General features: G+C 34.8%; 41 protein-coding genes and 3 pseudogenes (1 of these 44 running past the window's edge). 9 read left to right on the top strand and 35 right to left on the bottom strand.

The genetic code is table 11. From position 1 onward, the window contains the following. A protein-coding gene (locus IR022_RS14425; RefSeq protein ID WP_194204247.1) for an N-6 DNA methylase crosses the window boundary here: on the top strand, positions 1-1869 show its 3' portion. It extends 3753 nt beyond the left edge of the window; the window shows 1869 of its 5622 coding nt (coding positions 3754-5622); its start codon lies off the left edge, out of view; its stop codon occupies positions 1867-1869. Between the two features lie 39 nt (positions 1870-1908). Here IR022_RS14425 and IR022_RS14420 read toward each other — a convergent pair whose 3' ends face one another. From IR022_RS14420 to IR022_RS14370, 11 genes are all read right to left on the bottom strand, one after another. Beyond that, complete coding sequence (locus IR022_RS14420) at positions 1909-2226, bottom strand: helix-turn-helix domain-containing protein (RefSeq protein ID WP_194204246.1); 318 nt, start codon at positions 2224-2226, stop codon at positions 1909-1911. Between the two features lie 112 nt (positions 2227-2338). Then, positions 2339-2662, bottom strand: a complete 324-nt coding sequence (locus IR022_RS14415) for an RteC domain-containing protein (protein WP_317174078.1) — start codon at positions 2660-2662, stop codon at positions 2339-2341. A gap of 10 nt (positions 2663-2672) precedes the next feature. Continuing rightward, positions 2673-2975, bottom strand: a complete 303-nt coding sequence (locus tag IR022_RS14410; RefSeq protein WP_194204245.1) for a hypothetical protein — start codon at positions 2973-2975, stop codon at positions 2673-2675. Positions 2976-3738: 763 nt separating this feature from the next. Then, a complete protein-coding gene (locus IR022_RS14405) occupies positions 3739-4227 on the bottom strand; it encodes a hypothetical protein (RefSeq protein ID WP_194204244.1) in 489 nt (162 codons plus the stop codon). Positions 4228-4758: 531 nt separating this feature from the next. After that, positions 4759-5946, bottom strand: a complete 1188-nt coding sequence (locus tag IR022_RS14400; RefSeq protein WP_194204243.1) for a hypothetical protein — start codon at positions 5944-5946, stop codon at positions 4759-4761. 2470 nt (positions 5947-8416) lie between these two features. Continuing rightward, positions 8417-9256: a hypothetical protein gene (locus tag IR022_RS14395; protein WP_194204242.1), complete on the bottom strand. Its 840-nt coding sequence runs from the start codon at positions 9254-9256 to the stop codon at positions 8417-8419. A 338-nt stretch (positions 9257-9594) separates the two neighbouring features. Next, on the bottom strand, positions 9595-10581 hold the full coding sequence (locus IR022_RS14390; RefSeq protein ID WP_194204241.1) for a helix-turn-helix domain-containing protein: 987 nt from the start codon (positions 10579-10581) through the stop codon (positions 9595-9597). Positions 10582-11257: 676 nt separating this feature from the next. Continuing rightward, positions 11258-11797 (bottom strand): phosphohydrolase, encoded by a 540-nt coding sequence (locus tag IR022_RS14385; protein ID WP_194204240.1) that lies wholly within the window; start codon positions 11795-11797, stop codon positions 11258-11260. Between the two features lie 510 nt (positions 11798-12307). Then, entirely contained in the window at positions 12308-13447 is a 1140-nt protein-coding gene (locus tag IR022_RS14380) for a hypothetical protein (protein WP_194204239.1), read from the bottom strand. 787 nt (positions 13448-14234) lie between these two features. Continuing rightward, positions 14235-18638 (bottom strand): hypothetical protein, encoded by a 4404-nt coding sequence (locus tag IR022_RS14375; RefSeq protein WP_194204238.1) that lies wholly within the window; start codon positions 18636-18638, stop codon positions 14235-14237. A gap of 80 nt (positions 18639-18718) precedes the next feature. After that, on the bottom strand, positions 18719-19366 hold the full coding sequence (locus IR022_RS14370; RefSeq protein ID WP_194204237.1) for a hypothetical protein: 648 nt from the start codon (positions 19364-19366) through the stop codon (positions 18719-18721). 1434 nt (positions 19367-20800) lie between these two features. On the opposite strand from IR022_RS14370, the gene IR022_RS14365 reads away from it, so the two are divergent. After that, positions 20801-21778 (top strand): helix-turn-helix domain-containing protein, encoded by a 978-nt coding sequence (locus IR022_RS14365; RefSeq protein ID WP_194204236.1) that lies wholly within the window; start codon positions 20801-20803, stop codon positions 21776-21778. 521 nt (positions 21779-22299) lie between these two features. Here IR022_RS14365 and IR022_RS14360 read toward each other — a convergent pair. After that, a complete protein-coding gene (locus tag IR022_RS14360; protein ID WP_194204235.1) occupies positions 22300-22674 on the bottom strand; it encodes a polymer-forming cytoskeletal protein in 375 nt (124 codons plus the stop codon). Positions 22675-24816: 2142 nt separating this feature from the next. Here IR022_RS14360 and IR022_RS14355 point away from each other — a divergent pair. From IR022_RS14355 to IR022_RS14345, 3 genes are read left to right on the top strand one after another with little or no spacing between them, the layout of a single operon-like run. Beyond that, positions 24817-25617 carry a hypothetical protein gene (locus tag IR022_RS14355; RefSeq protein ID WP_194204234.1) on the top strand — a complete coding sequence of 267 codons (801 nt, stop codon included), beginning with the start codon at positions 24817-24819 and terminating at the stop codon, positions 25615-25617. 14 nt (positions 25618-25631) lie between these two features. Beyond that, positions 25632-26474: a hypothetical protein gene (locus IR022_RS14350; protein WP_194204233.1), complete on the top strand. Its 843-nt coding sequence runs from the start codon at positions 25632-25634 to the stop codon at positions 26472-26474. A 7-nt stretch (positions 26475-26481) separates the two neighbouring features. Further along, on the top strand, positions 26482-27321 hold the full coding sequence (locus IR022_RS14345) for a hypothetical protein (protein ID WP_194204232.1): 840 nt from the start codon (positions 26482-26484) through the stop codon (positions 27319-27321). Positions 27322-27776: 455 nt separating this feature from the next. Here IR022_RS14345 and IR022_RS14340 read toward each other — a convergent pair whose 3' ends face one another. The 6 genes and pseudogenes from IR022_RS14340 to IR022_RS20055 all read right to left on the bottom strand — a co-directional run bounded on the left by IR022_RS14340 (position 27777) and on the right by IR022_RS20055 (position 32603). Then, a complete protein-coding gene (locus IR022_RS14340) occupies positions 27777-28661 on the bottom strand; it encodes a hypothetical protein (protein ID WP_194204231.1) in 885 nt (294 codons plus the stop codon). Positions 28662-28697: 36 nt separating this feature from the next. Continuing rightward, entirely contained in the window at positions 28698-29546 is an 849-nt protein-coding gene (locus IR022_RS14335) for a hypothetical protein (RefSeq protein ID WP_194204230.1), read from the bottom strand. Between the two features lie 49 nt (positions 29547-29595). Beyond that, entirely contained in the window at positions 29596-30474 is an 879-nt protein-coding gene (locus tag IR022_RS14330) for a hypothetical protein (RefSeq protein ID WP_194204229.1), read from the bottom strand. A 781-nt stretch (positions 30475-31255) separates the two neighbouring features. Then, positions 31256-31951: pseudogene (locus IR022_RS20065) on the bottom strand (hypothetical protein). Between the two features lie 69 nt (positions 31952-32020). Continuing rightward, positions 32021-32245, bottom strand: coding sequence for a hypothetical protein (locus tag IR022_RS20060; RefSeq protein ID WP_242053271.1), 225 nt, complete (start codon positions 32243-32245; stop codon positions 32021-32023). Positions 32246-32399: 154 nt separating this feature from the next. After that, entirely contained in the window at positions 32400-32603 is a 204-nt protein-coding gene (locus tag IR022_RS20055) for a hypothetical protein (RefSeq protein WP_242053270.1), read from the bottom strand. Positions 32604-32670: 67 nt separating this feature from the next. Here IR022_RS20055 and IR022_RS19870 point away from each other — a divergent pair, with 67 nt between their 5' ends. Beyond that, positions 32671-32820, top strand: coding sequence for a hypothetical protein (locus IR022_RS19870; protein ID WP_199330318.1), 150 nt, complete (start codon positions 32671-32673; stop codon positions 32818-32820). A gap of 104 nt (positions 32821-32924) precedes the next feature. On the opposite strand, the pseudogene IR022_RS20390 reads toward IR022_RS19870, so the two are convergent. The 11 genes and pseudogenes from IR022_RS20390 to IR022_RS14270 all read right to left on the bottom strand — a co-directional run bounded on the left by IR022_RS20390 (position 32925) and on the right by IR022_RS14270 (position 46871). Next, a pseudogene (locus IR022_RS20390) lies at positions 32925-34783 on the bottom strand (glycoside hydrolase family 97 protein). Between the two features lie 304 nt (positions 34784-35087). Beyond that, positions 35088-35537: a FimB/Mfa2 family fimbrial subunit gene (locus IR022_RS20050; protein WP_242053269.1), complete on the bottom strand. Its 450-nt coding sequence runs from the start codon at positions 35535-35537 to the stop codon at positions 35088-35090. 443 nt (positions 35538-35980) lie between these two features. Next, on the bottom strand, positions 35981-37741 hold the full coding sequence (locus tag IR022_RS14310; RefSeq protein ID WP_194204227.1) for a FimB/Mfa2 family fimbrial subunit: 1761 nt from the start codon (positions 37739-37741) through the stop codon (positions 35981-35983). Further along, positions 37738-38685, bottom strand: coding sequence for a FimB/Mfa2 family fimbrial subunit (locus IR022_RS14305; protein WP_242053268.1), 948 nt, complete (start codon positions 38683-38685; stop codon positions 37738-37740). Before IR022_RS14305 ends, IR022_RS14310 begins: the two co-directional genes overlap by 4 nt. A gap of 22 nt (positions 38686-38707) precedes the next feature. Further along, positions 38708-40204 (bottom strand): Mfa1 family fimbria major subunit, encoded by a 1497-nt coding sequence (locus tag IR022_RS14300; protein WP_194204226.1) that lies wholly within the window; start codon positions 40202-40204, stop codon positions 38708-38710. Between the two features lie 32 nt (positions 40205-40236). After that, positions 40237-41550, bottom strand: a complete 1314-nt coding sequence (locus tag IR022_RS14295) for a DUF3575 domain-containing protein (protein ID WP_194204225.1) — start codon at positions 41548-41550, stop codon at positions 40237-40239. A 1053-nt stretch (positions 41551-42603) separates the two neighbouring features. Next, positions 42604-43046: pseudogene (gene mobA / locus IR022_RS14290) on the bottom strand (conjugal transfer protein MobA). 330 nt (positions 43047-43376) lie between these two features. After that, positions 43377-44153, bottom strand: coding sequence for a hypothetical protein (locus IR022_RS14285; RefSeq protein WP_194204224.1), 777 nt, complete (start codon positions 44151-44153; stop codon positions 43377-43379). Between the two features lie 6 nt (positions 44154-44159). Continuing rightward, entirely contained in the window at positions 44160-44903 is a 744-nt protein-coding gene (locus IR022_RS14280) for a hypothetical protein (protein ID WP_194204223.1), read from the bottom strand. Between the two features lie 596 nt (positions 44904-45499). Then, on the bottom strand, positions 45500-45907 hold the full coding sequence (locus IR022_RS14275; RefSeq protein ID WP_242053267.1) for a DUF5856 family protein: 408 nt from the start codon (positions 45905-45907) through the stop codon (positions 45500-45502). A gap of 202 nt (positions 45908-46109) precedes the next feature. Further along, complete coding sequence (locus tag IR022_RS14270; RefSeq protein WP_194204222.1) at positions 46110-46871, bottom strand: pirin family protein; 762 nt, start codon at positions 46869-46871, stop codon at positions 46110-46112. 849 nt (positions 46872-47720) lie between these two features. Here IR022_RS14270 and IR022_RS14265 point away from each other — a divergent pair. Genes IR022_RS14265 through IR022_RS14255 form a run of 3 tightly spaced genes read left to right on the top strand, consistent with a single transcriptional unit; the run spans position 47721 to position 49894 of the window. Further along, positions 47721-48131, top strand: coding sequence for a hypothetical protein (locus IR022_RS14265; protein WP_194204221.1), 411 nt, complete (start codon positions 47721-47723; stop codon positions 48129-48131). Then, positions 48112-49416, top strand: a complete 1305-nt coding sequence (locus IR022_RS14260) for a DUF3440 domain-containing protein (RefSeq protein WP_194204220.1) — start codon at positions 48112-48114, stop codon at positions 49414-49416. Before IR022_RS14265 ends, IR022_RS14260 begins: the two co-directional genes overlap by 20 nt. Further along, on the top strand, positions 49388-49894 hold the full coding sequence (locus IR022_RS14255; protein WP_194204219.1) for an IbrB-like domain-containing protein: 507 nt from the start codon (positions 49388-49390) through the stop codon (positions 49892-49894). Before IR022_RS14260 ends, IR022_RS14255 begins: the two co-directional genes overlap by 29 nt. An 833-nt stretch (positions 49895-50727) precedes the next feature. Here the strand turns inward: IR022_RS14255 and IR022_RS14250 are convergent. The 6 genes from IR022_RS14250 to IR022_RS14225 form a co-directional block, all read right to left on the bottom strand. Then, positions 50728-51408 carry an MIP family channel protein gene (locus IR022_RS14250; protein WP_194204218.1) on the bottom strand — a complete coding sequence of 227 codons (681 nt, stop codon included), beginning with the start codon at positions 51406-51408 and terminating at the stop codon, positions 50728-50730. A gap of 98 nt (positions 51409-51506) precedes the next feature. Continuing rightward, positions 51507-52580 (bottom strand): aldo/keto reductase, encoded by a 1074-nt coding sequence (locus IR022_RS14245; protein ID WP_194204217.1) that lies wholly within the window; start codon positions 52578-52580, stop codon positions 51507-51509. A gap of 625 nt (positions 52581-53205) precedes the next feature. Continuing rightward, complete coding sequence (locus IR022_RS14240; protein WP_194204216.1) at positions 53206-53877, bottom strand: OmpA family protein; 672 nt, start codon at positions 53875-53877, stop codon at positions 53206-53208. 487 nt (positions 53878-54364) lie between these two features. Beyond that, positions 54365-55171, bottom strand: a complete 807-nt coding sequence (locus IR022_RS14235; RefSeq protein ID WP_194204215.1) for a hypothetical protein — start codon at positions 55169-55171, stop codon at positions 54365-54367. A 22-nt stretch (positions 55172-55193) separates the two neighbouring features. Further along, entirely contained in the window at positions 55194-56006 is an 813-nt protein-coding gene (locus IR022_RS14230) for a hypothetical protein (protein WP_194204214.1), read from the bottom strand. A gap of 22 nt (positions 56007-56028) precedes the next feature. After that, on the bottom strand, positions 56029-56856 hold the full coding sequence (locus IR022_RS14225; RefSeq protein WP_194204213.1) for a hypothetical protein: 828 nt from the start codon (positions 56854-56856) through the stop codon (positions 56029-56031). Positions 56857-57671 lie beyond the last annotated feature (815 nt).

Genomic DNA, 57671 nt, shown 5'->3' with positions numbered 1-57671 from the left:
ATCTTTGCTAAGAAAACCAAAGACTATGAGTTTTCGGTAACCAACCAGATCGTACAGAAAGAACGTTTCCGCTATTTTATTAAAGTACCGGAGCTGGCTTCTTTCTATTCCGAGATTACTGACTACCGAACAGCTCAGGATATTGGCATAGACCGTCCCGAAAAGAACGAGATTTTACACAACATTCCACCCACATCTGATCAGCAGGAGTTTATCGGTAAGCTGATGGAGTTCGCCAAAACAGGCGATGCCACTCTTTTGGGACGTGCACCACTTTCAGAGCGAGAAGAAAAAGCAAAAATGTTGATAGCGACCGACTATGCCCGCAAGATGTCGCTTGATATGCGAATGATCGACCCCGATAAATACGGCGACCATGTGGACAATAAAGCTAGCCATTGTGCGGCATCCATAGCTGACTATTATAAGAAATACGATGCACAAAAGGGTACTCAGTTCGTTTTCTCGGACTTGGGAACATACAAGCCGGGACAGTGGAGTCCTTATACGGAGATAAAACGCAAATTGGTGGAGGATTACGGTATTCCTACATCTGAAGTGAGATTTATTCAGGAAGCGGGTAGCGAGAAAGCACGTAAAGCCATGATCAAGGATATGAATGTAGGTAGAATCCGTGTGATGTTCGGCTCAACCGAAATGCTGGGGACAGGTGTAAATGCTCAGAAACGGGCGGTAGCGATTCATCATTTAGATGCACCGTGGCGACCGTCAGATCTGGAACAACGCGATGGACGAGCAATACGCAAAGGGAATGAGATAGCCAAACTATATGCTGATAATAAGGTCGATGTAAAAATATATGCTGTAGAAAAATCATTGGATGCTTATAAATTCGGATTGTTACATAACAAGCAACTTTTTATCAAACAGCTTAAAAATAACAATCTCGGTAGTCGTACCATTGACGAGGGGAGTATGGATGAGAAAAGCGGTATGAACTTTTCGGAATATGTGGCTATCTTGTCGGGGAACACTGAATTGTTGGAGAAAGCAAGGATAGAAAAGAAGATCGCTGCTTTAGAAAGTGAAAGGCAAGCTTTTGTTCGTGGAAAATCATCAAGCCGATATAAGTTGGAAAATATAATGCAAACAGTCGATTCCAATAAGGGATATATTGATCGCATCTCTAAAGATGTGGAAGCCTTCAATAGCAAGGTACAGATTGCTCCTGACGGTACACGGCTCAATCCTGTTAAATTAGATGGGTTTCAAGCTACCGACTCGGTTGCTATCGGCAAGAAGCTGAACGAAATATCGGACAAAACACGTACACACGGGGCACACGAGAAAATAGGTTCGTTGTATGGCTTTGATTTATTGGTCAAATCAGAGACTACGAATAAAGATGGGTATGATCTGGTACAAAACCGATTTTTTGTGCGTGGAGAGGGGCAGATACTCTACAACTACAATTATGGGAGTCTGGCGGCAGACCCCAAAACAGCCTCGCTGAATTTCTTGAATGCACTTGATAGTATGCCTAAACTTTTGAAAAAATACCAAGAGGATACCGATAAACGGATGCAGGACGTACCCGTTCTCAGGCAGGTAGTGGAAGGCGTGTGGTCGAAAGAGAACGAACTGAAGGACTTGAAAACGGAACTCACGACTTTGGAGCGTAAGATAGAATTATCCTTAAAGCCTATCGAGCAAAGCGAGGGACAAGAAAACACTTCTGAAAAGAATCAGGCTCAACCTCAGAATAGCCCAAAATCAACAGTGATTCAAGATGCCCCTATGCCGAATACTTTGCAAGGAGTGAAAGAGGTTATGGGAGATAGATTCGTTATTGCATCGGTGGGTAGTAGTCCGCCACCAAAAGAAGAAAAAAGAGGTATGAAACTCTAAATGAAGATGACCGTAGAAGAATTCTGCGGTCATCTTCATTTATTCTTTTTCTTCCGTTTTTTCATCAGTGTTATCTCTAAAATGATCACGAATAAATTTTTCTACATTTTTCTCTGTGTAAAATATCTTGTGATGGATGGTTATATAGGTCAGTTCGCCCGCCGAGCGGTAACGCTGTAATGTCCGTTTACTTACGTTCAGCATTTGGCACAAGTCTTGATTGTCCAAAAGCCGTTCGCCATTCAGTACGTTATGTCGTCCGCTCATTATATCCATAAATTTATCCAATCGGTCAAAACGTCCCATGAATTGTTCAAACCATGCCTTCATCCAATTCCTCAAATCATTATTTTCCATGTCATATCGCGTTTGCTTATTTTAAATTCTTTTGCAAGTTTAGTAGAAACAGAAAACAAAAAAGTGGTATCTACCACCGTAAGTACCACCATTTAATTTGTAGCACTCTGATTTACCGATACATCTTTTCAACTTCGTTCTTATACAACGCAAGCATTCGTTCCAGCAACGGCGAAGTGTTCTTTTTACGCTCCATCGCGCGGGCCTTGCGGCTGTAAATATTTTTAGGTATTTTGATACCGAAGATGATTTTCAACACGCGGACGATTTCGGCATAGGTAATCAGTTCGCCCGATGATTTTCGGATCAGTTTGATGTTATAAATAGCAATCGCTAGCTCTATCAGGTCGGTAATGGTTCCCTCCCAGATATAATTGGCGGCAGATGGTTCGGATTCAGGATCAGGGTTAGGCTCCGTTTCGGAGGCTGGTGCCACAGGTTCAGGGTTACATTCTGCCCATTGCAGGGCTACAGACAGGTACGACAGGCAGCGGGTAATACAATACAGGATTGGGACATTTTTCCCCCGTCCCCTCATCGTTTAATAAAATTTGAAATCCTTCCAATTCCAGACGGGTGTAATGCATTGTAAAATAAGCAGGCACATTCCCCCGGTCTGAGGTGCAAATTAATGTCACCGTGCGCACGAAGTCGTTGTACAAAAGAGCAATGTCAGGCTCATCGGGATTAAAAGCTCCGTTCATCTTCTCCAGATGGCTAAATAATTTTGTGTCAATCAGTCTTTCCATAACTTTCTTTTTTGGGGTTAATATTAAGAATAAATAAAGGTTGCCAGCCTTTTTATTTTTTCTATCATTCTGTCATGTCGGGGAACGAAACAACTCTTTTCTCAAGAGATTTTTAACTCCGTCGATTTTCAATTCACTTCGTTCAAAACGACAAAGAGAATCTTTATAGCATAAATCCATTAAATTGGAAAAGTCTGGATAACTTCAATAAGTTTTATTGTTAAAATGATGGAATATACTCAATTTTTAGAGCAATATCTACTACATCAGTAATAGGAATTTCTTTATGAGATATAATTATTCCCCCAGCCGAGCACCAAAAAAAAGTAAACATTTAAAAATAAACACCTTATCCCTTTACTGTTTTATGCTATATACAAATAATCAATGAGGAGATTATGACTTGGCAAATAAAGCCCACTTTATAATTACGGGGGCTATACTTAAAAATACCTTTATAGTAAAGGGAAGTCATACTAGGTGGGTTTACTCCCAAGGTATATTCCTGATAATTCAATCCTATGACTACAATCTCATCTATAATTCGCAGCCATAAGACTTCATTAATCAGCCGTCCAATATAATAAACATCCAAAATATCTCCTCGACAAGTCATTTTTTGTATGAATCATTATTCCATTATAATATCACACCCTTACATATCCCATTATCACACTACCTGTTATTTGTGGTAATACAAGAATACAAAGATGAATCGAAGGACAGACGCACTCCTCCAATATTAAGTGTTGCTGCTCTTATATCATATATTTGCATCCATGTAAAAAGGTGGACGAACATGTATTACGGTAACAACTCTGGCACTCAGCAACCATTTACCCTCAGTTATTGTTATAGGCAGGTAACTAATGGTACTCCAGCCTACTCCCAATAATAGACCTTCGGAAACAGACCGTTCTAGAATTTTAAGTATAAAGTCAGAATCCCAATATCCCAGCCCAGTTCCATCAGTGGTAAAGATACTTCCTGAGCTTTGAGTCCCATCATTAATCCGGATATTTCCCCTCAAATCCAAAGCTGCCGTAGGATTGGTGGTTCCGATACCCAACCATCCATCTTTGTTTACAATTACATCATCGCTATCGTTGATTGGCGGTGATAATGTTCCATTGGTATTCATTCTAGGATCAATATGAAAGACCCTAAATGGGTTTGTCGTATTTATTCCCACCTGAGTGTGGGATCCCTCAATTGATAAAATACTTGTTAATAATAAAATAATCCTTTTCACGTTTTTTTTATTTTCATTTGGTTAGCTTAGTTAGTTACTTCTCTATATATGCATTCTTGAATTATGTTAATGGATCAAGATCATAAAAGCAATAGCATAAAATCACGATACACTATTATATATGATAGAATTTGACTGTTTAATCTGAACAGATAATATATATATGAAAGAATGTATTTTAGATGAAAATTCAACATCTATTATATCCATTATAAGATTTAACAGATCACAAAAAGAGAGTTTTTTTTCATATTCGACACTCAATAAAATGCATAACAAAAATCTATAGATAATATAAGTACACGAAAAGGTATTGGCTAATTTTTTATTAGCATTATTCCCTCCATATTAACAAAAAAATAGTATCATGTATCACTACATAATACTATTAAATATAGCTATACCAAGAGAAAATATTATATCCCCAAGATAAACGACAATAAGTTATAGTCTATCCATTCTCTGATCAATATGAAATATCCAATAATAAAATAGCATCTGAAAAAATATAACATTTTTTCCTTTAAACAATTATGGAGCCGTAATTTGATCAATCTTAAGATAAACTTTCATTTGAGATGCATTAGATGTATTTTGTCCAGCTGGACTACCAGCCATAACACTCAAAATATAAGCAGTCTTAGTACTCGTTGAGGTATCTATCCATGAATAATACCGAAACTCAGGTCCATTGTTAGAAGCTTGATAAATTCCTTCATTAGCCCAATTTACCCGAGTATTAGTTGGTCCCTGAGTAGCCCATGTATTGGCTGAGCCTCCCCCCCATTCTAGAGATGGTGCTGTCAATGTATTACCTGACCCATGTATTGTTCCTCCACCATAAGACCCTAACATATTCCACATTATAGTTGTTGGAGAACTCGAATTATTTCGAATCTGAATATCTGTATATTGAACTTGTCTGGTATTATTGGTAGCGGTACCAGCAGATGGATTTGAATGTAATAAGAAAGCTCTTAATGAATATTTTCCATCTGGAGTATTAATCATTACATAAAACCCTTTTGTACCATTAGGATCCGTTCCAAAAACCATATATTCCATTACGGCAATACTTGAAATGTCTGCATTGATTTGTTCCCCAACTGTTACATCACAACTCAATATTGTACCTCCTGGTCCCGGAAAAGTTATCGGAAAAGTTGCTCCTATAGGAGAACTAGCATCCGGAGTACCTGTTATGTTATAGGTCAAATAACCGCCCCCCTCTTCCAATTTACCAGACTGCAATACGATAGTCATTCCAGAATTCCATGTCGAGGTCGCAGAAATAGGTGTACCAGCTCCATATTTTCGTCCATTTCCTCCTCTGTATGGAACACGGACTATTCCTGAATAGGGAATGCCAGCCTTAAATGAACCTCCTTCCAAAATAGCCGAAGCACATTGAAGTTCCGATATCTCAGGAACACCACCAAGTGTACCTTCATAGCTTTTCCATGCCAATCCATCCCAATAATACAGCCCTCCAGCAAATGTTGATCCTATATTAAATACCATAAGTCCAAGGGCTTGACCTGGGATACCATCAAGATCTAAAGTTTCTGAAGTTAGATCTACACGTGGAAGTAACATACCCTTGTTCCCCGAACTTATATCTAAAATTGAAGATTCGTCTGGAGATGTTGTGTTTATACCAACCTGAGACCAAACACTTAAACTTAGAGAGGATAACATTAACAATAATAATTTTTTCATTTCTATTAGTATATTAGTAATTCATTTTCTATTAACAAGTGGAGATATTATGGACAGATATTCAGCTGTTATCATTACAATAGTAATGATCGAGAAACACATTATTATATTTAATTTAAACAACTTATATCATATATAAATAAACTCATTCTAGATGAATATCAGACACATGTTTATGTTTATCTCAAATTTAATTTATCACAAGAAGAGTTTCTTTTAATATTAAATACTATATAAAAGAGCTATATGAATTTCCATATCCAACATATGCAAAAAAAAGAAGAATTATGACTTTTCTGTTGCATTTAGAGTTACGACCTGTCTTAACAAAAAAATAGTATCATGTATCACTACATAATACTATTAAATATAGCTGCACTGGAGGGAAATATTTAATAAAATACCCCAAGATAAAAACGACAACAATTTAGGGTAAATTACACATGAAGATATCCCAGAACAGCTAAAGAATATATATTAATGACCAAAACAAAATTTTATAAATTAAAAAATACGATTAGTGTATTAATACTCTGCAAATATCCGATCTGATTTCAACAATGCTTCGATCTGATCAATATTAGCTTCATTTAAATGTGAAAAATCGACCTCTTCAATACAAACTAATAAATTCTTAGATTGAAAACAATGTTACTTCCATATCATCAAAGCCTTCTCAAGTCTTACCCCCGAAATATTACCAATATCTAAGGTTTCTGAAATTAGGTCTACACGATCTACACGGAGAAGCGTTATATCTCTACTTCCCAAAGTTACATCAGAAATAGAGGATTCATTCAGATTTGTTATATTTGCATCAACTTGTGCGCAAACACTCAGTGTTATAGAATAAATTATACATGATATTTTTTATTAGTTCATTTTTCATCATTAGTAAGTAGAGATATTATTAACACGTTTCAAATGTTATCAAAAACTAGCAACAACGGAGAAAAGCATAATAATATATCTCTTTTATATTCAAAAAAACTAGAGTTTGATAAATCAAATCTAAAAAAACAGTAGCATGTAATCACTACGTACTACTACTTGATATAGCATAATTTTATTATATATGAAAATTATAAAAATAAAGTTGTAAACAACAAACATTCCACATTTTAATATAGTACCTAGTATCATCATGCATGAATAATAGTAATAAAAGGAAAATCTTTCCCATCAATCAAAAATGTATCTATACAAAGGAAAGCATTGAATATAAGATTAAAGATGCTATTTATGTCTAAAGCCAAATTAATATATCACAATAAGAGACTCTTTATAAGATTAAGCACTCAGAAAAAGAGACAGACTAAACTTTAGAATGCATATATAAAAAAGAAAAGTATTATGAGAAACCCTTCTTCATTATTCTCTCTATCTTGATTTTTAGTTATAGAACTAAGATAAAACCATAAGTAAAGCTTTACATAATTGCGGCAAGAAAATAGTTATAGTCATAGGTTCGCAACCACTGAATAAGTACAGATAGAAATAAGATATCATTATCATACTCTTATATCTCCACTAATTGATCATCAATAAAGAATCCTAACACACATCTTTCATACAATATAGAAGGTTTTTGTTATTCTTTCTGTTTATTCAGATAATGACTTATGAGAAATTCAATTTAAACACTTTTACGTTTAATTACTCCGAAATAAACTAATCCCCCAAAAAAGAGCGATACACTCTATTACAACCTTATCAAGCTATCTATATAGCTAAATAATATTACGATACCTCCTTCTTACTGCTATTTCTTTCAAAAATATTATTTTCAATCCGCCAAGAAAAGAAGTTCCATAAAATATAATTTCACTAAAAATTAAATTACTTTTTTTATCTGTCTCCTTTACTTACTTTTATATAAAGTATTGGAGACAGATAAAAAGTAAAAACATAACCTAAACATCTAAAATTAATATAAACCAAAACTGTCTTTAATATTATTTCATACTTTATCGAGATAAGTAAACTAAAGTGTTTAATTCAACATTTTTCAATTATAACTATATTTCATTAAAGTCAGCTCAATCAATTTATAGTTCTATTTTACGATAACGCAATACTTTCACTTACAGGAAGAGCCGTACCAACCCCTAAGACTGCTATTTATATCGAATGTAGCTTGAGGATTCGGTATTAATACCTACAATATAGCCACCTATAGATACATGACGGATAAAATAAAAAAATGTTTTCATAAAATCCTATTAATTTAATTAATAACAATCAAAAAGATGCATAATTCTACAAATACACAGTTTAGAGCCCAAATAATTCTAGTAAAAGAACTCTTTCAAAACCAAACATATCTAAAATCGAATAAAACGTATGGTTAACTCGATTACTCTGAAGTAAATTTAAAATATTATATGTAGAAAAAATAACAATAGAATTTATTCTTTATTTTTTCGCCCGCATTATTTTACAATACTTTCTAAAATCAAAATCCAATAAATCATTCCAAGACACAACGAACCGACAAAGCACTTGATTGGATATAATTATTATCAGGAAATACATTATTACTGTTAAAATAAAGAAAACGTCCAGTCCCATCTTCTATTGAAGAAGACCAGTAAAACCCATAATTCCCCAAATTTGTCAAATATCCATCTTTTTTATACCGATAGCCCGAAGCTGGAAAAAAAACAGCGCCATAATTATACCCCATATTGAAAAGATCACTTCCATCATCCTGTATTGGCATTTGGAAACCAAAAACTCCTTGCGCCTTAGAGTCAACTAATAAATCAAATTCTTTACTCGTAGGCATACGCCATTTCTTTAAAGGAGAACCAGGAGCCAACCCCTGCTCAGTCAGATAACGACAAATATCTCCAATACCCAGAGAGGGCTCATGAACAATTTCTAAGTAAGAATAATCACGCATGTTTTTTTCATAAGGAAGTGTAGGAGCAACGACCAACACATCATTTATTCTAGGAATAGAATCCCACGCCACGCCCCCAATCTGAATTCCTCCAGTAGGAGGATAGAGAGAACTGGTATTAATATTATAAGTTTCACTAGAGGAGATTCCCCATAAACTACCCCATTGGAAATAAACTCCTTGATAGTCCGCATGAGAAACAACACCAATATCATCAAATGTCAAATTACTTCCATTCCAATAAATATTACTTCCAGCCCATCCCCGATGAGGAGCAGGAAAACCAACTGATGATACAGTAGATTCCTTTGATTCTAGAGGAAAAATAGCATTCAATGAATTCACTTGAAAACCTATCACGAGTAAAAATATACTCAAACTAAAGAAACATATACCTTTAAACATTAGTAAAATATTTTTTATACATAACTATTTATAAAAAATCAACTCAGGGGAGTCTCTTAAGATGTATAATCACTACACATTTTAAGAAGATAATAGAAAAAGTAAAGTTGGTATTATTAAATAATTGATAAAATATCAATGTAATCTCCCCCGTTTGATAATCCTATTCTAATATTTTAGAATAACTTCATTTAATAATAAATTTATATATGTTTAAAACCACTCTAAAGGACCAACTGGCTACCCATTACCTTAAATTAAGTACATTAAATCTCCTATTATATAGAAAAAAGATCTTATATTTTTTTCTTGAAAAATCGCCAAATTCCTCCATCATATTATTTCTTCCACAAAAGATCTATATCTATTTTAGATATAATCTCTCGTTGCCAATTTAAGAACTCTGAACGTTGTATCTCTCCACTTTGAGTGATAAGTGTTGAGTATTTTTTTAGAGAATCAAGCCACTTCTTATGCGCGAAAGATGCCTGAGGATTAGAAATACTTATCGGTACTGAAAAATAAGACCAAAGCTGAGAACAAGCCTCATCGTCATATTCAAAATATGAGCCATTCGACTCAATATTCAAATGAGAAAGATAAATTAAGACTTCTGATCCTTCTTGAGTCACCCCTTTTCGAGTCATTTCTTCCACCATATCTACGCATTCATATAATTCAGACTGTATAACTCGTAACTCAGATTCACTAATCAAATTCCTCTTATAAAAATAATTAGCATCCATAACGATTGACAATATAACATTCTTATCTAGAAGAATCTTCAGTTTTTTCACTTTCTGAAAGTTATACTTTAATTCCTTTTGTAAGTTGAATATTTCCTGTGGTATACTGAAATCTGAATAGTAAAAATTTAGAGGAACATTTTCAACCTGATGTACCCATTTGTAGTAACGGAATTTAGTAATATTTGGAAATGTAAGAGAAAAAATCATAGGAAAATGATTACCAGCCAATATAACTTTTGAATTATTTGCATGACGAACCTTATGTAAAATATCTATAATCTCTAACATAACCTCCTTTAATTGAAGAATCGAATTCGTAGATTCACATTCACGTAAATTAAAAAATACTCGCCTATTGTTACTACCTTGTCCGACAATCTCATCCAATGAAATATTGAAATATAGTGCAATTTTGAATATCTCCTCAAATGTAAAGGGAATTTCATTTCTGATTCTTCGATAAGTAGATTCCTTAGCTAAATCAAGCAAATCCATTAAAAAAGAAACCACACTTTTGCCCGCTGGCATATGTTTACGCACATTATTGACGACTATTTCATTTAGTCTTTTTTTCATATCTAATTTTCACTCCTCTCCTCTTACAAATAACAAAAAAGACAAATTAAGCCATCTCAATGTCGAGTGTAAGAATATCAATAATTTCAATATTATTAAAAACTATTAACGATTAATTATTTCGATACAAAAGAAAGAATAGTTAAGAACGTAATCTTCAATAATTATGATATTAACATATATATATGTGTCAATATTGCCACAATAACAAGAATACAATAACCCTAAATTGACACATATTTAAAACAAAAGAGAAACAAACTCACCATTTAGACTTATTATGATACACCCATCATTTATATCCTCAGAAAAATACACACAAATCTATTTTTATCAAAAAAAAATTAGATTTATAGACCAAGTAAGTTCACACAATTATACTTTTAATAAAAAAGAATATAGTATACCCAATTTAATCAATTCGACTTACACTATTTTAGATACAACCAAGAGTTTTCTTACTACTTACTAGATATTATCCATCATAAAATACACATATATATTTACCCAATAGTTTATAGAATAGTATATTTTTGAAAAACATTAAATAGAATTATCTAGTGTTTGTAAATGTGTAAAATGTGTGTGTGTAAAAAAGCGATAGGAAAATTCCTATCGCTTTTTAATATCTGCTTATATTGGAGCAAATCCTATTTTCATTCTCTAAGCTATACTCTCAGATGATCATCAGATGTTGAAATATATCCTTAAATTCAGTTTCTACAATATCGAATTGAACAAACTTAAAATCTGGATTGGTGATCAAGTCTTCGGAGAAAGGCACAACCTCAACTTTCATAAAATGTAAGAATTCATGGTATAACATCAAATCGTCAATCAACTTTATCTCATTTATCTCTTTGTCAGTCAAAGGTTCTTCTATAAAAATCGAATAAATAAGTTCTAATAGATGAGCCTCTGTTTTTATATAGAATTCCAGATGTTTTTTTAAAGGTCTAGTAATATCTGACATATACGCCTCTCCTGCATCATGAAGGAGACAAGCAATAGCTACTTTTTTCCCATAATTGCGTGCAATGGCTTCTTTGCAACAGGCAATGGAGTGTTGAGCTACTGAATAAAATTCCGGAAAATGACCATTAGCCCTAGTCAGCAATGATAATGCATGAGCAATATCTTCAATTTTTATATCATTTTTATTGGGGGATATCGGAGAGAATAAAATTCCCGAGAACATCCTTATTGAGTTCACCATGTTTTTTGATTATATATTTGATAATAAATACCTGTTAAAACAATTAGAATCAGAGTAGCCAACGATATCAATAGTTGGTGTTAATAGAAATCTTCAGCTTTATTATAAACTTATATTAGGATTTCTATTTTAGGATTATGAATAAAATTCAGAAATAATATAAAATCGACACTTCTATATTGAATTTATGCAAGAATCAACTTTATTTATATATTACTTTGAACCCATAATACAGGCAGTAAATTCCTTACCTAGCTTCACGGCATTACATATAATCTATCCTATTCTGGCTATGAGAACAACAATCGATACACTGAATACAAGGCTTTTAATAAACTTGAAATAAATACAATAAGAAACAATTCAATTAATTCAGCTTAACTTCAATAAGTTAAAACTCTAATATTAAATTATATATCATACAAAATAGCCGTATACAGTTATTAAACTATATACGGCTAGCTAGTGATTTAATCTAAATATCTCAAACTTATCATTTCCCTACAACTATTAATACTCTGAAGCTAGAATACCATAGTGATTGTTAGGAGCCTGCTGAAGTAAAAGGAATTTTATTTCGTAAATCTTTCCTGTAACAGGATCTGTCAACTTTATCTCATTTTGTTCACCGGTAGTCGCACTAACACCCCCAATACCAAAACTTACCCAAGAAGTAATATCGTTAGCCGGCATTGTTACTGAAGTCATATCATAACTTGAAGTGGTAGTTGTATTTGCAAGAGTAGGCTTTTCATCCCAAACCTGGTATATAAGAGCGGTAAGGCTAGTTGACGTTGCAAGAGGGACCCTCATCCCTATTTGTGGACCTGAAGCATCCATTGAAAATCTATACGGACCGATTTCTACATAATGTCCTAAATCTGGTGCTACTCCCAATGGCGTAGTGTATAATATTTTCTTTACAGAAACTCCCTCTGTAGCAGTATATGGTTGTAACAAAGTCCAAATAGGTGCTAATTCTGTTCCCGAATTATAATAAATCGCATTCTGAGTCAAACCCGAGCTTAAGGCTGTGTTGAAAACTTGCAAGCCTGTGGCCGGACTAGGAATAGTGATAGCATCATCTATCGAATTGAGAGCGACCCTTGGCATAAGGAATCCTTTGTTTGTAGCATTCAAATCCAAAGATGCAGAAGAATGAGGGGATGAAGTTTCTATACCTACATTTCCAGATGCAGAAACAATCATACGCCCTGTCGCATTTGTTTTAAAGACCAAATCTGTATTATCTGTTGTTCCCAAAAAATTCGTACTAGGTGATGTTCCCGCATTTCCGGTAAGTGTCCAATCATTGGTACTACCACCTGATGTACTGGTAAACGGTTGCCATAAAACTCCGTCAAAATAATAATATCCTATTTTATCTATATTAGCTGTTTTTGGGGTAATTGTTCCCGAAACATCTGTCACATAAACAATAGTACCTGTTTGATCGGTAGTATATTTTGCATCTTTTGCTATAACTTCGCTTCGTTTCAATCGGGGGGCAATTATCCCTTCGGCTGTCGTATTATCTGTTTTTGTAGCTACAACATCTATTGTAGCCATGGGGTTTTCGGTGTTCACTCCTACTTGAGCCTGTGCTCTACAAACTAAAAGCATCAATGCCATTAAGACCAATATTCTCATAATTATTTAGTGTTTTTATTTATTGCAAAATAAAGGATTAAACATATAATATATAAATACTATTTATGACAAATCACAATCAAGATCTGTCATAAATAGTATTTTTTTTATCTTCTAACACGATAAAAATGAAAAGATAAAGAGTAAATTCGGTTTAAATAATATATTTTAATCATATCAAAACAAAATCCTATTTTCTATTATCAAATATGATACAAGCATATACAAATCTTAATCACAGACAAGGAACTAACCACCACAGACAACTTCAGACAAAAACAAGTTCCTAATAAGCATATTACGTGATCTATATCAAAATAAGAAAATATTTTTTAGCTGTATGAGATATTACCTTGTGCCGACTATCGTGGAATAGAGACTACATTGAAAATTTATACGGGTGATGGAATTGAGAAAACTCATAAAAATGAAAGAGAATTGCACTGATCCGGATACGATGACCTATATCTTTAACGGAGATAGTCCCAAGATTGATCATTTTTTCTTAGAGTATACAAGCGCTGAGCCTGATAAGCTCTCTTTAATAGATAGCAACTGCTGGATAATCGAGTCAGAATAAATTATTCATTGACTTTAAAAAAAATAATTGTATTCTCTCTTAATAGACGAGACGTATTGAAATATTACATAAATTGAATATACCCGATAACAATATCAGGTTATTATTAGAGAGGGAGTATTAAAAATATTCCTTCTCCATCAAAATATGGAGAAGGAATACAACATTCAATTACAAAATATAAAACTACATAATATAATCCCTACTCTATCTCCGAATTTTAGAGGTTACATTCTTATTACTTATAATATATGATTTACTGCTGCTATTAGTACAGTAAGGAAGTTCGTCATCTTCAAAGGCATTTAGGAATGCATTTTCCAAACAACTACTTCCACTCATATCGGTATCCAAACTATAACCGAGACCCATTATTTCATAGATATTTTGACCGTCAACAGTGTCGATGATAGTTAAATCCCCCAAAGCTGGAGCTTTAATTATATAAGAAAGAGTAGTCTGACTATTAGATGCTAATGTGAAATTTTCAATAAAACTCATACCCGGACAAGCCTCGGTACCTCCTGCACCATCATCGTATACCTCAATTGATATATCTACGCCAGAACCTGGGGTAGCACCATTTATTTTTAAAGAACCGGGAACCAAATGAAAATTTTCATTATAATAGACTTCCAGAAACATATTACTTATCGATATCGGATTCGGATTGTCGATAGTTAAAGTCACTAATATCTCATTATTCTCCTTATAACAAGCCGAAGGTCTCAAAGCCATACTTGTATTCACATATTTAAAATCTCGAGGCGCATTCAATACTTCTGTTGCCGTACGCTTATCAGTCCCACTAATATAATAAGCATCTGTACTTTCAAGGGTTTCTTCGATTCCATTATCTCTTCTTTTATAAGTGATCTCAGCCTGATTATAATAAGTCATTCCAACTGGTGCATCATCTTCAAATGCAGCTTGAGCCCTCAATGGAACCCGAGAGCCATTACCTGGAAGTATGCCTCTTATTTCAAGAGTTCTACCATTAATTATTATATTTTCCTCACCTGCCGGAACTGCTGTTCTATCAAGCAAACTATCATCAAATGATAATGAATTTGGCACCCAAAACATTCCATCAGGCAAAACATCTTTAAATGCAACCCGGCTAGTATCACAATTTCCATTTGAGTTCATTATTATGAAAGAATAATCAATAAGATCACATACATTAGCAATATCGTTACCTCTTTTTTGAAAAGCATAACCAGCTTCATTAGGTAAAGGTAAAGGCTGAGGACACGAAAATGACATCGGGTACAAATCTAACCATCGAGCACCACTTCTTATATTCGAAAACTCTATAACAATCTGCTCAACAGATACACCAAACTCAAAAAAGACTTTGCCTCTAAGATTATTACGACCAGCTGATTGCATACCATTACCTGTCACTTTAGCATAAGTTTTATCTATGGTAAAGGTATGTACCACATTAACACCTGACCCTGCCGCCGGATACACATAAGTAGGATACACTTGTACTCCACTACAATATCCATATACTTGAACTGTTTCATATTGATCAATATCTCCAATTGCAAATGAAACATCAGCTGGCTGATCCAAGTCATAGATAATCCGAGATATTGCATTTGCAGCACCACTAGATCTTAGATTTACAGGACGAGTTGATCCATTTGCCGGAGGTATTATTTGCATACGTGTAACTCCAGATGTTATCGCCATCGTCAAATTCATAGTAAGATTCCCATTTTTAGTATGAGCCGAATAAATTTTAGGAGCAGCCGGTGAACTAACAATTATACTACGCCCCATATTGCTCCTATCAAAAGCTAAATAATCTTCACCCCTGAAATCACAGGTCTCACATTGAGCTCCAACAAACTTAAATGCAAACGAAAAATACTTATATTCTTGACCATCATCCTCAAATGTATATTTAAATTCATGCTCTCCATCTATAAAAGAACTTGGAATAGCCTGGTTCCATGATTTATTTACAATATCACTTGCATTATCAGCAATCAGAAGATATGCCTGATAACCACTGTTTATATATTGATTAAGATCTGATTCAACATCCCTTCCCAAACGAATAACAACATCCAAATTACCATCTAAATTGCTCTTCTGAACCAACCAAGTTTTAGCTAAAATATCCGTAAACTCAAAACATTCATCTGAAGTTATAGTAACTAGTGTAGGATCATTATTATTCCCCCAAAAAAGACCACTATAGGGGTTTGACAATAAACTCTCAGCCCCTTGCCCACATTCAGAATGCCCAGAAATCATCATAGTTACGACTGCACCACTAGCTGAAGATCGAGCCTTATTTATAAACATATTTGAACCTTTATCATGAACCAAGCCAGCAACATTATTATGAAAATATTTATTGGGTTCCGAATTACCTTTCCAAACAACAGTACCATCCGATAAGATGTAATCATAGTTTAAATTGATATTATTTTTATCTTCATCTAAAGTTATAGCATATTTCATTCCTAAATAAGTCCGGATTTTATTCTGTTCGACTTGTGATAAAGACCTCTCATAGAAAAAAACCTCCGAAATCAGCCCCTGAAAACTCCCACTAGTTATACTAGCCCCTCCCAGAGTTCCTCCCGAGGCCATACGAAATCCTGTTCCAAAAGCACCTGTGGCGACTCTTGTATCTTGCCAACCCCCAAAATCATGAATAGCATATCCCGATCCGTTAACAGAGCCTGCACTATGCGTATTTATCATTTGTAAGGCTGTTGTATTTCTTCGAAATCCAGGCAATGTTCCATCAACATCGGTCTCACCTACCCCATCATTTCTCAAACGTCCGACCTGATCGCCCGGAGCAAATCCCATTGCTGGATAACGACTCGTAGATGCTCTTGGATTATTAGACCCAAACCCGTGAGTATATAACCTTACGTCTGAAGCATAAGCAGTTGCATAATAAGATACAAATGAAGTAAAATCAGAAGGAGTATCTGAAGACATAGGTCCTATAGTTCTAGCCAGATAAGAGGTTACATCAAATTGTATAGCCGGATGAAAATTCATCCTATTATCACAAGTTAAATACTGAGGGTATGTTTTTCCAGAATAATTAACATCAGCATAAGTATAATCATTAGCTAAATAAGTTTGATCTTTCCATTCTAAAACATTACTTCCGCTAAGTCCTATGCTTGACGAATCATCTGCTCGAAGCCAAAGTTTCAGACCATCACTCACCCCTCCAGGACCAATATCAACTAATACAAAACCTATATAATCACCCTCCCCCAATTCTACACCATGGGCAATCCCGTCATGATCAACTCGATATAAACGCGTATCAGCAGGTAAGAAATTAGAATCTTGCGAGACAACAACATATCCCGAAGCAAAAGATAAAAGTAAATTTACTGTAGCAGAGGTAGTCCCTCTCACCTGTGCCCTCAACATAGTATTTTTCAACGATTTAGATACATCAGTTAGTGACTCTCCATTAGAATAAGTAGTACCCATTGGATATAGATAATCTGTTACTCCATCTTGTAAATCAGTTCCTAACATTACAAACTCTCCATCGGTAATATTTGACTGGTTATCAACATTTAAATCCAAGATATTCGAGCCATAAAAAACAGACACCAATTTACTTGTTTGACTACGAGATTGCTTCTGATAGATACTTGAGGCATCATCCCTACCAACTCCGAATACATCCCCATCATAATTTCCGTATCGACCTTTTTCCCAAATTATACTATTATCTTTTAATATAAAATCGCCACTTATGGTTAGACCATATTTTACCGCCAGATAAGTATTAATTTTCTGTAATTCCGTCGCATCAATATTTGTGCCCAAAGGTGCGGAAAGAATAATCAATTCCTCTATATTACCGTCAAATTCATTTGTTGCACTTTCTGTTGAAACTGAACCTATAATAGAAGTTAGAGGATTTGTAGGAAGAGATAAAGTACCCGAATTAAAGGGCGTTGAATTGACAACTCCATTCAGATAAGAAGAAGGTATTAGGCTGGCTGTATTAGGGATTATAGTCGTATTAATCCCATATTGCAACCCATTTCCCTGGTGTGTCCGCCTATCAGAAGTAGCTGTTCCACCGAATGTAAAACTTGGATTCCCTCCGTACCAACCTACTAGATTATTACGAGTTGTCTGCCCTCTAGTTCCACCAGATATAAAACTAAAAACTGTATTTACGGACGTTGATGTTGAACCAACCTCAGAAACATAAAATACATAAAATGATTTGGAGGTTAGCGGCAATAGGTTAGTATTAATAAGCTTTGCTTGTCTTGTCGAAAAAGATAATGCGGGTTGATAATTCATCAAATCTCCAGATCTTTTAAAAGTAGGAACAGCTTGAGAGCTGCTTGTTGTTGAGATTGTATTCTGAATATAGTCTCGACCTCCAGGTATAACCGAACTCCATTTTACAACATTGTGCCCTTGAAGAGGAAGAGGATTTCCATCTCCGGTTAGTTTATCCGCCGAAAGCCAAACCTCAATAGTATAGCTCGTTCCTCCTGGTGCCTGAGCTCGTATCTTTATACCCGAAAACAAGAAGAAAATTAAAACAGAAAATAGGCTTATTATATTATAGGAGTTTAAAATTTTCATTATATTATTTTCTTTTAAATTTCAATATACATAAGTTTAGTACTAAACTTATGCTCAAAAAAATAATCCTGATATCCATATCACTTCAAAACAAAAATTATATTAATAAATGTTGCATCTGTTGCAGAAGCAGTTACATCATAAGTCATTATACCGGTATCGTCAATTGTTATATTACTAAACACACTATTATCATAATCTGTTATATAATAATATAAATCAGTAGCAACTGGAACATAGGGCAATTGCCCCGGTGCACTCGTACTCTTTGCAAAATGACCTGATGTACCAGTAAATTGTGCATAATACAAATTATACAAATCTTTAATCTGACCAGTGGCATCAACACTTGTATCAAAGGGAACCGATGGCATATAAAAAAATCGAGAAGCAGGGTTAGAGTTTAATGGCTGCCATATAACTCCATCAAAATAATAATACCCAATCATTGTCACTTTCTGAGTTTTAGCAGTCGTAGAACCAAGTATATTTGTCACATACACTATTGATCCTGTTTGATCCGACATATACATAGCATCCTTCAACACTAATTGACCTAGCGTTAACCTGGGAGCTATCATACCTTCTGCTGTACTCGCATCTAGCCTCGTTGATACCACATCTAAAGTAACCTTAGGATCTTCTGTATTTATCCCAACTTGAGCATCAAGTAGGCTTATGCTCAAAAAAACAAATAATAACAGAATGCAAATCCGATTTATAACCATAACCGTTGTTTTTAGTTAAAAATTTATTAAAATTTAGTTAGCGAGATAACTTTAAAAATTATCTTGCATCAAAGATATATATAAGGCATATCGACGAAGTGGCTATATTTGTTTATTTATAGACTAAACACAACAGAAAAAGACAACAGGTCATAGACTTGAAAGGTTAACAAGAATAAAAAAATAGACTATAAAAAAAAAATCAACTAAATAAGTCAATAAAATCTAAGCTCTAAACTTATTTAAATTTTATAGAGGCATTTTATTATAAATAAACTATCATACAGTCTCTATCAACTTCTATTTAGATAAAAGTTATATAATATATATGACTAAAAAGCATCTCATTTGTTATAAATCCATTTTTCAGAAGTTTATTGCAAATTGTAGTCGATATAAATACCAAGATCCCATTGGGTATTTTGCATACCACCCCTAAAGAGATACAAATACAGCAGACACAAGCAAAATGAGCGACAGCATTCTATTTATGTCTTTTTTAATCAATCAACACAGCAAACAGCCTATTTTTAAGATAAATTTATTTCTATTTCGTCATAAACAGAAATTACAAACACAAATTTCATGTTTACTTTTATATTATAAGAAGAGAATTTATCTTCGATTGACTCAATCATAATAATACTTTAAAGTATATTTTATTGAAACTTACAATTTCACATTCAAGTTTGTTTAAAGTAAATTATGTAACGTTTAGTAGTAGGATGTAGTGATTACCTTCCACTACTTTTTAATACACCATCTCCTAAATTATAAGCTAAAATAAGTATCTATCTTAAAAAGTTCTTTCCTTAGAAGAATCTTCTTTCTAGGATTTATTTATAGCTACCTCTAATCTAACCATCCAAGTTTAATGATGAATTGCATCATTAGCCAGCTATCAAACTAATATTACCCTTTATTTTAGCTTAATTCTCCAAAAACAGAAAATCAACCCATAACCTTCAACATATCTATATGCGTACGAGATAATTGTCATAATTATTTTATGAAGAAACATTAAGAAAGAGCTTATAAATATTCTTTTATTTTCTATCCATATGGTTATTAAATACACACCCTAACTTACAACATCCAAATCTTCAATTTTCTCAATAAAAGATGTACATAGATTTTATTCGATTATAAATATATCACAGGAATAAACAATAAACAAATGATATTGTTATAATAAAAATCAAATTTACTAATATCAAGTAATTATTTAATATTTCAAGCCTTTAGTTACATTTTTAATAAAAAAAGAATAACATTAGAGAACCCAATATTAAAAGAAATAATCATATCAACTATTAAGATAATGCAGCCAAAATAAATCTTTTACTTTCATAGTAGATCTATAACTTTCTATATAAATTCATGATTATACGATAATACATATATTTAAGATTTTATTTAATACTTAGTAACTATATGAAAAAAACTTTGAATGAAATAGTAGTTAATCACATACGTAAGAATATACCCAGAGAGAAAAATATAGTTCCTTTTTTAATGGAACTACTTGATTTAGCTAAAGAATCTACTTATCGAAGAGTCAGAAATGAAATTCCCTTTACATTTGAGGAGATATCCAAGATTGCACTACACCTTAATATTTCTCTTGATGAGATTATAGGACAAAGTAGTGGCAAACGTGTATTTTTTAATTTACATGAACTAAATCAGTCGATTCCGATACTCCAGATTAAGGACGTTATTACAGAAGCTATTGAGATATTATCTAAAGTCCATAGAGCTACTAATTCGAAAGTTATATTGGCTGGAAATCATTTCCCCACGCTTTTCTTAGTATCGTTTCCTAATATTTCTAAATTCCGTTATTACAAATGGATACACCAGACAGAGGATGTCCCTCTAAATTTTTACTATTCAGATTTTAGTATACCACAAGAGATACTCAACTTACAAAAGAAATTAAAGTATAATTTTCAGAGAGTTAACAAACTAGAAATCATTATAGACAAAAATACCATATCATCAACTATGCTAGATGTTAGTTATTTTTACAACAGAAATTTGATTAGTGAATCTGAACTTCGGATAATACAAGCGGAATTATATGAATGCATAGATTTATTAGAAGAGATGACACAGAAAGGAGTGAATCAAATTGGCTCAGAAGTACAGATATACCTTTCTTCATTGAATATTGAATCTAACTCTTCTTATTTTGAATATGATGGACAAACATATACCCAACTTTGGTCATATTTTTCAGACCCGATAAGCATTTCTAATTCACAAGCTTCTTTTGTCCAAAAAAGATGGCTTGATTCTCTAAAAAAATACTCAACACTAATCACCCAAAGCAGTGAAATACAACGTGCTAAATTTCTAAATTTACAACGAGAACTTATTTCAAATATGGACAAAGACATTATTTTATAATAAGAAAATACATAGATAACTTTTCCAATCTATCATAATTCTAAAAGTAGATATATAAACTCTATTGATTTATTCTATTTCATAATATCTACGATGATATTAGATAATTCTTGAAAAGCAATTGTAGCGACCTAACATATAATCTAAGATCTATACTAATTAAATATAAAATAGAATATAGAAAAATAAACTAAAAAGACTCCAACCATTAAAATCTAACTTTCCTCAAATCTCAATTAGATTCTCAGTAATAAAAACTCCTTTTTAAATCCCCCTGCTTCTACATGTAAGTATTTTTCATTATATATTAAAATATTTACTGAATAGAAATAAGCAAAAGCAAGTTCATTTTTTTCAATTAAGAATCAATAAGTGATAAAAGGTGAATTGAAACAGACTTACAAAGTTCAATTCTCTTATATCTTTGTATTAGTATAGCTCAAGATTACAGAAGTTATATTTCTCTAGGTAGACCCTTTTATTTAGCTTCTTAAACATTCCTTAAAATATATGATATCATATTAGATCGGATTAACATTACAATGCCCTATTAAACTAGACCCTTTTTCAACTTCGAGGTCAGCTGTCTTTAAAGAGCCTTCAATACGACTGTCACAGCGTACTATTAACTCCTTTATAGCCAATACATCTCCCAGAATTAATCCTGAACAATCTACACTTTGCCCTATAACCTTTCCAGCAATAATCCCAGTTGATCCGATAATGAGTCTACCTTGACAGTTTACATCTCCTTCAACCTGAGCATCAGTACGTAGATCACCCATACAAGATAAAGAACCTTCTATTTTTGTCTTTATAGTCAGTAATGAAATATCATTATACTGATACTCCGTCTCTTGCTTACTCTCCTTCTTAAAAAAATTTATTCGTTTCATTTGACTAATAGATTAAATCATATTTTTATTCATACACCAAGGCTCATTACAGACCTTTAAATACCGACCATTAATAATTAAATTGAGATACATGGATCTGACCAATTTAGGAGAAGAACTATATATTTTAAAGAATATACAACACAAAAAAACAGTATATAGTAATATATATTCACGGTTTAATCTAAACATATCGAATAAATCAACTTATCATTTCTATATAACTATAACCATTAATATTCCGAAGCTATAATACCATAGTGATTGCTAGTACCCTGCGAGAATAAAAAGAATTTTACTTCGTAAATCTTTCCTGTAATGAGATCTGTCAATTTTATCTTATTTTGTTCACCAGTATTCGTACTAACACCTCCAATATCATATTTGTCAAAAAAACAATATCATTAGTTGGTATTGTTATCGAGGTCATGTCATAACTTGAAGTTGTATTTGCAATAGTAGACCTTTCATCCCAGACTCGATTTATGAGAGTTGTAAAACTGGTTGTGACCTTTCTCGAACAGTCACAACCATGTGTGTATTTGTACAAATATCCACATAACACGCTAAATATAAAACTATTGCAATATCATAAAGTATTATATCTTCTTTACAAAAACTCCTGAAATAGCAGCATATGATTGCAATAAAACTCCATCAAAATAATAATAATATCCTACTCTACTAGTGCTTGAAGTTCAAATTACAATACTCACACTCATCTTCTGACAAAAGAAATAAATATAATTTACTTGAAAGTTGTTTTTTTTGCCACAAAAAAAATAAAAAACATCAACAATGTTTTTTATCCCATAGCATCATAATATAATACGATGAAATAAAAATTGCTTAAATAACCTAATATAAATTTTAATCACTATACATGTTTGTATTTAACAGGAAAATAAGATTCTGTATAAATGCAAAAAAGGATAACCAATTTGATCGTCCCTTCGTAGAATGTTTCTTTATACATATATTACTTCTTATTATAATCGAATTTCAGTCTCTGAATTATTGGAATACAAAAAGCCTGTCAACTGAATTATGACTATCCTTAAACTGGATATTTCTTGCATAATCTTCGAAAATCGGATTTTGACAAACCTTCATTAAAAGTGACACCCATAAAACTAATGTAGTTATATACAAATATTTACAGACAGACTCTTTTTTCGGTAAAATACCCCACCCTACTGGAAATCCTTCACATACAACTATTCCTACCCTGTTTGAATTCGCACCCAGGATAACCGATGAACATATTTAAAAATGTGTTTTCTATATAGAACAACTTCTATACATATTATATTAACAGGTATATGCAGCTTTACAATGGAACTGGAACTATTTACTAATTTACTATTTATAAAGAATAGGATAGAACCCGTCCGTAATCAGAAAACTCAGTGTTAGCCCTGTAGACCTCCACTCTCTAACTGTAGAACAGAAACTTGTAGTATCCTCAGATTCCCAGATACAAAAAGATACGAATCTCGCACTTATATTAGACTGAACATGAAGGGCTAAAAATTAAACAATTATCTAGATTTATATTTACAAGGCTAACTGTAATAATTATTAATGGTTGACAACTATAACCAAACATTTACATTTTAGTCTAAATTATTGTTTATTCTAGATAAACAATATTAGTTAATCATCCCTCAACAAAAGGCAATATTAATCAATTACAAAATAAAAAGTATCACAATTTGTTCCCTACAAAAAAAACAGAAGGAAACAAACATAACTCACTATAAATAAATATAGAAATAGAAAAAAAGAATTATTACTAATGTAAAATATTAGAATAATATACTAATTTTACAATATAAAAAGACATCTTATTAATGCGTTTAAGGTTTAAAGTTATAGTAAGTATCTTAATATCAAAAAAGATTAACTACTATCGAATAGCCACCATCTTTAAATTACTAAGAAATAATATTTCCTTTTAAATTAACTCTTCGTAAACCATACGTATTGTCAGATTGTTATAAAAATCACTATTAATATCATATTATTTTTTTATACACAATAAAAATGATACACTTTCCATAGAACTCGTATAAAGAGCATTAATAAATACTAAGAATTAACACTTTTACTTATAAGCAAGTAACTTTACTCAAATCTATAATGAAGAAACTTACCTTTATCGTTTTTATCTTATCCCATCTCATGATATTCGGACAAGTAGGAATCAATACCGAACACCCTAAAGGAATATTCCACGTGGATGGAATGAAAGATAATGTGGAAAATCCTAGTCTCACTCAACAAAATGATGATGTAATCGTTGATAATAACGGGAATATGGGAATAGGTACTACCACTCCAACAACTAAATTAGACATAAACGCCGGAATTATAGCTATACGCGACGCAAGTCAAAGACAGGGTAATGTATTAATGTCTGATGCCAATGGGATAGGTACATGGGCACGCGTAGGAGATAATGGCAAAACATCTTTCTGGAGGCTAGAAGGGACAGCAACCTTTAGCGATACAAATAAACATACACTCATAGGAACCGGAGGAACCGGCAGCGGATCTTTTCTGGACGAAAGTGAGATTAGTGGACTGCGTAAGCCCACTGGAACTGATACAACTGATCCAAATATCTTAAATAGTAACATCATTGTCCCTGCTGGGCTATATTTTATTATTATTGATCTTGAACAACTTAATAAAACGGAATACGGTAGGATTGAACTTTTAACAGGGCTTAACACGGCCAATGCCGATTCTCAAAGAATCTACCAGATATATTACAAAGAAAAACTTACTGGCGCAGCCTTTATGTACAACTTTACGGCTTCGACAACAGCACTACACGTAGCTGTAGCATATCAAACTGTTCCGGGATACACCCGATATCAACTTCCGGGTACGAGTAGTTTTATTTTTAAAATAAGATTCATTAAACTCAATAACTAATTTTGACTCACACCATGAATAAAGTATATTGGACTCTTTTACTCTTCATATTTTCGGTCTCAATTGTAGCTCAAATTGGCATTTTAACAGAAAATCCACTACAAGTTTTGCATATTGATGGTATGGGAGATAATACAAATCCGGTCACAGACATCCAACAAGCAAATGATGTTGTCGTTACGAGTGAAGGCAATGTAGGTATAGCGACTATAAATCCGGACAGGAAGTTAACGGTTAATGGTAAAATACAAATAAAAGATGGGTCTCAAGCCAACGGTAAAATACTTATGAGTGATGCTAATGGGCTGGCAAGTTGGAATGGCAACGTATCTGTAAAAGGAAAGTATGGTTCATGGAGGCTTTCGAACCGAGATTTTCTCGAAAGTAACGGAACGATTACATCTCATGATGCCGGTACCAGTGGAGCCGTCAATTTTACATTTCAGAATACTGGACAAGTACAACTGACTGCTCCATTTCAAAATACAACATACCCATACACCGGATCGTTTATCCTCCCGGGGGATGCTATAGGACTCACAGCAATCTCAAATGGTGTACATATACCTCAAGGAAATTATTTTGTCGTATTAAATGGGGATATTGTAGGTAAATCTGAACTTTGTACATTATATATATATGTTGGAAATACCTTGTATTGGCATGTATCTTACGCTGAATTCCTCAGTGGAGTAATCTTCCTTTTACTTGTAAATACTCCTACCGGTGTTAATCTTTCTCTCAACTGGGAAAATCGCCCTACAAATGTTTACTATTGGCCAAATACGACAGCTAATACAGCACAATATCGCTATACTTTAGATTTTAATTTGTTAGGTAACCTTCTTTTTAATTAAAACTATTATGAGAGCTATATCATTTTTTTTATTTTCCACAGCACTCTTCTTTTCTACAAACAGTTTCAGTCAACAGATTGGAATCAATACAAAAACGCCTAAAACCGGAACAACTCTGCATATTGATTCACAGGGAAATACATCTGCTGACAATACCACAAATACGACTGATGATGTAGTTGTAATGAGTGACGGTAGACTTGGTATTGGCACAACTTCTCCATCGGATATTACTACAGGTGTAAAAGTGGAGGTTGATGGGCAATTTCGCTTGCGTCAGGGAGCTGCCCTTGAGAAAATTTTGATGACTGATGCCAATGGAAATGCATCTTGGCAATCTTTCTCTCTGGGCGACTTTAGTAGTGAATTCGTTGTTGAAAGCCCATTCCTTACTATACCATCTGGAAATATTTATAAGGTACAAACTATCGCCACTTTCAGATTTAATCAACTTGAACTGAAAACTGACGGAACTTCTTCTCTAACTATCCCACCGGGACGATATTTAATTTCTCTCTCTAATAATCTTACCTATATTTCTGCATCTAATAATTTGGCTGAATTTAATGAATATGTCAAAGTATATCTGTATAGAATGGATCCGGCTACAGGAAATGTCTATACGCCCGAACTTTTTTATTGTATCTATGGCATAGATCAACCGGGTGCTTCGATGTTCCTTAATTTTACGCAAGAAACAACTTTATGTGTGGCTTTCGAAGCCATAAATACTGGTACGGGAGTCCCTTATGTAGCTCCTTTGCCTTATAATCCTCCTGCTGATGCTATTTATCCTTTTCTTGTGATGAGAGCCACAATCGATGTACTAAGAATACAGGGCTTCTAAGTTAATTGAAATGATTTTCAGGATTAACTAAGCTATTGAAATACACATCAACATAAAACTATTTTGCCTGTTGGAGAAGATAGACGGAACTTTTAATCCTGATGAGACTAACATTGCTTATGTGTACAACGATTTCGTGCGCACAGTAACATCAGTTTGCTCCCCTATCCGAGGAAATCAATCTATTACAAATTAAAAAGTGGTACTTATAATGCTAAATACCACTTTTTTGTTTTCCGTTTCTACTAAACTTGTAAAAGAAATTAAAATAAGCAAATACGATATGACAGATAATGAACACTGTTCTTATACAATAAGAATATAATACGCTTGTATCAACTTAAAAAGGGGAAATTCCTATTTTGCTGTAAAATAGATATATTTTTCTTTTACGATTTCTAATGCATCACGCATATTGAGATGAATACTATTTTTACATCTGTTTTTCTGTGATCTTAAAAATAATTTTTCCAATAAATAACCGATGTTTTATTTGCATTTAGCCCAGGATTTGCCAGTAATGTCCATATATAATTCACTGCCGCTGCGAAATTGGGGTTATGGGAGATCCTAAAAAAAACTTTATCTCCAGCAGTAAAACTAGCACCCAAAGTAGCAGTGGTTGTAATAGGCACACCTGTTGAATAAACCGGCAGATCTAACTCTATCACATCTTTGGTAGTGTATACATTTGTAGCCGAATCATAAGTCATACACCATAAATAATAGATTCCCACAAAGACTTCATTTGTTGTATTGGATGTCCTTCCGTACATTCTGAATGAAAAATTATATCCGCCGGTTTCCGAAATCTCTATAGGACCACCAAAGTCCATTAATGTCGTATTCTCTGGCTGAAGCGCATTTCCGCCAGTCGTAACAGCCGAAGTTTGCAGGTCTCTATACGTCAATGACATATTCAAAGAAGATAAATTATAAAGATAGCACCATTTTATTCCATCATGATAATATAAACCGGGTATAACCTTGTTACTGCCCGTAGTTATAGCTGTGTTATATACTATCATACCCTCCACAGGCAAAGGTACAGTTATATTATCGGATATAGAAGTAAGAGCTACCCTGTTAGGCAAAAATGCCGATTGTGTACTACCTAATTCAAGTTGTGCTCCTGTATCAGTATCGGGTAACTTACCAAGTGCTATTTTTGAATGTCCTCCCGATTCTGTAAAAATCCAGTCATTGGTAATTATATTATCTCCGTCGCCATCTATATGAAATAAGGTTTTGGGAGTTTCGGTAAAAACACCAATTTGGGTATAAATTAAAGAATTAAAAGACAAGAAATTAAACAATACAAGTACGTATAATATTTTCATAATTTACTTTGTTATGCGTTAATAATATAACTTAAATCAGTTCTTCCAAACAATCAAAGAGGTTTTATTGGCTCCTAATAATCCCGGATTAGCCCTAAGAGTTATGGTAGGGGCTCCCGAAGGAGTTGCTAATCTTAACGTAATCTGATCTCCTACAGCCAAAACAGGTGACATTAAAATATCAGTATAAGTAATAACAGCGTTATTAGGAGCAAAAGGAATAACAACTTCGTGGAAGCCAATTAAGGTTGTCCCGTTTTTTACCAAATATAAATACCCTATCCCTCGCTGATAAATACTACCTGTATATGAAGTCTGTCCATATAATCTGATCGAAAAAGTATATGTTCCTTCATTATTGATAGTAATTGTATTATTCAGAGGCAGAAGAGTGGCACTTGCCCATTGCGATTGGGCTGAGGCAGAAGCGACTGAAGTTGATTGAGTAATAGATTGCAAATCGAAAAGAGAAACTCCTTGCGATACATGTAGATCAATATTTGAAAGACGCCACCAAAGACTATCATTCATATAAAATAATCCGGGAATAACGTTGTCCGGATATGTTCCGGCTGTATTGGTATTATAAGTCAGCATTCCATCTTTTGGATTAGGTATTGTAGTCATATCCAGAACAGAGGTAAGGTTGACTCTATTTATCAGAAATGCTTTATTAGCAGAAGCTAATTCGAGATTAGCGGAAGATGAGATCGAAACAGCTTGACCAATATTCCAAACTGTTTGATTATAGTTATTTGTACTTATTTCGAATTGGTTGGCCTGATTAATAATAAACTGTGAATGTGCCGAATCTCCGTTTAACATAACTTGTGCATGTATGAACCAACTGCTGAAACAGAATAGTATAAAAAGAAATATTTTCATTGTAAATGGTCTTTATCTTTAAGTAATAGTGCTTGGTAATGATATTGTATTATACTTTCCAGTAAATAACAGATGTAGATGTTTTGTTTAATATTCCGGTCATATAATATAGAGTACAGCCTACACGTATTTGGAAGTAATCGCCTGCATTAGCTATACATCCCAATATGACATTTGTCGTTATTCGATTCGTTCCTCTATACATAGGTGTATTGAGTTCTGCGACATCGACTTTAGAGAAAGTAGTTTCTCCCAGTGATTTCTTATATAGAAATACATACATCTGTGATCTCAGTATCGAGTTTGAGGCATTGCCTCCAATCTCATTAACTGTTGAACTAGCATTAATATCCAGATTTAGAGAAAAAGCATAGCCTCCATCTTCTTTTATCAATAAGTCTCCAAAATCAAGAACTGATGTCTCTAAAGCCGATACTGCATTCGCCTGTTGCAATGTCAGGTCAGTTTTTAGTAATATTCTATCCCTTAATCCGGTATAACTGCTTGTCTCCATTTTGAGCCATATAGAACCATTATACAAATAAATACCTGGAATTGTATTGTATGGGAACACACCCATTCGTGCTGTATTAAACACAAGCATTCCTTCAACAGGATTTGGAACTGTTGTGTGATCTGTAGTCGAAGTCAATTTAACTCTGTTGAGTAAGAAACCTTGATTCGGGTCATTCATCGATAAAGAAGCATTTGCCGAGGGAATTCCACCTAAGGCTGCGCTCACACCTCCATTTCCATCATCTGCTACGATAAAATCATCTAGAAGCCCAATACTCCCTGAGGTATTGAAAAGATGATCTATATGAAAGAGACCTATAGGATCCTTTGTATTTATTCCTACCTGACAATAAAGCAAGCCCATAGCGAAATGCATTATCATTATTAAAGAAATCTTTTTTTTAATCTTCATTTTTTTTATAAATTAGTTAGTTAGTTTTAATTTTAAAATGGGATACTGTCGAACGCACTTTCGTTAACAGTTTAGGTTTATAAGAATAGCGAGAACAATAAAAGTTATAACAAACTGATAGTCCAAGCCAAGTGTTATGCAGGGAGATATAAAAAAGCAGCAGCATGTAATCTCTACACACCGCTGCCGGACATAGTTGTACCATAAGTAAACGGAAATATCGTACTGATTTTGAACGACAAAAAACAAACAAATCAGAGATATGAAAACCTTTACCTGAACAACTATCGATATATATATTGGGGAAATATGTAAAAGGGGAAAAGAATTCTCTCTCTCTCTCTCTCTCTCTCTCTCTCTCTCTCTCTCTCTCTCTCTCTCTCTCTCTCTCTCTCTCTCTCTCTCTCTAATATTTCAACGCACATAACCAAATCTAAATCGTTAAACTTTAGATTGTTATTAGTGGGTATGTTTGTTAATACTATTGTCATTACTCTGTATAAAGAGGTGATTTATAGTTACAAATGTAAAATAAAAAAATTAAAATACAATAGCATATACCTCAATTTAATGATCTAACTGGCATTAATTATATAAAAGTAATTCTAAGAAAGATACGCTTTGTCAAGAATTACAATTTGATAAAACTAGTTCTTTGATTATAAAAAAAGAGATAATAAGCATCCTTAAAGCATTTATAGGCACCTTTACTACTTCCTAAGCGACTATAAAGTAATGCAAATATAGCTTGAGTCATTGCAGGAGTGCCTTTTATAGTATGCTAAGTCTTTTTTATTTGCTCCTTATCGGTTATTATTTTGAGTGGATAAGCTAATAAATTTACATCAGCCTGTTTAATATTCTCACCATTATATGAATCATGTTCACGAGTTACTCCATTTTCCATTTTCGAAAAAACAAGATTCTCCGCAATTTCTTTCCATTTATCCTGTATTGGAAGATTAAGTATTTCGGCACATTCATTTGCATATTGTAGATTTAATTTGGCGATAGCATTCGTGTAAGCATTGTTATCCACATTTTCTGCCCACTCATCAGTACATACTACATTTCGTATTTCATATTTACCACTATTTATCGTCATACGGCTTTCCCAAAATTCAGCGGTATTTTTAAGTATTGCCCAGCCTTTCTCTCTCAACCACTCCTAGTCTTACGTTACCAAATAATAATACCACGCAGCAAATGCAACATCTCCTGTAATATGATGTTCAAAAGTACCCGACAAAGCCCAGACTGGAGTTTCTTCTTCTCCACTTATAGCACTTTCCCAAGGATACATTGCACCTTTATAACCATAAGCCAAAGCATTCTTTTTAGCTGCTTCGAGCCTGTTGAAACGATACTCTACAAATTCTTTAGCCATTTCGGGATGAAATATAAGTAAAGGTAAATACATAAACATTTCGGTATCCCAAAATACGTGCCCGTTGTACCCCAATCCACTTAATCCCATTGGGGATAAAGAGTAATCCGATCCTTCTCTAGTGAAAAAGTATAAATAATACATCATATTATGTATGTCTTATTGTGCTTGTGGATCATCTTCAAGAATGATATCACTTTCCCAAAGAGTTCCCCATTCTTTCTTATGGTGTGCCAATAAGTCATTCTTTCCTTGAAGATTTGCATAAATAGAAAGACGTTCTGCTTGATTGTACGGATCTTCAAACTGCTCCGAAGAAACTAGATTACCTACTAAAGAAAAGGAATAGGATTGTCCTTTCTTTATTGGTTTAACGAATTTCATTAAATGGGTGTCATTGTCTCTCATCTCATGTAAAACACGAGGTTCTTCACCATATTTTTCATTGAATAAAAATGTATTTGATGCTACTACTATAGTCCTTCCCGAAAGTGTTTTGGCTACAGTGTCAATAAGGGAATATAAGCATGAGATGGATTTATTTCATTATAATAATGTTGATCGTCATAAAAGCAGAGGGTGTCTTGAGAATATTTTCGACGACTAAGTAAGTGTCTTTTAGTGGGGTGACTTTTATATCCATTATTGTATTATGAGGCAAATGACGCAACGCATAATACGAATATTGTACTCTCGCAATATCCTTAAAATTGAAAGAACCTGTAAAAATTTCCGTCCTCATATCTAACTCTTGCTCAAAATTGGATATATTCAACTCATTAACTTCTTCCCATCTAATATACAGTGTTATGTCTAAGAGATTGAAACTGGGTAGGAAATTACTTGTACGCCCTCATCCATATTTATCATATACACCAGCAAGTATAACTTCCTTTACCTTCAAGGGGATAGGCGATGAAATAATTCCTATCATTCCATTCGAGATACTTACACCATAGTAGTTGGATGGATCAATTTCATTGGTCTTGATTACCCAAGCATCCTGAGAATTTCCTACAATTGAAAAAAAAAATGAGGACGAAAATGATTACGTTTCTTTTCATTATATTTCCTTTAGACTAATAGCAACACCTCCACTTGGAGCTAATTTTGTTTCAATTTTGTTTTATTTGAATAGCTTCATCTTTTTTACCACTAGGTAAGAATTTAAAATCAATGATTGCTTCACGACGATTTTCGTCCGTCATTCCACCAATATACCATTCATTTTTACCTTTTGCTTTTCGGGCAATAGTTATGTAATCGCCTGGTTCGGCTTCCAAAATATAAGATTGATCCCAATCAACAGCTACATCTTTAATAAATTGGAAAGCGTCCGGAAAATGTTCGTAATTTTCTATCAGATTGGCAGCCATTTGCAATGGACTGTACATGGGTTACGTATAAAGCTTACTGTTTTACTAAAGTAGTACTAAGTTTAGCCTTATTTGAACCATACACGGATAAGTCACCTTGAAATATTCCTGGAGTATAGTCCATAGGTCCTCCCATCAAACGAGTAAAAGGCAAAATAGTTGTGTGGTCTGGATGATTTCAATTGACCATAATTTTGTAATCAGCTGCTGTTTTTGCCACATAGACGTAATGATTGACCATCCATTGTCCATCATGATGTTCACTACAAGGAATAATGGGACCCACATAACCGATTTTTACGATATCGTACCCATTATCGACCATAAATTGAAAAGCATCATACAATTGACGTTCATAGTTGACAACTGATGAAGTTGTTTCGTGGTGCATAATTATTTTGACACCTTTCGAAACTGCGTATCGTTGTAATTCTTTTACATTAAAATCGGGATATGCTTTACTAAAACTATATATATTTTCCTTCACATAAGCTGCATTATCTTCCCAACCTTCGTTCCAACCTTCGACCAATACCCCATCAAAGCCATTTTTTGAAGCAAAGTCAATGTACTTTTTCACATTATCAATATTAGCTCCATGATTCCCGCTTGGTCTCAGTTTTGTGTAATCATTTTCTCCGATAATAATATCCTGATTGTCTGTATATGCCCATTTAGAACCTCCTCCGATAAAGTATTCCCACCATACGCCAATGTATTTTGTAGGTTTGATCCATGATGTATCTTTAAAATCGCAAGGCTCATTCAAGTTAAGAATCAGGTTAGAAGCAAGAATATCACGAGCATCATCACTTACCACTACTGTACGCTAAGGACTTACAGTTCCAGTCTGAATATACCCTCTGTTTTCATTCTTATCAGGAGTTAAATGTGAACTCAATTTGAACTCTCTATCATTTACACTTAGAGACATTGCCGGATAATTCATAAGAGCAGCCTCATGTATATTGATGTATAAGCTATCGGCAGATTTCATCATCAGTGGTGTTTGAATAGCTAAATTAGGCGTTGGGGCTTTTGCAGCCAACGATTCTTTACATACATCGTCTATTAAGGCTGTAATTTCTGAAATATTAGATGTTGTTATAGGAAATTCATTCGTGTCATAATCAGCAGGAATCCAAAACGCTTTATGATCTGCCAGATTGAACTCGGTTGTTTCGTCTTTTATAGTGAAATGACGAATATTTACTTGCCAATTGGTTTTCTCTTGAATCAGGGAAATCAACATTTCATTATGATTGTCTCTTATTTTATTATTTTCGCCCCATACAGGAATCCAAGTATTATCAAACGAAGCATACTCAGTATTGGTTATCGAAAAGCCTTCAGCAAAAGGACGTAGGGCATTGATAATAAAACCCATTTTGCTGTCTTTTATAAGCTATTTGCCTTTATATCGAAGATAGATAGGCATTCCATTTTCTTTTAACTGAAATGTAAGAGTCAGATTAGTATCAGGCGATCTGAGAATACTAGCAAATAAACTACTTAAAATCAAAATATTGAAGCATAGTAAATATATTTCTTCATATCATTATAGTATGATTATTAAATTTTCAGATGACAGATAAACAAAACTGCTTATCTATATTATTTAGTTTTTATTTTAAATATCCCAGATTTTGAGTCTGATTTTTATTATTTGACAACACATCTGTAGGTATTGGATATACGATGTGATATGGTATTGATTGAACTTTATCGGTAATGAGTTTTGTTTTACCAAGGAACTCCGGCTCTTTTTCCAGCCTTCAGTCTCACTAACAGGTATTTAAAATCATATTCATATTCCACCTTTATAATTTTTTCGATTCGAACCAATTACCTTACCAGTATAAAAACACAACCCCAGATACAAACACATGTATATCATACAAATACCCTCTCATTGGTAGAGGAAAGTTCGAACTTGCAATATATTCCCTACTGTCCTCATTAATTGAAGTCAATATTCTCAGGCGAGGGGATTGTATAGATTCATAAACATATGTTACACCTTGATAGACTCCTGGGGAAACAGAATCTAAGATTACTTGCTGATAGGTAATCAAGTCCGAAGTACTGAACGTTAAAGAACTGCCTGGGGCATAAGACGTATCTGGTGCAGCATTCTCCACAATGAACGCATTGCCTGTACCAGCTACTGCATTCTCCATGGTGACACGTAGCTTGGAGCATGCCCGCGTTAATGTGATATTGGCCGGGGTAGAGGCAGATGTACTACTTAGGTTAACGTTTACAGCTTGTCCGTACATGGGCAGACCTGAGCTGAGCATTATCGCGGTAGTTAACGGTCCCTGTGGGGTTGTTAGTGCTTTTATATCTCCGACAGTCGTTACCGCATTCAAAGAAATTACATCATTACAATTGGCCACCACATAGATATCCCTGAATGTAGCTATCGCAGGATCCAACGGCAGGTTTACCATTGTGCAGTTATCACCGGAGGGAGAGAATTCCGTATGGATAAAACTATTCAACACTGTATTACTCCCTGGAGTTGCCAAAAAAATGCTCAAATCTTTTACTGCATATTCTGCGGGCAGGTCGTCCGGATCACCCGCCGCCTTCAGGCTTGGTACAGACATAAGCACAAGGGATACCTCCTGGGGTGTTTCTGCAAACGGTTCTCCGTCATTGTGACAGGCGGATAGCAAAAAAAGGGGTAGGAATAATGCCACATATATATTGTCGATTTTCATAGTTCTTCATTATTTTGTTATTCTACATTTCTGACACACCTCGACACGGTTGAAGAAAAGCTATAGCGTTCAAAGCGCTGGTACAATACCTTATCATAGTTCGCAGAATCGGCATAATCCAGATACCCACTATACCAGTACCCTTTGACCTGGTGTACTACCTCCATCGGATACCAATCTTCGATACCTTGGAATGACGGTGCCGGATATGGCCATCCGTCTGAAAACTGCTTCCGTGTAACTACAATATCACCCGGAGTGAAAAAAGCGTCGATAATCCCGAGTTTTTCGCTTCCGAAACTATCTCCCCCCTGCGTATCGGTTAATAGGTATTTCGACATATCCATCCCTGTTAATCTTCCTAATAAGTCCTGTGCCTGTTGCCGTAGAGGCTTTGAGTAAGTGGGTATGCCTAAATTAATGCCAAGCCATGTATTGGATTGCCATATCTTATAGGTTTGATCGAACAGCGCAAGGAACGACATCATTTCACAGGAGTTGATTATCCTCCAGCCGGAGCCGTATTTTTTTTCACAGTAATAGGGAGGCTGCCCTTTGATGATATTAGGTCCCTGTACATTGGGATCCCACCAATTGACCTGATCTCCAAAAGCACCCATCAGTCCCTGCTGGAATTGTTCATTGGTCGAATGGATTTCTATCTTCCCGCAGGAAGTAGGCACGATCACGCTTGAGTCGGTCGGTATCACCGGCGGAATGGCAAGACTTTGCCCATCCTGAAATATATATACGTAATCGTCTTTCTTCCAGGGTTCCACACAAGTTTTTAACGTAATGCTTCCATCAGGACTTATATAGGCGTTTATCCGGTAGTGATAATTACGTATGATACAGCTATCCGATAGGGAAGAAATAGTACGCCGCTGAGCGGTTAATCCGGTTTTTGCCTTGTCTGTAAGGATAGGAAACACTCGGTTATTGATATGCAGTCCGGTAAAGCTGGAATTTCCGCTTTTATTGAGAGACTCGGGGATATAGAAAGGTCCTACCGACCCGATCGAATCCCGTGTATAATCCAGCCCTGCCAGATCGCCGAAAAGAGAAGACACCGCCTGCCCACTATAATAACTGTTTGACGGAGGAACAGAGTAAGACGCTGCTACATTTTGTAATTGTACAGAGGAGACGATATCGGCAGCAGGCAAAATACTGCCCGGATTCTTCTTGTAGAAGACGATTTCTACCCTGGCTAATGAACGCACCAGTTCAACTTTGGGTGTCGGTAAAACCAGAGGCTCAGGAGAAGCTTCAGTACCTCCTTGCAACACACTGATTGCTTTGTAAACTGCCGACATAAGCATCCGACCTACATTTGTGGAAGTATCCGGTTTAAATCCTGGATTATATAATAATCCATTGAAACGCGAATCACTTTGAAATTGTGACACATTGGTCACGGAAGTCAGCATGTCATGAAAACCAACATATGCCGATTCGTTGGCAAAGAAATAAAAATCATAGATTCCCGGCTTAAACTTTATCCCATGGCTTCGACTCCCGAAACCACCGGGAAAATCTAGGATATCATTGTAGACCGAGTTGCCATCCGGATCGAAAGCTATCATGCGTACTTCAGTTACCCGATCTTCACCGTCTGCGTCTTCATTGATACTCCCAGAAGAAGCTTTTACCGACAGGAAGATATAAGCCTGTTCACCCTTGGATACAGAAGAATCATCCCGGCTACACCCCATGATGATTAGGCTCCAGCCATAAAGTAAGATATACAGAAGCTTCTTAAATTCCATTGTTTTCATAATTCAGTTGTATAGCTGTGTACCAACCAATTGTTAACCCATATCGCCGCAATCATATATGTCCCGCAGCCGCACTGGTCCCTGATGGTGAAACGAACCAAGAAATCATGATCACAGTCCAAGTTCACATCTGGGTTTTTCAACAGTAGTGTCCCCAGTAAATCACCCCGATACAGTTCACTGTTATCCGCCTTGTTCGATATGATCAGCGAACTGTTGTGGCCTGTAACCAGTTTTAGTACGGTAATCCTTGCTTCCAGGAGACCGTTAGTGAAGGCGGTCTGCGAACCGTATTCGATCAGATCGTCTGGAGCTATGCTACCATCTATATTCATCGAGCCATTGGCCGATTCGATGGCGATCTTATAATCGCCAGTTAGCGGAAGACCTTCGACCTGTATAGTCAAACGGTTCGTTATCTCTTGGAGATTGACAGATGCAGATTCGAAAACAGACCCGTATTCAGCCGGGTCGGGTAAGAAGACCGCTGGACTTTTCCCGTGATAGATACGTTTGCCCTCGAGAGAGATGGCTAGCCCGTTAGAACGTTTAAGCCTAAACAACAGTCCGCTTTTTTCATCCGAGAAGCTACGTTCAAATGCATCCGCATCAAGACCGGCCCAGGCAGTCACGTTGTACAGTCCGTTTTCCACCTTCAGCCTCCCCATATAATGTTCTGTCTGAACGCTATGGTTGGTTATATGGTATGCGACCTGCTTATCATGGCGATCGAAGACACTCAATTCCAAGCCTGATAACTGAGGATATACCATGCCGGTATGGCACGGAGTTTTGCTATACAAGTGAACATTTATCCCTTGCGGGCAGTCGTCCGTATGATCGTAAACACAACCATTCAAGCCTGAGAACATTAATATACCCAGCAGGAGGAAAACCCAATTCCCCCTACCCGCCCCCCCTTGCTTCGCATTCATTTTACGCATGCCTTTGCTTATTATACGTAAATTATAGGTCTATGTCATAGGAGTGTACCATCCACATCAACACTGTAATATCGACAGACATATAGGTGTCGGTGGAGCTTAGCGGATCAGTTGGAGTAACAGGGTTGTCCGGTTCGGGACCGGAAGGTTTCGGATCTGGATTATGCGGAGCGTCAGGCCCAGACGGGATCAGCGGGTTCCAATTCACTCCAATACTCTTGAAAGAGTTAATATTGACATGATAGATGTTATTCCTTATTACGGGCGAGTTAATCGGTCGACTTATGTTATCCGGATTCAGCCAGATATAATACAACACTTTTCCTCCTGTATAAGTAGATACAGATTGATTCTGTACACCGGTACTATAATCCTGCGCTTTTTGGATGCTGGAATAAATCGCACCGTCAGCGCCACCCACATAGAACGTACCACCTGTCAGTGCGCCACCATCTTTTATCAGGGACGGATCAGGCGTAAATTTAGCCCTGACCAGTATGTAGGCAGTATTTCCTTTTCGGTATTGACTATTTGATTCATCCGTTCCACTAGAATGCGTATTTTCAAGCAAAAACTTGCCTGGGAATGTAATCTGACTGCCATCACCTGGCCTGGTAGGCACAATATCCGTCAAATTCTGTAGGTCTGAATAATCGTAGTAAGTGGTCGCCGTGGTGGCATAATCGACGTTAACCCCTGGCATATAATCAGCCCCCCATGTCTTAGTGCTACCATCTGCATTGGTCTGAGGAAAAAGGTATACGGCATTGGCACCCTGGGCCACCGAATAAGTAATATTGGAGATGATCCCAAGCTTAACTCCGTCTGTGTTGATCACATCCGCCGCCGCCGAGGTGGTGACAATAGCACGGGAAGGTATCCTGCTAACACTGAGGTCCACCATGTTCTTCCCGCTGGCGGTCACTTCCTGTGCACTGATACCATCAGCTATGGTAAAAACATTACTCTTACCGCTCAGGGTTAGCAAATCGGCGTATATGACCTGCCCACTTGGCGTAGTTACACTGGATGATGTGTCTATATGCGCCAAGCTCGAAATAGGTAACGAGGAGGACAACGTATATAGATAATCACTCCCAGGAATAGCTGTAAGTAGAGGATTGGGGCTGTTCAGTATGACAACCATCTGCTTATCGCCAGGAATTGTCTTGAACGGAACGGAAAGTCTTATCATGTCACGACCAACAGCATCAGACCCAAAAAGAAAATCACCTGGTTGGAAACGACGTGCATCGAGCAGTGTACCACCATCCGACGAAAGCAGGTACAGATCCAGTGTAGCGATCGTTGTCACACCACTATATTGACCAACGCCATTATAATTAGGGTCATCGGCTGCTCTAGTTATGTTTGTTCGTGGCAACGACAACGACAGCCCCATATAGGTAGTACCAGTAGAGGACAATTCTTCTTTGCCTACTCCTTCATCCGAAGTACAGGCAACAATCCAGACAAGCAGCATTAAGGCTGTAAAAAAACTCCATTGCTTTCGTTTCATAATTTTAAAGTTTAATTGTTATATTATATACCCTAATTATCTTTTTGTGTTTCTTCTGCAGTCAGAGGTAACATGTAAATAATCTCATATTCGCACGCACGCAAGAAAGGATAAACCTCCGCCAATAGATAAGCATAGGGTTTTCCATTATTGTATTCTTTCAACTGAGACTTACGGGTGGACAAGTCCTGAAGGTCCAGAATACCCAAGATATCAGCTTTTTCTTCTCCAGACAGGGCATCCGAGTTTATAACCGCCCCTCGCAGCCCGTCCCAATTCTCGCCTTTTGAGCGCACCCTGAAGCAGCTAGAATTAAAACCGTAGGTTATAACCATATAATCCCGAAGCGCTGCCGCACGCCTTTCGGACAATTCTATATTATGGCTTAATTCTCCTTCAGGAGAAGCATAAGCTTCTATTATTATACGTTCTATTTCAGAGGCAGATAGCTTTAGGACAGTTTCAACTGAGCTCTCGATGCTCTCAAGCTCTCGATGGTTATCACCGTAGTCTGGATAGACCACATAGCGGTCAACAGGAAACAATATACAGGCACTCCCACTTTCATAGCGGTACTGCTTGTTAACGTACGGTTTTATGTAAACCGTATCTGTGGGTACGATAGAAACCGATATAGGTGGACTGTCTGCGGATGCAGTAGGCATAGGATATATTTCAGGGATCTCTGATCTTTTTACCGTCCGCCCTATGGTATAGGATATCGAAAGACCAGCTCTAGTCAGACCCCAGTAATACTTCTTATCCGATGCAACCTTATAACCGCAGGTACGGCAACCATCTGGGTTTATTTCGCCGAGAGTGTGTTTTGTATAATCCATATGAACATAACCTCCTCCGATAATTGCTTCCAGCGCCCAACGGCGGGATAGTTCATGGCGGTAACCCAGCGACACTCCAATACCTGCTAGCCAACCCTGATAATGGTAATCGTCTATGACACGAGCTGTATTAAATCCAGCAGCATGCAAGTGTAGCCCACCAAAAAGCCCTCTAAACGATGCGTCTTTCCAATAGCGTAACTCCGGTTGGAACAGCAGCACTTTCAGCTTCTTACCGTCTGTAAAAGTCCATGGATTATAGATAACTGTAAAGTCAAGAGTCAGTTTTCGGTTCAGGCGAAACTCCCCAGAAAGATTCAAGTTTGTCAAAGCATCGTACAGCAAGTTTGTCTTGAGGACGGTAGTAGTAGTAGTAGTAGTAGTAGTAGTAGATACAGATTTCATATCTGAAATATCCTGCGCCTGCAAAGGATACACTATAATCTGAATACAAAGCAGTATACCAAACATCACTAATAAATTCTTATGGCTTACTTTATTGAACATAAAATTAATATCCTTTTTTCTATTAATGTATTTTATTATTTTCGCTTTTGTATTCCATACTATTCTAAAAAGAACTGTTATAAAAAAACACTCTATTTTAAATTGTATTTGACAACAAATAAATACATCTAGTATAAATACTGCATTGATATAAATATCAATGCAGTATTTATTTTATCAGAAAATAGACTCCGCTCAATATAAAAAACTCAAAAAAAGACAAAAAAAAAAAAAGAACAAACAAATACACACACAGAAAAAGCATATACAAGAGAAGCTTTTTACTCATTTATAGTTATTATTTTCAACTTAACAAATAAATAGCATTATGTATCACTAGATAATATTATCAAACATAGCCTCACCTGAGGAAAATATTAAAAGAGTATACCCTAGATAAATAACAACAATCTAGAATAAATTATAATATATTCTAGAATAGCTAAATATATTAGTGTTTAAGAAAAACTATTCATATCATCATAAATATGAGAATATAAGTGATCTTTCTCTAATATCGATAGAAATCCACTAATTAAAGCCTACTCTACTAAGTTTAATAAGTATCAGTATCTCGCCGTGTGGCATTAGATGTCTAAATACATAGAAAACCGACTCTATATTTTCCTCCATTACATTCTTTTATAATAGTCTGATTCTCCTTTATATTTGACAATAAGTATCGAATTATTTACCGATCAACGTCTCTAATCATTTTTTAGTTAAGGTAGAATATACTTCCACTCAATAGTTTTGAGCTCTTCTATCAACTGAGCCATCACCTACTACTGATTGTATTGATCCCATCAAAGGTTACTTTAATAACTTGTCTATCATTAATAAATTCTATCTGAGCTCCGTTTATCGATTCTAGTTCTTTCTTTTACTTATTCTTTTTGTTGCGAATAATGCACCTGCACTACCTTCAATATATGGATTCAGAATCACCTGGAATACTTTTCATCATTTTATTGAAAAAAATAATGCTTGCTTTATTTTCATCCACCTTATCCTGACTGTAAGCAATCGCTCCAAAAATAAAAGATCTACTGTTTATTTTTGCAACCATTTTTCTTCAAATTCATGAGTCAAACTAATAATTTGTTTATTTATAATGACTAGTTGAAGGGTCGTTTTTCCCAGTTTATACAGCAAAGCCATTGCTCTTCTATCTGTGAAGTTGACCTTTATTGCCTTAACTGTTTGATTATAATTCACGCCGCTTGCCTGGTACTGAAAGTAGAAAGTGGTCAGCCTCATATAATAATCTATCGCCGTTTTATCGATCTTCACTACTTTCATTGGACGATTGAAGATCATAGATGTAATAAATTTAGACCTTTCCATAAATCAAGATTGTAGAAACAGGGCTTCAAATTTTACCTTATCGACTGATACCGAAATACCACCGGATCGCTGACCTTCTTCCGACCTCCTTTATCCTGTTCTTTCCTCCATTTAAATTTCCCATAAACAACCTGATTTTTGCTCCACAGTGATTTTCGACTTTGGAGAAAATCATCCCAAAACGAACTTTCTAATTGCCCTTGCAATTAGAATCCACAAAAGCCATAATGAAAGCTTTCATTTATATCAAATACCTTGTTCTCTAGAATTATTTAATTGAGCTATATCTTCTTCAAATTGACGCTTCACATGCACACATATTTATATATAAATTGCTGTAAAAAAAGCCATTTACCCGTGATATGAAGTGTAATATATTGACATATATCTTCACTTTTTCATTCTCAAAAAGATATTGTCATTATTTGCTTTAGATAAACAGTAAATGAGTAAATAAATTAAGGCAATTATATATCCTTTTACTGAATAAATTCAAGAATAAGAGAACACTGATCGATCATATTTGCATTGCTTGTACTAGTTTCATCGGTGTATATTGTGATGATATCTCCCGCAGTGAAATTTAGTATAGATACAAAAATAGGGCTTATCCCCCAACCATTGCTATATCCTACAATACTCCCGTTCCATACCGAAACACCATTCACATATATATGTGGAGCAACTAAGTAGGGATTATTTCCGACTCTGTTTGTACCCCAGTGTCCTGATACAGTAACTCTGTATCTGCCGGTATAGGGAACCTGAATAGTTCCTGCTGACATATTTACACTACCCTGTAAAACACTGGAAATAGCACTGTTGCTGAAATTGGTTAATTGTCGAATAGTAGTTGAAGTCTGATATGTGGCAGGCCAACTAACATCTAATAGTGCAAACCACGAGCCGATAACCGATGCCCACGTGCCTACACCATTAGCGTCGGACACGAGCATTTTGCCTACTCCTTGTGTGGTATCCACTATTCTTATAGCACCTCCTGCCGTTTGGCTTATAATATCCAATTTGGTGGTAGGACTGATAGTTCCTATCCCTACACTTCCCTGATCTGTGAAGACAATGTCGTCAACTGCTTGAGCAGCTGTAATAGCGCCCGTTGATGGGTTTGTTGTTGCAGGAGTAGAAGCTCCATCTATATGTAATAACGTTTTTGGGTTTTCGGTATTAATGCCAATTTGAGCCATGCAGATATTGCAGGATAGTAATGTGATGATTATGAGTATTATTTTATTCATGATTTTTTATTTTACGAATTCTATAAATAGTGTTAAGTTCGATACTCCATTTGCATAGTTTATATCCCTTTCCGAAGAGAAGATCGTTAATACATCGTTTTGGTTTAAGATTGTAAATGTATCATAGCTAACATATGGTGAAGAGGATATGAGGGTTGATCCCAATGAGTGAGGCGACCAGATAGCGCTTCCATTTCTTCTTACAGAATAAAATCCTGCTATAAAATATCCACTTCCTCTATTCATTAATGATATACCGAACAAAGTAAGCCTGTATGTGCCGTTGTAGGGAACTGTTATACTACCATTTGGAATATTGATGTTTCCTAATGTCGAGTTGGAGATAGATCCTCCCGTAAAATTAATTTTTCGAGAACCTATTGCGGCGGTGTAGGGTAGATTACCACCAGTGATAGAAGCATTCCAGCTGCCAATAATATTTACCCAGCTGGCTGTCCCGGTCAATGCGCTGGTTAGTACCTTTGTCGAGCCCTCACTTGTATCTGAAATTCGGATAGCTCCGGGAGTTGAGCTTATTATCTCCAGTTTTCCCAAGGGATTTGTAGTTCCTATACCTATATTGCCGTTTTTATTCATTGCTACATCATCACTCACGTTGAGGCTGCCACTGGTGTCACCTCGTGGGTCGATATGTAAGATACCTTGTGGGGATCGGGTGTTTATCCCGACCTGAGCTTTCGTAAGCCCGATAAAAAACAGTCCCATTAGTAGTAAAACACTTTTCTTCATTGTTGTTATTATTATTAATATAGTGTGATCGTATAGATTTTTTGTGAATGAAAAAGGTAATTCTCCACTTTGTATTTTAGTTGATAATGTACGAAAAAGCAGCAGCATGTAATCACTACATACCACTGCTGGACATAATTGTGCCATAGGTAAACGAAAAAATCGTACTGATTTTGAACGACTATAAAAAGCAAATCAGAAATACGAAAACCTTTACCTGAACAACTATATATATTGGGGAAATATGTAAAAGCTGAAAAAAATGTGTACGTAAAACGCAATAACAAAAAAAGACGGATTACTCCGCCTAAAATATCTTTATTACCAGCATGTTCGCTAGTTAGTCTCTCTCTCTCTCTCTCTCTCTCTCTCTCTCTCTCTCTCTCTCTCTAATATTTCAACGCACACAACCAAATCTAAATCGTTAAACTTTAGATTGTTATTAGTGGATATGTTTGTTAATTTCATGACCATTGTTTGAGTAAAGGGTTATTTTACAGGGGTAAATATAGATATTTTTTTTTAAATTAGCATTTCATAAGTAGGAAAACATGTTTTCCTACTTATGAAATGCTAATTTAAAAAAAAATGAAAAATTATTGAAGTCTTTTTAGACGGTACAATAACTGTTGGATAGCTTCCTGATAATCATCAATTATAGCTAGAGTAAAAGCATCTGTAAACAGTTCTCTTTGAGATTCTGAATAAGCGAAGAAATTCTCAATATGCTTGATTATATCTACTGGATTCTTTGTTTTAGGAATAACAATCTCCAAATCTCCTTTTATAGCATAAGAAGTTTCTACCAAACGGTCTGTCACATCAAGCAAGTCCTCCAGAGCTTGGTCCAATGCAATATGCTGAGAATAACTACATTCTCCTGTAATATGCCAGTGATGAAGTTTCAAACTGCTATTAAATGAGAAAATTTCTCCAATGAATGTTGCAATTTCCGTATTGACTGCTGCAACCTTTTTTTCTTTTAACGTTTTAGTATTCATCATGATAAATTTTATTTATATATTGGCAAAATTGCCTAAAAAAAATCTACAAATCCAAAAACTGATTATTGAATGTTAGATAGTAGTATAAATACTATGAAGATAAGGGAAGTGTCCAAAATATAAATATAACAATGTATATTTACAAATAAAATACAGAGTGCAGAATCACTCTTACTTCACTTCATCCCTTTCATTGAAATAGCTATTCACCTGTATATTGCTCTTCATTACCTTTATATTTTTCTTTATAACATTCTTCGTCAAAGGCCATCTCAATAATTAAAAAATGTGATTCCTGTTTTGCTGTAATAAATATATTTTCTTTTACAATTTCTAATGCATCACGCATATTAAGATGAATATTATTTACTATTGCATCCCCTTCAAGCAGGACTAAATATACCTGACGATTATCACTCACCTGAAACTCTATCTGTTTTTCTTTTGCTAGAATTGTAGCAAACATATTTATATCAGCGTGAATTTTTATTGGGGCAGAACTTTCTTTATTATTATAAGAGGTGGCTATCGGTAGCCATTTATCCAATCTGTCTTCAAGCCTAAATCGGTAATCTCCATAATTGGGCTTATATCCCTGCTTATCGGGGAAAAACCATATTTGAGCAAATCGTAATTCTTTATCAGTATAATTGTATTCGCTGTGAGTAATCCCTGTTCCAGCACTCATATATTGAGATTGCCCTCTGGTAAGACTATGAGCATTTCCCATATTGTCTCGGTGAGAAAGTTCACCTTGAATAACATAAGAAATGATTTCCATATCTTTATGTGGATGGGTAGCAAAACCTTCACTAGACTGAACAATATCATCATTTAAAACACGCAGAACTCCAAAACGAACATTTTCTGGATTGCAATACTCTGCAAAAGAAAAATGAAAATGACTATCTAACCAACCATGCTGAGCTCTACCCATTTTTTGACTGTCGATGTACTTTACCATAAAAAACCTCCATTTCTAATTAATTAATAAAAATTTCATTACATGTGTTTTCTGATTTAACATTCTAAATTTTAAAATTTACCTAAGTATAATAGCTTTATTATATTGTATATGTAATTCAAAAAAACAATAGCATGTAATCACGACACACTACTAGACATAACAAGATTTTACAATAAACAAGATAAATATTATGTTGTAAACGACAACGAATAACCAAGCTTTCGTATTTAATCTCGAGTATCATCATGCGTAAGTTAATGAATAAAGGAAAACCTTCTTAAGAATCAGAAAATATTTAGATAAATAAAAATATTTAAAACAATTAAAATGACACTATTTATGTCTAAATAAAATCAAACTCCACAAAAACAAAGCATATTAAAACTCCAAATACACAAATAAAGAAACAATAGATGCCACATAAAAGAGGAAAACAACACAAACAACAAACACAACAGACAATCAAGGCATTTAAAGTTGTTAGCCAATTTAAAAATAACACAATTTGACAATTTCAAATTTGTTAAATTTATTTTCTTTAATTCTATTAATTTATTACTATAAAACAAACAAAAATACTTAACCTTGTAAAAAAAAAATAGAATTTTAAATACTGATTCATAAAACAATAATAATATAAGCAGACATTTTCAATAAAATAACTTATTTAATTTACATAAGGGTATTCGATAAAAAAAGTCTATTAAAACAACAGAACCATTTGTTCAAAACACATATAATTGTTAATTTTGTCAAGCTATAAAAGAGTGAAGATTCTAGCCTTATTACATACACAGTTTAGAAGAAACTACAGGATTTTATCCTCGTATTTAATATATATAAAATATGGAAATTATAGAACTGGAAGGAGAAGACCAACGGCTATACTATCTAGTTGCCCACCTCATAATGGATGAAAAGATCCTAAGTTATAATCTTAACTATCCTTACAGAACCTCTTCTGAATATAAATGGTTTATAGCAACAAATAAAGGTGTTACACTTGGTTTTATTCCTGTAAAACTTAAGGAAGGTAAAGCCATTATAAACAATTATTATATAGCAGATGACGACTCCAAAGTATTTTCAGCATTATTAAAAAGGATTATCAAGGCGCTCCATCTCGATTTTATGATAGAATCTGTAACACAAATAAAGCATATTTCCTACTTTGAGTACAGTGGTTTTTCAACTGTTCTTTTTTGGAAGAGATATGCAAAAATGAAAGTATTTAATAATGAAGAAAAATGTCTATGAACGAGCTATGTGCCGGATTGATACCATCTTTAAAGAATTTGATAACATCTATATTTCTTTTTCGGGAGGTAAAGACAGTAGCGTAATGCTGAATCTTTGTATACAATATCTCAGAGAAACCGGCCTTAAAAGAAAAATAGGAGTTTTTCATATGGATTACGAAATACAGTACAACGAAACACTTCGCTATATTGACCATATTTTTAATACAAACCCTGATATCATAGAAGTCTATCGAGTTTGTGTACCTTTTAAAGTTAGCACCTGTACCTCAATGTATCAAATGTTCTGGCGTCCTTGGGATGAAGAATGTAAAAAATTATGGGTCAGAGAAATTCCTTCAGGCAGCTATACAAAAAAAGATTTCCCTTTCTATAATGAAGAAATGTGGGATTATGATTTTTATACACTTTTTGCACAATGGTATCATCGATTAAAGAAAGCTGATAAAACTTGTTGTCTAGTTGGCATAAGAACACAAGAAAGCCTGCATCGTTGGAGAACCATACATAGCAATAACAGATATAATATGTACCATTATAAAAAATGGACACGTCAAATAAAAGAAAACATCTACAATGCCTATGTTATATATGATTGGTTAACAACCGATATCTGGACTGCCAATTGTCGTTTTAAATGGGAGTATAATCGATTATATGATCTTTACTATCAAGCAGGTGTACCATTAGAAATGCAAAGAGTAGCTAGTCCATTTATATCTACAGCAAGAGAAAGTTTATCACTATACCGGGCTATTGACCCTGATATGTGGGGAAAAATGATATGCCGTGTAAATGGTGTGAACTTTACAGCACTATATGGACATACTAGCCTTGTGGCAAAACAAAAAATTATTTTACCTAGGGGGCATACATGGGAAAGCTATATGCATTATCTACTATCAACTTTACCGGAAAGTACCCGACTGAATTATCTACAAAAATTGTCTGTTAGTATCAACTTTTGGCGTAATAAAGGAGGCTGTTTGTCTGAAAAAACAATAGAAGAGTTACAAGCTCTTAAAATTAAGATAGAAGTTTCAGATTATAGCAACTATAAGACTAATAAGCGCCCTGTTAAGATGGAATACCAAGATAATATTGAAATTACAGATTTTAAGGAACTTCCAACATTTAAACGTATGTGTATATGCATACTCAAGAACGATCACTTATGTAAATATATGGGATTTACGATGACAAAGAAAGAAATAGAGAATAGAGCACGAATCATGGATTTTTATGTGAATATATATGGAAAATTACAAAAGCCCAGTTTATAATGTCAGAGCAGTTGAAATTGAGAAGATACAAGCAAATGCATACAATCCCAATGTTGTAGCACCTCCTGAAATGAAACTTTTGGAGTTATCCATTTGGGAAGATGGATACACTATGCCTTGTGTCTGTTATTATCTTCCAGATACAGACAAATATGAACTCGTGGATGGCTATCATCGGTATTTAGTGATGAAAACATCAAAACGCATTTATAAACGCGAAAAAGGAATTTTACCAGTTGTGGTCCTCGAAAAAGATCTGTCAAACCGAATGGCATCAACAATTAGACATAATCGTGCTCGAGGTACACATAATATTGAACTAATGACAACCATTGTTACTGAACTCAAAAAAGCAGGAATGAGTGATACTTGGATTCTAAAAAACATAGGTATGGACAAAGACGAATTACTTCGATTTAAACAAATTTCAGGATTATCTTCATTATTCACCAACAAGGACTTTAGTATACCAAAATAAATTGTAAATTGGCTAAAAATTGGCTTTATTATATTACTCAGTTCGTCAGAGGTAATTACTGTTTTATCAGAGTAACTACTTACAAAAATATACTATGAACGTATAGAATATTCATAATATATTATTATTGGATTATACTCATTATTTAACCCTTACAAATGCACTTTAGTAACAGTAAATTGAAGGCTAATTAGATACGTCAATATAGCTGCATTGCCCACTACATTCTGATAAACTGTATTGTCAAAAAATAAGTAATAGAATATCCAAAGCACTCATTAATATTACATATTTATTACTTCTTACCACATTCTCTATTGGATTCATCGACCAAATTATTGTGTTATAGACATCCCCCATCTTTTAGTTGGTATTATGAAAGTTATTGTATAAAACAAATCAGGCATACGAAAACGTCTACCTGAACAACTATTGATATATGTATTGGGGAAATATGTAAAAGTTGAAAACATTATGTATGTAAAACACAATAACAAAAAAAGACAGATCACTCTGCCTAAAATATCTTTATTACCAGCATGTTCGCTAGTTCTCTCTCTCTAACATTTCAATACACAACCAAAACCTAAATAACTAAAGTTCAAACTATTACTTATTTACAGTTGCAAATATAAAGTAAAAAAAAATTAAAATACAATAACAATTATACTTCTATCTAATAATCTGACTGGCATTTATGGTATAAAAGGAACTCTAAGAAAAAATAGGCTTTGTCAAGAATTACAATCGGATAAAACTAGTCCTTTAATCATAAAACAAGATAAATAAAAAGACCCTCATATTGCTATGAAGGTCTTTATATGATAATAATATTAAGCTTTATCAGAGTCAATAACTTTCCATACAATTGCAGCAATAGCAGCACCAAGAAAAGGGGCTATAATAAATAACCATAGTTGAGATAATGCTTTACCTCCTTCAATTGTATCGAATAAAGCTGGCCCGATACTACGAGCAGGGTTTACAGATGTTCCTGTAATAGGTATACATACAATATGGATTAAGACTAAAGACAATCCAATTGCTAGTCCTGCAAAATTACCGGCTCCATTCTTAGAGGTAGCACCCAAAACTACCATCAAAAAGATATAAGTAAATACTGTTTCTGCAATAAAAGCTGTAATCAGAGAATCCTCTGCAAAACCGTTTGCCCCTGTCAATGTTGTCATTGAGGCTGAATCTTTAGCCAGAATATACAATATTGCAGAACCAATGATAGCCCCTATAACCTGAAATATAATGTACATACCTGCATCTTTTGCTGACATTCTCTTTGATAAGAATACACCCAGCGTGATAGCTGGATTGATATGACATCCTGAGACTTTACCTATTGTATAGGCCATAGCAACTACAGATAAACCGAAAGCGAATGCAACACCCAGTGTACCTACAGAGGTAAAAGGTTGTTCTGCTCCAGCAAAGACTGCTGCTCCACACCCCATAATAACTAGGACCATAGTCCCGATCATTTCTGCGAAATACTTTTTCATTGATTTGATTATTTAATTAAACATTTGTTCTTCATTTCCATTACATTTTTCTTTATAGTATTCTTCGTCAAGTACCATTTTATATTTATAAGTAACTCTTAAAGATCAGATGAAGTCCGCCATAAATCAATACCTGAGTCTACTGCAAATTTATTAATGGCAACTAATTCTTGAATAGAGAATGTTAGATTATTAAGTACTCCCAGATTTTCATCTAGCTGTGTAACACTGGATATACCTATAAGGGTTGATGCAATAACTGGATCACGTAACACCCATGCTAGTGCCATCTGGGAAAGAGACTGTCCGCGTTTATCGGCAATCGTTTTTAGTCCTTGAATCCTGAAAAGGACTTCTTCTGTAATCATGCTATCGGGAAGACTGGGACGTTTCGTTGCCCGAGAAATTTCGTTCAAATTCTGAGTGGCAAAACGATCGGTAAGTAGTCCTTGTGCTAATGCTGTAAATGAGATTGCTCCCATACCTGTTGCTCGGAGTTCATCGGTGAGCCCCGATTCAATCCATCTGTTAAGTAAATTATATGATGGCTGGTGAATAATAAGAGGAATACCTAGCTGGTTAGCAATTTCTTTAGCTTTGGCAGTGTGTTTGGCTGAGTATGATGATATACCTACATACCTAGCTTTGCCGGAATGAATGGCACTAGCTAATGCTCCTATCGTCTCGTCAAGTGGAGTTATGGGATCAAAACGGTGAGAATAGAAGATATCAAAGTAGTCTACAGATTGTCGACGAAGGGAATCATCAAGGCTAGATAGTAGATAGTTACGAGAACCTAATTGCCCCTGTGGTCCCGGCCACATATCCCAGCCAGCCTTACTGGAGATAATGAGTTCATGCCGATAAGGTTTGAAGTCTGTCCGCATCATCCGTCCAAAGTTTTCTTCCGCAGAACCATAAGGTGGTCCATAATTATTGGCTAAATCAAAGTGGGTAATGCCTTTGTCAAAAGCATGTCGAAGTATCTCACGTTGTACGTCAAAAGGACGATTATCTCCAAAGTTATACCAAAGTCCAAGCGATATTATGGGAAGAATGAGACCTGAGTCCCCAACTCTTCTATATACCATGTCGTTATATCTATCTTGTGAAGCTGCCCATGGAGTAAATGTGTGAGGAATATTTTTATAATCAAAATTGATTTGTGTCATATATTATTTTTTATGTATTAGTAATTATATCAACAATATAGCTTTAGGTGTCAAGAAAACTCATGCCATCGCATATATCAACCAACAAATAAACATATCCAACATGAATACTAAATAGATATTTGCATCAATTCAGTATCTAATTCATCACATTTATAGACTGTATACAAGATAAAATACTCTAAAAAGGAGACAAATAAATCCAAAATGAATAAATTCACAAAAAAAGAGAAACTTCCTACTCATTTATGGTTATTATTTCTCATTTCGATAAAAGAATAGTATCATGTAATCACTACATAATACTATCAAATAAACTGTACCAGAGGAAGAAGTTAAAGAAGTATACCCAAAACAAACAGTAGTTTAGAGTAAGTTATAAAGTATTCTGGAACAGCTAAATATATTAGTGTCTAAGAAAAAATTATTCCTATTATCGAATATTAGAATATAAGCAATCTTTCCCCAATATCAATAGAAATAATAAAATCTAATAAGTATCAGTATCTTGCCATGAAATATTTGGATGTCTGAATAGATAAGAAGACCGACATCGTATTTACTTCCATTACTTTCTTTAATAAATATAATTCATCTAGATAGATATCTGGAGATAAACATCAAATCATTTACCAGTTTCAGCGTCTCTAACCATTTTCTCGTTAGGGTGGATATATATTTCCACACGACGATTTTGAGCTTTACCTGCAGAAGTGCTGTTGTCAGCAACTGGTTCTGTAGATCCCATACCTGCTGAAGTCATACGATTGCCTGCAACACCTTGTTGTAAAAGAAAATTATAAACGGCTTGAGCACGTTTTTCAGATAGTGGGTTATTGATTGCGTCAGAACCTGAACTATCGGTATGACCTGCGATATTGATATCTGTATCAGGGTGATTTCTCAAAGAAGATGCAAATTGACTAAGAGCACTTTGTGATGCCGAATTCAATGAGCTAGAGTTTGTTGCAAACAATATACCCGATTCGAATGTTACTTTGATAGCTTGTCCATCATTAACAGATTCTACCTGAGCACCATTTATTTCTTCTAGTTCTTTCTTTTGCTTATCCATTTTGTTACCGATGATTGCACCAGCTCCACCGCCTATAACGGCACCTATACCTGCACCCCAAGCAGCACCTTTGCCACCACCTAGAATTGCACCTATACCTGCACCTAATGCACCGCCTGCACCTGCGCCAACACCTGTACCTTTAACTGTATTGCTTGCTCCACAACTTGATAATAATAATGCTGCGGAAAGGGCTAATACCCCAAAAATGTTTCTGTTCATAATCAAAATATCTTTATTTTAATTTTCTTACTCGAAAATGTCTATGGACTCGCAATATGCCAGTTCTCTTTGTATTATAAATATGATTTCATCAGCAGTGAAATCCTTCAGTTTATTCTTCTTTATAAAAATTCGGCTTCTCATTAGCCAAAATGTATTACAAAAGAATACATTAAACACTAGATTAGATATACTATTTAGGTCTAAAACTAAATAGATATATCACATAAACAGACCCTCTATAACACAAAACACTCAAAAATAGTTACAAACAAATCTCCGATAGGATATATATGAAAAAGAACAACAACATGAGAAACTTTCACCCATTTTTAGTTATTCGCATTTTTTCTAAAAAAGAATAATTCGAGAAATACGAACTCGTTAAAAGAAGATAGTATTATTGTTATATCTAGTTTTAGAATTACCTTTCACTTATTGGGCAAAACACTTTATTCGTTATTGCTATACTCAAGAAGTATAATTATTAAGCATCTTTTATTCCAAAAGCATAAAAACTACTCTTTTCTGCTTGTCCTACATTATTCAATACGATATTTAATCCGGCATTGATCTTACCTACGATAAGATAATAGGCTTTATCACTTCCTGTTTGATTATTAATCTTAAAACAACCTCTTAGCTGATTTTGAGAACCTAAAAAAACAGAAGAGCCCTGAATAGTCCAACTTCCTGTTATATCCCCTGAAACAGATGTAGAAGATAAAGATTCCGAGAGACTCGAGAGAATGTAAATTCGCCGGTTATCAAAAGCTGGAAGTGTACCGGTATAGTTATTAATATATAGACTATAAAAAACCAGCCATTCACCCGGAGGCAAGCTTATGTAACTTTGAGTATTCTGATAATTTGTTGTATTTATAGCAATATTAGCTCCTGAAGGACTAAATGTTCCGAATTGCATTCTCGGAGCATATGCTGCCCAGATACCGGTACCATCGGCTGATGAATAGAGGACTTTATCCACACCTTCATCACCCGTCTGAATTGTCAACTGAGAATTGGGGGCAATTGTGCTACCGCCTGTTACAATATGTAATTTCGTACCGGGTGCATTTGTCCCAACTCCAACATTACCGTACTCGTCTATTACCACATCATTGAGCATTTGAGCATTTGTTGCAGCTCCTGTTAATGGATTATCTTTAGATCCGTCCACATGTAATACTAGATTTGATCCGACATTCTCTGTATTTATACCAATCTGTGAGAAGGTGGAAAGTGGAAATAAGAAAATAAAGAGAACCCATATATATTTAGAGAAATTTTTCATATGTTTTAACCGATTTATTATTTTAATAAGATAGTCTTAAAGCTAGAAGATAATTCTCCGGGCTATTGTCCGCAAAATTACTTAATATACCTGAAGGGTTTAATCCAGAAGATTTACCAACATGACCAGCACCATAATAATACCTCTTTACTCCGGTCGATGAATTACGAATTATAATAGTACCAGATAACGAATTTGATCCTGTTCCCCGTACGATACCTGTCAGAAAAACACTACCGATAATATCTGAACTGAGAAGACCATTAGGAGCATCACTAAAAGAAGTCCTAAACCAGAATATTTGATCTTCTGTCGAGGGTACATTAGTTAGAGTTAACTTAATATTTACTATAACAGCCCACATTCCCGGCTTTAAATCAATATAAGAATTATCGAAAGTGATTAAAGGAAGGCCTAAAGTAACAATAGAACTAGTGCTCATATTACTAATCACTTCAGAATATCCCGCTCCTAAAGAACCTATCACAAAATCCGTTGCTCCTGCATATTTCCATAGTGCGTTTCCGGAAGCATCTGAAGTTAAGATTTTACCGACAGATTGACTACCATCCTCAATCTTTATTCCGTTATATAAAGAATTTCTCTTTATATGTACATGACTTATTGGATTAACCTGACCAATCCCCAAATAACCTGCTGAGCTTATAAATACATCGTCTTCGTAATCTGCCGGGGAAAGAACACCTGCCGGATTATTACCCTTTGCATCTATATGCATTGCTCCATCCAAAGGATGTATTGTATTAATACCTACCTGAGCTATAATAGCCGGGGATAGCATAGTCAGTAAGTTAAACAAGAAATATTTAATCATAATCTATTATTTTCTAATTTATTCAAATTTCCACTGGAAGGCGATAAGCAATTATATTATCTTCACCCCATCTCCCTCCAAATTCACTGAGGAAAGAAGAAGAAGAAGAAGAAGAAAAAACTACAACATCTCCAGCTATATAGTAGTAAGTTTTGGTCGAACCGCTCTGATTTTCTATAATAACTGAACCGGATAAGATTCCAGCGCTAGTGTATGACATCGTTCCCTGAAATAAAATTCTCCCATCCCCTTCTAGATCCGGTGACCTTAGTGAAGCAAAAGATAAGCCGTTATTAGCTATTGTGGTATTATCTGCGAAAGATGTAGAAATAGAAAAAGAACCCAGAGGATCTAAACCTCCCCTTACCGGCAGATATGTTACTATCATAAGTAACCAGCGTCCTGGAGGTAGAACGATTGTGGCATTAGTTGCGGAGTAATTAGAATTATCCAGAAGAGGTATATTAGGGCAAGATGACGGCTTATTAAAAATAATTGACTCTATTCGAGGTAGACCATACCAACTAGACAGACCTGAACTATTTTCTGAATGGAGAATATTACCGTCCCCTTCATGTCCATCCTCTAAGCGAAAACCTGAAACTGGATTTGTACTTGTTCCTGTAGTTTTAATATGCAGCTTTGCTTCAGGATTTATAGTGCCAATACCCATATTTCCTGCAGAGGTGACTATAATATCATCTTCTGTGCCGCTTGTGCCGGTTACATTTGTATCTTTTTGGGGATCTACATGAAAAACACCCTGAGGATTCGTTGTATTTATGCCGACCTGAGCGTTGAGCATACCCAGAGAAAATATTCCCATTAGCAAAAGATTCTTTTTTCTCATTTTTTCAAATTTATTACTTGTTAGTTATTATATAGTTAGTTAGTTAGTTAGTTTATTCAAAGAAAGCAGCAGCATGTAATCTCTACACGCTGCTGCCGGACATAGTTGTGCCATAAGTAAAAGGAAATATCGTACTGATTTTGAACGACAACAAAAAAACAAATCTGCTACACGAAAACCTTTACCGGAACAACTATCGATATATATATTGGGGAAATATGTAAAAGGGGAAAAGAATATGTATAAAAAACGCAATAACAAAAAAAGACGGAGTAATCCGTCTAAAATATATTTATTACCAGCATGTTCGCTAGTTAGTCTCTCTCTCTCTCTCTCTCTCTCTCTCTCTCTCTCTCTCTCTCTCTCTCTCTCTCTAATATTTCAACGCACATAGCCAAATCTAAATCGTTAAACTTTAGATTGTTATTGGTGGGTATGTTTGTTAATTTTATTCTCATTATTTGAGTAGTGAGTTCGCTTATAGCGACAAAGATAAAAATTTATATTAAATAATTAGCTCCTACTCTTATAATGTTATGCATTTTATACTCCATAATTTATGGTAATATATATAATATATCCAACTAAAGCTAAAGCCAAGAAAAAAAAATTGCTTCAAAAGTAACAGGCCAATAAATCCCTAAAACGAATATCTTCTGGATCTTCTCCAATTTGAGTTGTATATATAATACATATCCAAATAAACAATAAACAGACGATATTGTTATACTAAAAATCAGACCTGCTAATTTCAAACCAGCAGTAGAAATTTTAAGCCTTTATTCATTCTGTTTTAGCTAAAAAAAGAATGAAAG

This window comes from Dysgonomonas sp. GY617 (assembly GCF_015233815.1).
Classification (GTDB): Bacteria; Bacteroidota; Bacteroidia; order Bacteroidales; family Dysgonomonadaceae; genus Dysgonomonas_A.
Note: the sequence above shows the minus strand (reverse complement) of the source record. Positions and strands in the feature narration are given on the sequence as shown.

What these genes read in the sequence shown, in the direction of transcription:
- IR022_RS14420 (WP_194204246.1), bottom strand. Translation starts at nt 2,226, where the DNA reads ATGGAAAATAATGATTTGAGGAATTGGATGAAGGCATGGTTTGAACAA.
- IR022_RS14410 (WP_194204245.1), bottom strand. Translation starts at nt 2,975, where the DNA reads ATGGAAAGACTGATTGACACAAAATTATTTAGCCATCTGGAGAAGATG.
- IR022_RS14400 (WP_194204243.1), bottom strand. Translation starts at nt 5,946, where the DNA reads ATGAAAAAATTATTATTGTTAATGTTATCCTCTCTAAGTTTAAGTGTT.
- IR022_RS14395 (WP_194204242.1), bottom strand. Translation starts at nt 9,256, where the DNA reads ATGTTTAAAGGTATATGTTTCTTTAGTTTGAGTATATTTTTACTCGTG.
- IR022_RS14390 (WP_194204241.1), bottom strand. Translation starts at nt 10,581, where the DNA reads ATGAAAAAAAGACTAAATGAAATAGTCGTCAATAATGTGCGTAAACAT.
- IR022_RS14385 (WP_194204240.1), bottom strand. Translation starts at nt 11,797, where the DNA reads ATGGTGAACTCAATAAGGATGTTCTCGGGAATTTTATTCTCTCCGATA.
- IR022_RS14380 (WP_194204239.1), bottom strand. Translation starts at nt 13,447, where the DNA reads ATGAGAATATTGGTCTTAATGGCATTGATGCTTTTAGTTTGTAGAGCA.
- IR022_RS14375 (WP_194204238.1), bottom strand. Translation starts at nt 18,638, where the DNA reads ATGAAAATTTTAAACTCCTATAATATAATAAGCCTATTTTCTGTTTTA.
- IR022_RS14370 (WP_194204237.1), bottom strand. Translation starts at nt 19,366, where the DNA reads ATGGTTATAAATCGGATTTGCATTCTGTTATTATTTGTTTTTTTGAGC.
- IR022_RS14365 (WP_194204236.1), top strand. Translation starts at nt 20,801, where the DNA reads ATGAAAAAAACTTTGAATGAAATAGTAGTTAATCACATACGTAAGAAT.
- IR022_RS14360 (WP_194204235.1), bottom strand. Translation starts at nt 22,674, where the DNA reads ATGAAACGAATAAATTTTTTTAAGAAGGAGAGTAAGCAAGAGACGGAG.
- IR022_RS14355 (WP_194204234.1), top strand. Translation starts at nt 24,817, where the DNA reads ATGAAGAAACTTACCTTTATCGTTTTTATCTTATCCCATCTCATGATA.
- IR022_RS14350 (WP_194204233.1), top strand. Translation starts at nt 25,632, where the DNA reads ATGAATAAAGTATATTGGACTCTTTTACTCTTCATATTTTCGGTCTCA.
- IR022_RS14345 (WP_194204232.1), top strand. Translation starts at nt 26,482, where the DNA reads ATGAGAGCTATATCATTTTTTTTATTTTCCACAGCACTCTTCTTTTCT.
- IR022_RS14340 (WP_194204231.1), bottom strand. Translation starts at nt 28,661, where the DNA reads ATGAAAATATTATACGTACTTGTATTGTTTAATTTCTTGTCTTTTAAT.
- IR022_RS14335 (WP_194204230.1), bottom strand. Translation starts at nt 29,546, where the DNA reads ATGAAAATATTTCTTTTTATACTATTCTGTTTCAGCAGTTGGTTCATA.
- IR022_RS14330 (WP_194204229.1), bottom strand. Translation starts at nt 30,474, where the DNA reads ATGAAGATTAAAAAAAAGATTTCTTTAATAATGATAATGCATTTCGCT.
- IR022_RS20060 (WP_242053271.1), bottom strand. Translation starts at nt 32,245, where the DNA reads ATGAAATTCGTTAAACCAATAAAGAAAGGACAATCCTATTCCTTTTCT.
- IR022_RS20055 (WP_242053270.1), bottom strand. Translation starts at nt 32,603, where the DNA reads ATGAGGACGGAAATTTTTACAGGTTCTTTCAATTTTAAGGATATTGCG.
- IR022_RS19870 (WP_199330318.1), top strand. Translation starts at nt 32,671, where the DNA reads ATGTCTAAGAGATTGAAACTGGGTAGGAAATTACTTGTACGCCCTCAT.
- IR022_RS20050 (WP_242053269.1), bottom strand. Translation starts at nt 35,537, where the DNA reads ATGCTCAGCTCAGGTCTGCCCATGTACGGACAAGCTGTAAACGTTAAC.
- IR022_RS14310 (WP_194204227.1), bottom strand. Translation starts at nt 37,741, where the DNA reads ATGAAAACAATGGAATTTAAGAAGCTTCTGTATATCTTACTTTATGGC.
- IR022_RS14305 (WP_242053268.1), bottom strand. Translation starts at nt 38,685, where the DNA reads ATGCGTAAAATGAATGCGAAGCAAGGGGGGGCGGGTAGGGGGAATTGG.
- IR022_RS14300 (WP_194204226.1), bottom strand. Translation starts at nt 40,204, where the DNA reads ATGAAACGAAAGCAATGGAGTTTTTTTACAGCCTTAATGCTGCTTGTC.
- IR022_RS14295 (WP_194204225.1), bottom strand. Translation starts at nt 41,550, where the DNA reads ATGTTCAATAAAGTAAGCCATAAGAATTTATTAGTGATGTTTGGTATA.
- IR022_RS14285 (WP_194204224.1), bottom strand. Translation starts at nt 44,153, where the DNA reads ATGAATAAAATAATACTCATAATCATCACATTACTATCCTGCAATATC.
- IR022_RS14280 (WP_194204223.1), bottom strand. Translation starts at nt 44,903, where the DNA reads ATGAAGAAAAGTGTTTTACTACTAATGGGACTGTTTTTTATCGGGCTT.
- IR022_RS14275 (WP_242053267.1), bottom strand. Translation starts at nt 45,907, where the DNA reads ATGATGAATACTAAAACGTTAAAAGAAAAAAAGGTTGCAGCAGTCAAT.
- IR022_RS14270 (WP_194204222.1), bottom strand. Translation starts at nt 46,871, where the DNA reads ATGGTAAAGTACATCGACAGTCAAAAAATGGGTAGAGCTCAGCATGGT.
- IR022_RS14265 (WP_194204221.1), top strand. Translation starts at nt 47,721, where the DNA reads ATGGAAATTATAGAACTGGAAGGAGAAGACCAACGGCTATACTATCTA.
- IR022_RS14260 (WP_194204220.1), top strand. Translation starts at nt 48,112, where the DNA reads ATGAAGAAAAATGTCTATGAACGAGCTATGTGCCGGATTGATACCATC.
- IR022_RS14255 (WP_194204219.1), top strand. Translation starts at nt 49,388, where the DNA reads ATGGAAAATTACAAAAGCCCAGTTTATAATGTCAGAGCAGTTGAAATT.
- IR022_RS14250 (WP_194204218.1), bottom strand. Translation starts at nt 51,408, where the DNA reads ATGAAAAAGTATTTCGCAGAAATGATCGGGACTATGGTCCTAGTTATT.
- IR022_RS14245 (WP_194204217.1), bottom strand. Translation starts at nt 52,580, where the DNA reads ATGACACAAATCAATTTTGATTATAAAAATATTCCTCACACATTTACT.
- IR022_RS14240 (WP_194204216.1), bottom strand. Translation starts at nt 53,877, where the DNA reads ATGAACAGAAACATTTTTGGGGTATTAGCCCTTTCCGCAGCATTATTA.
- IR022_RS14235 (WP_194204215.1), bottom strand. Translation starts at nt 55,171, where the DNA reads ATGAAAAATTTCTCTAAATATATATGGGTTCTCTTTATTTTCTTATTT.
- IR022_RS14230 (WP_194204214.1), bottom strand. Translation starts at nt 56,006, where the DNA reads ATGATTAAATATTTCTTGTTTAACTTACTGACTATGCTATCCCCGGCT.
- IR022_RS14225 (WP_194204213.1), bottom strand. Translation starts at nt 56,856, where the DNA reads ATGAGAAAAAAGAATCTTTTGCTAATGGGAATATTTTCTCTGGGTATG.